The 57671-nt window shown below is 34.2% G+C and carries 56 protein-coding genes and 1 other RNA gene (1 of these 57 only partly in view); 42 read left to right on the forward strand and 15 right to left on the reverse strand.

The features are described from left to right. The 3 genes in view from G540_RS0104270 to G540_RS0104280 are tightly spaced (at most 24 nt apart) and all read left to right on the forward strand, a layout consistent with a single transcriptional unit that may run on beyond the window. On the forward strand, window positions 1–267 hold the end of the coding sequence (locus G540_RS0104270; RefSeq protein WP_027107049.1) for an exonuclease SbcC. Its footprint begins 603 nt before the window's first position; the window shows 267 of its 870 coding nt (coding positions 604–870); its start codon lies off the left edge, out of view; its stop codon occupies window positions 265–267. 9 nt (window positions 268–276) lie between these two features. Further along, complete coding sequence (locus G540_RS0104275; RefSeq protein WP_027107050.1) at window positions 277–1278, forward strand: hypothetical protein; 1002 nt, start codon at window positions 277–279, stop codon at window positions 1276–1278. Window positions 1279–1302: 24 nt separating this feature from the next. Further along, window positions 1303–1761, forward strand: a complete 459-nt coding sequence (locus G540_RS0104280; protein WP_027107051.1) for a hypothetical protein — start codon at window positions 1303–1305, stop codon at window positions 1759–1761. 45 nt (window positions 1762–1806) lie between these two features. On the opposite strand, the gene G540_RS0104285 is transcribed toward G540_RS0104280, so the two are convergent. Then, a complete protein-coding gene (locus tag G540_RS0104285) occupies window positions 1807–2652 on the reverse strand; it encodes an N-acetylmuramoyl-L-alanine amidase (protein WP_152973856.1) in 846 nt (281 codons plus the stop codon). Window positions 2653–3059: 407 nt separating this feature from the next. Between G540_RS0104285 and hisS the strand changes: the two genes are divergently transcribed. Then, window positions 3060–4346 carry a histidine--tRNA ligase gene (gene hisS / locus G540_RS0104290; RefSeq protein WP_027107053.1) on the forward strand — a complete coding sequence of 429 codons (1287 nt, stop codon included), beginning with the start codon at window positions 3060–3062 and terminating at the stop codon, window positions 4344–4346. A gap of 18 nt (window positions 4347–4364) precedes the next feature. Then, on the forward strand, window positions 4365–6140 hold the full coding sequence (gene aspS / locus G540_RS0104295) for an aspartate--tRNA ligase (protein ID WP_027107054.1): 1776 nt from the start codon (window positions 4365–4367) through the stop codon (window positions 6138–6140). 73 nt (window positions 6141–6213) lie between these two features. Here aspS and G540_RS0104300 read toward each other — a convergent pair whose 3' ends face one another. Beyond that, window positions 6214–7026, reverse strand: coding sequence for a Cof-type HAD-IIB family hydrolase (locus G540_RS0104300; protein WP_027107055.1), 813 nt, complete (start codon window positions 7024–7026; stop codon window positions 6214–6216). Between the two features lie 251 nt (window positions 7027–7277). Here G540_RS0104300 and G540_RS0104305 point away from each other — a divergent pair, with 251 nt between their 5' ends. From G540_RS0104305 to G540_RS0104320, 4 genes are read left to right on the forward strand one after another with little or no spacing between them, the layout of a single operon-like run. Further along, window positions 7278–8033, forward strand: a complete 756-nt coding sequence (locus G540_RS0104305) for an alpha/beta fold hydrolase (protein WP_027107056.1) — start codon at window positions 7278–7280, stop codon at window positions 8031–8033. An 11-nt stretch (window positions 8034–8044) separates the two neighbouring features. Next, a complete protein-coding gene (locus G540_RS0104310; RefSeq protein ID WP_035463604.1) occupies window positions 8045–8368 on the forward strand; it encodes a metal-sulfur cluster assembly factor in 324 nt (107 codons plus the stop codon). A gap of 21 nt (window positions 8369–8389) precedes the next feature. Continuing rightward, entirely contained in the window at window positions 8390–9367 is a 978-nt protein-coding gene (locus tag G540_RS0104315; protein WP_027107058.1) for an ABC transporter permease, read from the forward strand. Between the two features lie 17 nt (window positions 9368–9384). Then, window positions 9385–10782: an RsmB/NOP family class I SAM-dependent RNA methyltransferase gene (locus tag G540_RS0104320; protein WP_027107059.1), complete on the forward strand. Its 1398-nt coding sequence runs from the start codon at window positions 9385–9387 to the stop codon at window positions 10780–10782. A gap of 45 nt (window positions 10783–10827) precedes the next feature. Here the strand turns inward: G540_RS0104320 and fni are convergent, their stop codons facing one another. Genes fni through mvk form a run of 4 tightly spaced genes read right to left on the reverse strand, consistent with a single transcriptional unit; the run spans window position 10828 to window position 14904 of the window. Continuing rightward, the gene (fni, locus tag G540_RS0104325) at window positions 10828–11859 is read right to left on the reverse strand and encodes a type 2 isopentenyl-diphosphate Delta-isomerase (protein ID WP_027107060.1); all 1032 of its coding nucleotides are present in this window, start codon (window positions 11857–11859) and stop codon (window positions 10828–10830) included. 17 nt (window positions 11860–11876) lie between these two features. Then, on the reverse strand, window positions 11877–12950 hold the full coding sequence (locus G540_RS0104330; RefSeq protein WP_027107061.1) for a phosphomevalonate kinase: 1074 nt from the start codon (window positions 12948–12950) through the stop codon (window positions 11877–11879). Window positions 12951–12968: 18 nt separating this feature from the next. After that, window positions 12969–13952, reverse strand: a complete 984-nt coding sequence (mvaD, locus tag G540_RS0104335) for a diphosphomevalonate decarboxylase (protein WP_027107062.1) — start codon at window positions 13950–13952, stop codon at window positions 12969–12971. Window position 13953: 1 nt separating this feature from the next. Beyond that, the gene (gene mvk, locus G540_RS0104340) at window positions 13954–14904 is read right to left on the reverse strand and encodes a mevalonate kinase (RefSeq protein WP_027107063.1); all 951 of its coding nucleotides are present in this window, start codon (window positions 14902–14904) and stop codon (window positions 13954–13956) included. 333 nt (window positions 14905–15237) lie between these two features. On the opposite strand from mvk, the gene G540_RS0104345 reads away from it, so the two are divergent. From G540_RS0104345 to recN, 17 genes are all read left to right on the forward strand, one after another. Then, complete coding sequence (locus tag G540_RS0104345; protein ID WP_027107064.1) at window positions 15238–18066, forward strand: helicase C-terminal domain-containing protein; 2829 nt, start codon at window positions 15238–15240, stop codon at window positions 18064–18066. Between the two features lie 4 nt (window positions 18067–18070). After that, window positions 18071–18616 (forward strand): SLOG family protein, encoded by a 546-nt coding sequence (locus G540_RS0104350; RefSeq protein WP_027107065.1) that lies wholly within the window; start codon window positions 18071–18073, stop codon window positions 18614–18616. A gap of 98 nt (window positions 18617–18714) precedes the next feature. Further along, entirely contained in the window at window positions 18715–19050 is a 336-nt protein-coding gene (gene gpsB, locus G540_RS0104355; RefSeq protein WP_027107066.1) for a cell division regulator GpsB, read from the forward strand. A 16-nt stretch (window positions 19051–19066) separates the two neighbouring features. Then, window positions 19067–19453, forward strand: an RNA gene (rnpB, locus tag G540_RS07345) — RNase P RNA component class B. Window positions 19454–19543: 90 nt separating this feature from the next. Further along, a complete protein-coding gene (locus tag G540_RS0104360) occupies window positions 19544–20692 on the forward strand; it encodes a THUMP domain-containing class I SAM-dependent RNA methyltransferase (RefSeq protein WP_027107067.1) in 1149 nt (382 codons plus the stop codon). Between the two features lie 126 nt (window positions 20693–20818). Further along, window positions 20819–22417, forward strand: coding sequence for an MFS transporter (locus tag G540_RS0104365; protein WP_027107068.1), 1599 nt, complete (start codon window positions 20819–20821; stop codon window positions 22415–22417). A 90-nt stretch (window positions 22418–22507) separates the two neighbouring features. Beyond that, the gene (locus G540_RS0104370) at window positions 22508–23584 is read left to right on the forward strand and encodes a M24 family metallopeptidase (protein WP_027107069.1); all 1077 of its coding nucleotides are present in this window, start codon (window positions 22508–22510) and stop codon (window positions 23582–23584) included. A 155-nt stretch (window positions 23585–23739) separates the two neighbouring features. Next, window positions 23740–24297, forward strand: coding sequence for an elongation factor P (gene efp / locus G540_RS0104375; protein ID WP_027107070.1), 558 nt, complete (start codon window positions 23740–23742; stop codon window positions 24295–24297). An 18-nt stretch (window positions 24298–24315) separates the two neighbouring features. Next, entirely contained in the window at window positions 24316–24753 is a 438-nt protein-coding gene (locus tag G540_RS0104380) for an Asp23/Gls24 family envelope stress response protein (protein WP_027107071.1), read from the forward strand. Beyond that, window positions 24750–25199 (forward strand): transcription antitermination factor NusB, encoded by a 450-nt coding sequence (nusB, locus tag G540_RS0104385; RefSeq protein WP_027107072.1) that lies wholly within the window; start codon window positions 24750–24752, stop codon window positions 25197–25199. The genes G540_RS0104380 and nusB overlap by 4 nt, the downstream gene beginning before the upstream one ends. Window positions 25200–25295: 96 nt before the next feature. After that, a complete protein-coding gene (gene folD / locus G540_RS0104390) occupies window positions 25296–26144 on the forward strand; it encodes a bifunctional methylenetetrahydrofolate dehydrogenase/methenyltetrahydrofolate cyclohydrolase FolD (RefSeq protein WP_027107073.1) in 849 nt (282 codons plus the stop codon). 2 nt (window positions 26145–26146) lie between these two features. Further along, the gene (gene xseA, locus G540_RS0104395) at window positions 26147–27505 is read left to right on the forward strand and encodes an exodeoxyribonuclease VII large subunit (protein WP_027107074.1); all 1359 of its coding nucleotides are present in this window, start codon (window positions 26147–26149) and stop codon (window positions 27503–27505) included. Next, on the forward strand, window positions 27489–27725 hold the full coding sequence (locus G540_RS0104400; RefSeq protein ID WP_027107075.1) for an exodeoxyribonuclease VII small subunit: 237 nt from the start codon (window positions 27489–27491) through the stop codon (window positions 27723–27725). Before xseA ends, G540_RS0104400 begins: the two co-directional genes overlap by 17 nt. Next, complete coding sequence (locus tag G540_RS0104405; protein ID WP_027107076.1) at window positions 27718–28599, forward strand: polyprenyl synthetase family protein; 882 nt, start codon at window positions 27718–27720, stop codon at window positions 28597–28599. The genes G540_RS0104400 and G540_RS0104405 overlap by 8 nt, the downstream gene beginning before the upstream one ends. 142 nt (window positions 28600–28741) lie before the next feature. Further along, window positions 28742–29560: a TlyA family RNA methyltransferase gene (locus G540_RS0104410; protein WP_027107077.1), complete on the forward strand. Its 819-nt coding sequence runs from the start codon at window positions 28742–28744 to the stop codon at window positions 29558–29560. Window positions 29561–29584: 24 nt separating this feature from the next. After that, window positions 29585–30040: an arginine repressor gene (locus G540_RS0104415; protein ID WP_027107078.1), complete on the forward strand. Its 456-nt coding sequence runs from the start codon at window positions 29585–29587 to the stop codon at window positions 30038–30040. A gap of 33 nt (window positions 30041–30073) precedes the next feature. Continuing rightward, complete coding sequence (recN, locus tag G540_RS0104420) at window positions 30074–31744, forward strand: DNA repair protein RecN (protein WP_027107079.1); 1671 nt, start codon at window positions 30074–30076, stop codon at window positions 31742–31744. 33 nt (window positions 31745–31777) lie between these two features. Here recN and lexA read toward each other — a convergent pair whose 3' ends face one another. Further along, window positions 31778–32353 carry a transcriptional repressor LexA gene (gene lexA / locus G540_RS07050; protein WP_051188962.1) on the reverse strand — a complete coding sequence of 192 codons (576 nt, stop codon included), beginning with the start codon at window positions 32351–32353 and terminating at the stop codon, window positions 31778–31780. A 157-nt stretch (window positions 32354–32510) separates the two neighbouring features. On the opposite strand from lexA, the gene G540_RS0104430 reads away from it, so the two are divergent. From G540_RS0104430 to G540_RS0104445, 4 genes are all read left to right on the forward strand, one after another. Continuing rightward, complete coding sequence (locus G540_RS0104430; RefSeq protein WP_027107080.1) at window positions 32511–32768, forward strand: DUF896 domain-containing protein; 258 nt, start codon at window positions 32511–32513, stop codon at window positions 32766–32768. A gap of 132 nt (window positions 32769–32900) precedes the next feature. Then, complete coding sequence (locus G540_RS0104435) at window positions 32901–33122, forward strand: YneF family protein (protein WP_027107081.1); 222 nt, start codon at window positions 32901–32903, stop codon at window positions 33120–33122. Window positions 33123–33200: 78 nt separating this feature from the next. Beyond that, on the forward strand, window positions 33201–34967 hold the full coding sequence (locus tag G540_RS0104440) for an ABC transporter ATP-binding protein (RefSeq protein ID WP_244874303.1): 1767 nt from the start codon (window positions 33201–33203) through the stop codon (window positions 34965–34967). Then, window positions 34968–36755, forward strand: coding sequence for an ABC transporter ATP-binding protein (locus G540_RS0104445; protein ID WP_027107083.1), 1788 nt, complete (start codon window positions 34968–34970; stop codon window positions 36753–36755). It abuts the gene before it with no gap. A gap of 62 nt (window positions 36756–36817) precedes the next feature. On the opposite strand, the gene G540_RS0104450 is transcribed toward G540_RS0104445, so the two are convergent. Next, the gene (locus tag G540_RS0104450) at window positions 36818–37408 is read right to left on the reverse strand and encodes a lysophospholipid acyltransferase family protein (RefSeq protein WP_027107084.1); all 591 of its coding nucleotides are present in this window, start codon (window positions 37406–37408) and stop codon (window positions 36818–36820) included. A gap of 101 nt (window positions 37409–37509) precedes the next feature. Between G540_RS0104450 and G540_RS07055 the strand changes: the two genes are divergently transcribed. The 3 genes from G540_RS07055 (at window position 37510) to G540_RS07275 (ending at window position 40187) form a co-directional block, all read left to right on the forward strand. After that, on the forward strand, window positions 37510–37935 hold the full coding sequence (locus tag G540_RS07055) for a methyltransferase (RefSeq protein ID WP_051188963.1): 426 nt from the start codon (window positions 37510–37512) through the stop codon (window positions 37933–37935). A 214-nt stretch (window positions 37936–38149) separates the two neighbouring features. Then, entirely contained in the window at window positions 38150–38338 is a 189-nt protein-coding gene (locus G540_RS0104460; RefSeq protein ID WP_027107085.1) for an SHOCT domain-containing protein, read from the forward strand. After that, the gene (locus G540_RS07275) at window positions 38319–40187 is read left to right on the forward strand and encodes a recombinase family protein (RefSeq protein ID WP_051188964.1); all 1869 of its coding nucleotides are present in this window, start codon (window positions 38319–38321) and stop codon (window positions 40185–40187) included. Before G540_RS0104460 ends, G540_RS07275 begins: the two co-directional genes overlap by 20 nt. A gap of 37 nt (window positions 40188–40224) precedes the next feature. Here the strand turns inward: G540_RS07275 and G540_RS0104470 are convergent, their stop codons facing one another. The 7 genes from G540_RS0104470 to G540_RS0104500 are packed head-to-tail and all read right to left on the reverse strand — an operon-like array spanning window position 40225 to window position 49779. After that, window positions 40225–43215 carry a type I restriction endonuclease subunit R gene (locus tag G540_RS0104470; RefSeq protein ID WP_027107086.1) on the reverse strand — a complete coding sequence of 997 codons (2991 nt, stop codon included), beginning with the start codon at window positions 43213–43215 and terminating at the stop codon, window positions 40225–40227. Continuing rightward, window positions 43199–44497, reverse strand: a complete 1299-nt coding sequence (locus G540_RS07280; protein WP_051188965.1) for a restriction endonuclease subunit S — start codon at window positions 44495–44497, stop codon at window positions 43199–43201. Before G540_RS07280 ends, G540_RS0104470 begins: the two co-directional genes overlap by 17 nt. After that, complete coding sequence (locus G540_RS0104480; protein WP_027107087.1) at window positions 44494–46599, reverse strand: type I restriction-modification system subunit M; 2106 nt, start codon at window positions 46597–46599, stop codon at window positions 44494–44496. The genes G540_RS07280 and G540_RS0104480 overlap by 4 nt, the downstream gene beginning before the upstream one ends. A gap of 13 nt (window positions 46600–46612) precedes the next feature. Further along, window positions 46613–46816 (reverse strand): helix-turn-helix domain-containing protein, encoded by a 204-nt coding sequence (locus G540_RS0104485; RefSeq protein ID WP_027107088.1) that lies wholly within the window; start codon window positions 46814–46816, stop codon window positions 46613–46615. Continuing rightward, complete coding sequence (locus G540_RS0104490; protein WP_027107089.1) at window positions 46816–48462, reverse strand: DUF2326 domain-containing protein; 1647 nt, start codon at window positions 48460–48462, stop codon at window positions 46816–46818. The genes G540_RS0104485 and G540_RS0104490 overlap by 1 nt, the downstream gene beginning before the upstream one ends. Next, complete coding sequence (locus tag G540_RS0104495; RefSeq protein ID WP_027107090.1) at window positions 48453–48677, reverse strand: ABC-three component system middle component 7; 225 nt, start codon at window positions 48675–48677, stop codon at window positions 48453–48455. The genes G540_RS0104490 and G540_RS0104495 overlap by 10 nt, the downstream gene beginning before the upstream one ends. Beyond that, on the reverse strand, window positions 48661–49779 hold the full coding sequence (locus tag G540_RS0104500) for an ABC-three component system protein (RefSeq protein WP_027107091.1): 1119 nt from the start codon (window positions 49777–49779) through the stop codon (window positions 48661–48663). Before G540_RS0104500 ends, G540_RS0104495 begins: the two co-directional genes overlap by 17 nt. Before the next feature lie 213 nt (window positions 49780–49992). Here G540_RS0104500 and G540_RS07495 point away from each other — a divergent pair, with 213 nt between their 5' ends. The 9 genes from G540_RS07495 (at window position 49993) to G540_RS0104545 (ending at window position 57416) form a co-directional block, all read left to right on the forward strand. Beyond that, window positions 49993–50130: a hypothetical protein gene (locus G540_RS07495; RefSeq protein WP_169439101.1), complete on the forward strand. Its 138-nt coding sequence runs from the start codon at window positions 49993–49995 to the stop codon at window positions 50128–50130. A gap of 261 nt (window positions 50131–50391) precedes the next feature. Then, a complete protein-coding gene (locus G540_RS0104510) occupies window positions 50392–51045 on the forward strand; it encodes a hypothetical protein (protein ID WP_027107092.1) in 654 nt (217 codons plus the stop codon). Between the two features lie 5 nt (window positions 51046–51050). Then, the gene (locus tag G540_RS0104515; protein WP_027107093.1) at window positions 51051–51806 is read left to right on the forward strand and encodes a phage antirepressor; all 756 of its coding nucleotides are present in this window, start codon (window positions 51051–51053) and stop codon (window positions 51804–51806) included. Beyond that, window positions 51806–52162: a DUF7768 domain-containing protein gene (locus G540_RS0104520; protein WP_027107094.1), complete on the forward strand. Its 357-nt coding sequence runs from the start codon at window positions 51806–51808 to the stop codon at window positions 52160–52162. The genes G540_RS0104515 and G540_RS0104520 overlap by 1 nt, the downstream gene beginning before the upstream one ends. After that, window positions 52137–52697, forward strand: coding sequence for a PDDEXK family nuclease (locus G540_RS0104525; protein ID WP_027107095.1), 561 nt, complete (start codon window positions 52137–52139; stop codon window positions 52695–52697). The genes G540_RS0104520 and G540_RS0104525 overlap by 26 nt, the downstream gene beginning before the upstream one ends. Then, entirely contained in the window at window positions 52697–54949 is a 2253-nt protein-coding gene (locus tag G540_RS0104530; RefSeq protein ID WP_051188966.1) for a DUF3987 domain-containing protein, read from the forward strand. The genes G540_RS0104525 and G540_RS0104530 overlap by 1 nt, the downstream gene beginning before the upstream one ends. Then, entirely contained in the window at window positions 54942–55238 is a 297-nt protein-coding gene (locus tag G540_RS0104535; RefSeq protein WP_035463605.1) for a VRR-NUC domain-containing protein, read from the forward strand. The genes G540_RS0104530 and G540_RS0104535 overlap by 8 nt, the downstream gene beginning before the upstream one ends. 310 nt (window positions 55239–55548) lie before the next feature. Further along, a complete protein-coding gene (locus G540_RS0104540; RefSeq protein ID WP_027107098.1) occupies window positions 55549–56928 on the forward strand; it encodes a DEAD/DEAH box helicase in 1380 nt (459 codons plus the stop codon). 44 nt (window positions 56929–56972) lie between these two features. Then, window positions 56973–57416 (forward strand): hypothetical protein, encoded by a 444-nt coding sequence (locus tag G540_RS0104545; RefSeq protein WP_027107099.1) that lies wholly within the window; start codon window positions 56973–56975, stop codon window positions 57414–57416. The last annotated feature ends 255 nt before the right edge of the window (window positions 57417–57671 follow it).

Here is a 57671-nt window from a genome sequence, read left to right on the forward strand (position 1 = left end):
TGGGAAAGTAATAAACATAAAGAAGCGAAACAAAACTTAATCGATGAAATTGCTTATCTAGCAAGCATTGATGAAAGAACTAATTCTGCTTATCAACAAATTCGTCAAAATGAAAAACGTATTTTAGAATTATCTAAAGAAGATACTTTATTAGGCTATGAAAAACAAAGTATCGTCGCTAAATTTGGAGATTTTGCTAATTTCCAAGCAGCGAATGAACGTTTATATCGTGATTATATTGCAAATTTGATTGCTACTAAAGGATAGGTGAATTAGATGAGTAAAGAAGATTTAAACGCAACTGTTACTTTTTATCCCAAAGAAAACGAAGTCCAAGAGTCAGAATATATTGTTGAAGAAATCACACCAATTAGTACAACTGAACGTTTATTAGATTATAATGATCAATTAAAAATTAGTTTACAAAATGGGATTAATTTTACGGAATTATTAGATACTTTAATTAATACTAAAAATAGTAGTGAACTTTTAGATGCTACGATGAAATTAATTGATTATCAATTGGATTCTTCTTATTTAGTTTACCCACAACAATATAGCCGGGCTGATTATTACTTGATTTTTATTAATCGTATTTTAGAAATTCATCAGGCCGAAAGTGTTGTTTTACAATCAAATGAACATGAATTTGAACTTCATCATGAATATCCAGGTATTGATAGTTTGGGTTATTTTGTCTTTAAAGTTTTAGAAAATAATGAAAATGGAGCTTACTACGTTGAAAAGAATACCGGGTTAGAATTGTTCTATCTTGATTTTAAACAACGTGTTCTACGTTTTAACAGTCGAGCTTTAACTGAGTTATTAATTGTGAAATATCAAGATGAAATTACTTATGAAGTTTTAACTCAATTTACCGATTATTTATTAGCAATCGGCGATATTTTAAAAGCAGAATATAGTTTTGATGTTGATTTTAATATTTTGGATACATCAAATACAGCATATTATGCTATTTCTGATCCTGATATGCCACAACAAGCTTTAGATCGTTTATTTATTTTAGCTTCAGAAACAGGACATATGTTATTATCCGGTGCACAAAATGAAGCTATTTTAGAATTAGGACAAAATGTTAAGATGACTATTTTCCAACATAGTGGTTTTGGCGAAGAAGCTCGTTGGGTGATTGCGATTACTGATCCAGATAATGCAGTATCATTCTTTGATGTTTTGGGTCGTTATGCATTCTTAAGTGATTGGTATTTAGATAATTTAAATAGTTTAGAAATTAAATCTGATCCATTGTATTTTTAAAAGATAGTTAGTAGGGGGAGCATTTTGGATATTGTAGAAATGTTAAAAGCTGTACGTAAATACCCGTTAATGAGTATTTTACCAATGAAACAAGTTTCTGATGTGGAACGTTTAGCAAGTATTTACGTTGGTTTGAATGTTGAATTAGCAGCTTTAATGAAATTAGTTAAAGAAAATAATAAAGAAGAAATTTTAACGCAATATTGCCATGCCATGCGCTATTTCTTGGAAATTGGTAATGCGAAAAAATGGACATATCTTTTATTATTAGAAGACGAAGAATTAGAACAAATGCAAGCTAAATGGCAAAGTAGTTCATATAATAAAGTTTATTTGATTATGCAACAACAATTAAATAAATGTTATTTTGAAAATAAAAAAGAATACTTAGTTCATGCTTGGCATATTTTTGTGAAATTTGGAATTAATGAATTGAAATTAACTCCAGCTGAAATTGAAGAAAAATTCTTTGAAATTTATTAAATTAAAAAGCTTACTTAACAACTGTTTAGGTTGTTAGGTAAGCTTTTATTTTTTGAAATATTTTTCTAAACCTTTGACGATATCATTGGTTACTGTATTGCGATATTTACTAGAAGTAATAGCTTTAAAATCACGAGTAGAGTTGATATAACCCATTTCTAAAAGGACAGCTGGTTGTGTGTTTTCTCGAATAACTAAGAAATCACCAAAATCAATGCCGCGATTTTCTAATGGTAAAACACTAAATGTTTTATTGATACATTTAGCTAAGCGATATGATGTCTTTTTGTGATAGTAATATGTTGTAATTCCAGAAGCAGTATCTGCATCTGGAGCAGCGTCAAAGTGAATACTGATAAAGGCATCAGCATGATTTTTTTCCGCCACACGTGGAATCATACTTAATTTAACAAAAGTATCTGTGTCACGTGACATATAAACTTTAGCACCTTTTGCGCGTAATTTTTTGGCTAATTCAAGGCCATATTTTAAAGTGTAATGTTTCTCCATTTTATTTGTTTGTGAGAGGGCACCAGAATCGGAACCACCATGACCGGGATCGATTACAATTGTGGCATCTTTTAAACTAGTAATCTGGTTACGGTCTTTTTGGGCTAAAGTCCAATCAGGAACCCAACCATAATCCTCATTTTCAGTGCGGATTTTGACCCAATGATATTTACGATCTAAAACAGTCCCACGCGTATTTAAGGGTAATTCTTTAATTGTTTTATATTCCATCCCCGGTTTTTGATAAAGTTCAGTTTCGGGTTTAATGATTTGTACTTCTTGAAAATATAAAGAAGTTTTAAAAATTAAAATACCGATAAAACTAAAAATTAAAATGTATTTAATATAAACATTGAGGGGGATTTTTTTGAAGAAATTCAGCATAGTTTTAACTCCCCGTTGCTGTGAAAATTTATTAATCACTTCATTATATCAAAGAGCAAGCATAAGATGAAATTTTTCATGAATGAAAGGAGACAAAAGTTCGATAAAAAGTAGGCGTTGACTTGACTTTGCGGTCATTTATTAGTATTCTTTAAAGGAAATAAATAGGAAACCAATGATAAAAGATAAGTCGTTAGCACGCGAATTTTTTAGAGAGTGGAAGGTAGCTGGAAATTCCATAAAATTCGGTTAACGAAGACACTTTTTAGGTTGTATGAATCTCATACCGTTAGTTACGTTATCCAAAAGTTATAAAAAAGGTGGTACCGTGCTTTTGCGCCCTTGTTGAGGATTATTCAACGAGGCTTTTTTTATTTTAAAATGAAATTAGGAGGAAATTTAATATGAAATACCAACGTCCCAAAGGAACCCAAGATATTTTGCCTAATGAATCTGAAAAATGGCAATACGTTGAAACAGTAACACGTGAATTATTAACTAAATATCGTTATCAAGAAATTAGAACACCAATTTTTGAAAGTTTTGAAGTTTTCTCAAGAACATCAGGGGAAACATCAGATATCGTGACAAAAGAAATGTATGATTTCTATGATAAAGGTAAACGTCATATTACATTACGTCCAGAAGGTACAGCGGGTGTTGTACGTGCTTTTGTTGAAAACAAATTATTCGCACCAGAAGTACAAAAACCATTCAAAACATTTTACATGGGACCTATGTTCCGTTACGAACGTCCACAATCAGGTCGTTTACGTCAATTCCACCAAATTGGTGTTGAAGCATTCGGCTCAGAAGAACCAGCTTTAGACGTTGAAACAATCGCTATGGCTGTTTCCTTATTAAAAGAATTCGGTCTTAATAATTTAAAAGTGGCATTAAACACATTAGGTGATGCACAAACTCGCCAAGATTATCGCCAAGCGTTGGTGGATTATTTTACACCATTTGCGGCACAATTAAGTGATGATTCTAAAGTTCGTCTAGAAAAGAATCCTTTACGTATTTTAGATAGTAAAGATCCAGCTGATCAAGAAATCGTAGAAAATGCACCCGTAATTTTAGATTATTTAACACCTGAAGCGAAAGAACATTTTACAACTGTTCGTTCTTTATTAGATGCTTTAGGCATTGAATATGTTGTTGATACAGAAATGGTTCGTGGTTTAGATTATTATAATCATACAATTTTTGAAATTATGAGTGATTCTAAAGCTTTCGGCGGTAAGTGGACAACAGTGTGTGCTGGTGGCCGTTATAGTGGATTAGTTGAACAATTAGGTGGACCAGAAATGTCCGGTGTTGGCTTTGGTTTAGGTGTTGAACGTTTATTATTAATTTTAGATGCTGAAGAAATTCAACTTCCAATTGATAACCGTTTAGATGTTTATGTAGTCGGCATTGGTGAAGTAACTAATGAAGAAACATTGAAATTAGTGCAAGCATTACGTCAACAAGGTTTAATTGCAGATCGTGATTATTTAGGACGTAAACCAAAAGGCCAATTTAAATCTGCTGCGCGTTTAAATGCTAAATATACTTTAACAATCGGTGAAACAGAATTAGCTGAACAAAGAGCTAACTTGAAAAATATGGACGCTAAAGAAGAAATTAGTGTTTCATTAGCTGATTTATATACTGATTTTGCGGCTGTTGCTGAAAAATTAAATTAATTAAGGAGTTTATACAAAATGAAAAGAACAACTTATTGTGGTTTAGTTGATGAATCTTATATCGGAAAAGATGTTGTCTTAAAAGGTTGGGTTCAAAAATATCGTAACTTAGGTAACTTGATTTTTATTGATTTACGTGATCGTGAAGGTTTAGTGCAATTAGTTTTCAACCAAGAATCTGGTGAAGAAAACTTCCAATTAGCCAAAACATTAAGAAATGAATTTGTAATTGAAGTTCAAGGTAAAGTTGTTGCTCGTGATGAAGCAATGATTAACAAACGTATGAAAACAGGTAAAATTGAAGTTGAAGTTAATCAATTAACAATTTTAAACAAAGCTAAAACAACTCCATTTGAAATTAAAGATGATGTTGATGCAGCGGATGAATTACGTTTACAATATCGTTACATTGACTTACGTCGTCCTGAAATGCAAAAAGGTTTGTTAATTCGTAACAAAATTACTCAAGCGGTGCATAGCTATTTAGCAGAAAATGATTTTATTGATATTGAAACACCATATTTAACAAAATCAACTCCAGAAGGTGCGCGTGATTACTTAGTACCTTCACGTGTCTACCCAGGACATTTTTATGCTTTACCACAATCACCACAATTATTTAAACAATTATTAATGGGTGCTGGTTATGATCGTTATTACCAAATTGCCCGTTGCTTCCGTGATGAAGATTTACGTGGTGATCGTCAACCAGAATTTACACAAATTGACTTAGAAACATCATTTATGGACCAAGAAGAAATTATTGAAATGACTGAAGGTTTATTGAAACGTGTTATGAAAGTGGCGGTGAACTATGATTTAACAACACCAATTCCACGTATGACATGGGATGAAGCAATGTCACGTTATGGTTCTGATAAACCAGATGTTCGTTTTGGTATGGAATTAAAAGATATGGCAGATGCTGTGAAAGGTATTGGTTTTAAAGTCTTTGATATGGCTTTAGAAAATGGTGGTCAAGTTAAAGCGATTGCCGTTCCAGGTGGAGCTGATAAATATTCACGTAAACAAATCGATGCTAAACAAGAATACATCAAACGTTTTGGTGCTAAAGGTTTAGCATGGGTGAAAGTAACTGAAGAAGGCTTTGCTGGTCCAATTGCTAAATTCTTAACAAATGATGTTGAAGCTATTAAAGCAGCTGCTGAAGCTAATGTTGGCGATTTAATTTTATTTGTTGCTGATAAAGATAGTGTTGTAGCTGATTCATTAGGTTATTTACGTTGTGAATTTGCTAAAGAATTAGATATGATTGATAAAAGTCAATTTGCCTTTGTTTGGGTTGTTGATTGGCCAATGTTTGAATATAGCGAAGATTTTGGTCGTTATATTGCAGCACACCATCCATTCACAATGCCAAATGAAGAAGACGTAGAATTATTAGCGACAGATCCACATGCATGTCATGCACAAAGTTATGATATCGTCTTAAATGGTTATGAATTAGGTGGCGGTTCTATCCGGATTCATGAAAGTGAAGTTCAAGAAGCAATGTTCAAAGCATTAGGCTTTACTGAAGAAAGTGCGAAAGCACAATTTGGTTGGTTTATTGAAGCTTTAGACTATGGTTTCCCTCCACATGGTGGTTTAGCACTTGGTTTGGATCGTTTCGCGATGTTATTAGCTGGTAAAGAAAATATCCGCGAAGTTATTGCCTTTCCAAAGAACTCTAAAGCAACAGAACCATTAACAAAAGCACCTAGTGAAGTTGCACCTGCTCAATTAGCAGAACTTCATATTGATTTAGCTGAAACAGAAGAAAAAGCAGATTAATTAAATTACAACTAAAAAAGCTAGTTAAGTTCACTCCGTTTCAGGAGTACTTAACTAGCTTTTTAATTTATAATTATTTCGCCAGATTCAAATAGTTGCTGAGGTAATCAGCTAAACCATCTTGATCATTGGTAAGTGGGGTAATATCATTAGCGAGATTTTTTAATTCAGTTGTTCCGTTTTGCATCGAAACGCCCCAACCAACATAATCTAACATTTCTGTATCATTATGTTCATCACCAAAAGCAATAATATCTTCACGGGCAATATTGTAGTTATCGGCTAAGAATTTCACACCACGGGCTTTATTGATCCCTTTAGGTGAAAGTTCCAAAATAGAATAAGGTCCACCCCAGATACCAACATTAATGTAATCACCAAATTCTTTTTGTAATTTTTGGATGACATTTTGTTTGTTTTCCGGTTCAATCCACATTGTCATGGCGGATGGATCTTGGCGTAAGTTTTTCGCAGTTAAAAGTTGTTCTGGTTGAGTGATAACTGGGAAAAATTCATTCACGTTATTATTAACTGTGTCAGAAAGAACTAATGTTTTTCCTTCGGCAGCTGACATTTTGATACCTAATTCATTTCTTTTTTCGAGTAATTCGAAGACGATATCACGACTGAAAGTATCAGCATATTCTTTATTCCAATTTTCATGTGGGATATGTCCTAAGGCACCATTAAAGTTAATCATCGGTGTTTTAATACCTAAATCATCATAAAATTGTTGCGAAATACGGTAGGGACGGCCCGTAACGATCGAAACAATGTGGCCAGCTTGACTTGCGGCATGTAAGACTTCTTTTGTTCTGGGTGTAATTTCACTTTGACTATTTAAGGTTGTACCATCTAAGTCAATCGCAATAAGTTTTTGTTTCATAACAAATCCCTCCTTGTTTTAATTTCATTAGTTTAACATATTAACATAAAAAATAATCAATTACCAGTCTCTAAAAATGAAATTTGCTGAATTTTAAATGAAAGCTAAATTTTTAATTAAAACCAATTGAAAAAATCTGATAACTTTTAAACTCAGCAGGTAAGTGTTGTATAATAAGACTGTTAAAGAAAAATAGTATTATGAGAAATATTTAAATGGAAACTCTTCAGAAACGAAGGAGGAAATCAGTTATGATTAATGTGATCGAAAAAAAGATTAACGAAATTCCCGTATTAGAAGTTGTTGATGCTAATTTAGCGGATCAAGCCTTACCTTTAGTTGTGTTTTATCATGGTTGGACAGGTTGTAAAGAAAAAGTGATTGGTCAAGGATATGAATTAGCTAAACAAGGTATTCGTGCTATTATTCCGGATGCTTTATATCATGGTGTGCGTCAAGCTGGTCCATTCAATGAACATTTAATGGAGTTTTGGGAAATTATTATTAATTCATTGAAAGAATATCCAGAAATTGTGACTTATTATAGTGATCAAGGACTGGTGTTGCCGCATCAATTAGGTGTTGCCGGTTTATCAATGGGTGGGATTACTACTACTGCTTTAATGGCAAGTTATCCAGAAATTAATGCCGCTTTTTGCCAAATGGGGACAGCTAGTCCAGTTGCTTTTGCCCAAGAATTATTAAAAAATCTACCAGAAGTAACTGCAATTGCACCAGCTGAAATTAAAGATCAGCTAGCAACATTAGCTGAAATCGATTTGAGTTTACAGCCTGAAAAAATCAATGGACGTCCTTTACATTTCTGGCATGGTAAAAAAGATAGTGTTGTACCATATCAAGTTACGCGTGATTTTTATGAAAAACATCAAGGTCAAGCTGGTATGGAACAAATGACATTTATGACAAGTGAAACAAGTGGGCACCAAGTACCATATCAAGTCACAGTTGAAACAGCCAAAAGGTTTGCCCAAGATTTTAAAAATTAAAGGTGGAAAAGATGGCCGAAAGACGTGAATTAGAATTAATTAAAAATGATATCCTTGATAACCTCGAACAAGTTGATGATCCAGAATTAGGTATTGATATTGTGAATTTAGGTTTGGTCTATCAAGTTGATTTAAAAGAAAGCGGCTATTGCTTAGTTCAAATGACGTTGACAACAATGGGGTGTCCATTAACACATGTGATTGCGAACTCAGTAGAAGAAGCTCTTTTGAAGATTCCAGAAATTGATGAAGTCAAAGTTGAATTTATTTGGGAACCAGCTTGGAGTATTGACCGTATGTCACGTTATGCTAAATTAGCGCTTGGTGTACATTAAGGAAGAGACAGGAGAAGAATCGTGTTAAGAAGGAAGTTTGTCGTTATTATATATATTGCACTTTTGGCTTTTATCAGTGTTTTTACATTTTATAAGATTCAAGAACGTGATTATATTAATAAATTGAATAATAGTAATTTGTCATTAGATGCTTATAAAGTAACTTTTAAAGATAATCCGACTTTTGAGGATGTATTTAATAAGATTCATAATGACAAAAAAATTAAAAATATCCAAATGCATTTAACAAATCCGCAGCAACCACAAATTACTTATTTTTATGGAAAAGGTGATTTTGCAACACCACCAATGGATTCGGGAGATTTTTTCTCAGATGCTGATTTTTCTACGAATGTGAGCGTGGCAGTTGTTGGGAAAAATATTGTTAAACAATTATATACACCTAAAGATCAATCATATTTAAAAATGGGGAATAAATATATTCCAGTGATTGGTGTTATGGGTGATAAATATACATCAAAATTAGATAATAAAATCTTTTTAACATGTCCAATTAAAAAATCACAAGAGCTTCATTTAAAAGGATATCAAGTGAAGCTTGATGGTAAAGCGAAATTGGATCCAGATACTTTGAAAAAAGAGTTATCATTGACTACGGTTCAACTTGTAACACCGAAAAACATTTTAGTACCAAAACAATCATGGATTGGTAAACATAAATGGGAAGTTGTAGCCTTGGTGGCAGTAGTAATTGGTGTGATTTTTGAAATGGTAATTTGGATTACATTATCACGTAAACAATATTTAGAAGCGATATTTATGAATAAAACACCAGAAAGATTTGTTTTTGAACAATGGGAGTATTATGCATTATTTACAGGATTAGGTTCGATTTTAGGAACGCTAATTGGATTATTTAGTGTGAATTTAGAAACATATCGTTGGGTGTTAACGTATTTAGGTATCATATATATTTTGGCGAATATTTTATTCTATTTATTAATGCAAGCTAAAGTTAAAACGTTTAAAAAGAATTAGAGAGTTGGAGCGAAAAGGTGAAATTACCGAACGAATTTATTGAAAAATATACAAATTTATTCGGCGACGAAGCAGCAGCTTTTTTTGCTAGCTTGCAAGAAGATGTCGTTGAAAAAGGATTCCGATTAAATCCTTTAAAAAATCAATTTGAAAATGTCAGCTATTCTTTAGCAGAACCTGTACCATATGTTCCAACTGGTTATTATGGTAATGTTTCTGGTAAAAGTTTAGAACACCAAACGGGCTATGTTTATAGTCAAGATTTGAGCGCTATGTATGTGGCGGAAGTTTTAGATATTGAACCGGGTGATCGCGTACTTGATCTATGTGCAGCACCTGGTGGGAAATCAACACAATTAGCAGGGAAATTAAATGATACAGGTTTGCTTGTTAGTAATGAAATTAATTTAAAACGGGCTAAAATTTTGGCGGAAAACATGGAACGAACAGGGGCTAAAAATGTCGTTGTTTTAAATGAAAATCCAGCTAATTTAGCCAAGCATTTACCGGGCTATTTTGACAAAATTATTGTGGATGCTCCTTGTTCTGGTGAAGGGATGTTCCGTAAAGATCATAATGCGATTGATTATTGGCATCAAGATTATCCAGCGGAATGTGCTTTGAGACAACGAGATATTTTACAAGATGCGGTGAAATTATTAGCGCCGGGGGGACAATTAGTTTATTCGACTTGTACTTTTGCACCAGAAGAAGATGAACAAATCATTGACTGGTTAGTCACAAGTTATCCTGATTTTGAAATTTTACCGATTGAAAAATATCCAGGAATGGATCAGGGGATTCCGGCCGTTACACAGGATCAGAATCTGGAATTAGAAAAGACAGTCCGTTTAATGCCGCATCATTTCAAAGGTGAGGGACATTATATTGCTAAATTACAAGATACACGTACTAAAACAAGCGATGTCGTAAAATCACCTAAAGTGAAAAAGAAGAAAAATAAAAAGCAACAAGATAAGACTGTTCTTAGTAAAGAAGAATATCAATTATGGCAAGCTTTTCAAAGTGAGGTTGTACCAGCCTTAGCGTATGCACAACAAGATTTAAAAGTTTATGGTTCATACCTTTATTATTATTCTAAAAATTGGTTCTCATTAGATCAATTAAAATTTGTCCGTCCGGGTTTATTGTTAGGGACTTTTAAGAAGAATCGTTTTGAACCAAGTTATAGTTTAGCGGTGGCATTGAATCCAACTACTGAATGTGCTAAAACTATTACAATTACACGTGAAGAATGGGCAACTTATGTTTCCGGGAATGTTATTAATGTTTCACGTGATTTGCCAAATGGATGGTATTTATTGGAATGTGAAGGCAAAGCGGTTAGCTTTACGAAAGTTGTTCAAGGTGTTGCCAAGAACTTCTTCCCGAAAGGGTTACGCTTTAATGTTTAAATAAAAAAAGACTTGATAAAGTTAATTTAACTTTATCAAGTCTTTTTATTTTTGGATTTGTTTTTGAAAATTTAATAGTTCTGGCGATAAAATGTAGGGGACTTCGCGTAATTCGGCAATTGATTTACAACCAAGCAATAACATAATTTGTTTGATTTGCATGGTTAAATCAGCGATTAATTGATTTAATCCAGCTTCATCACTTTCTAAGAGGGTGTGTAAAAATAAACCAGAAATCCCCACATTATCTGCACCAAGAACGAGACATTTGACAATATCTAAAGCAGAACGAATCCCCCCGGAAGCTGTTAAGGAAAAATCAGCTTGGTATGGTTGCGCAGCAATTAAAGATTCTGCGGTTGAGAGTTGTAATTCATTCAAGAAAGCCAATTCTTTACGTTCCCGGCGTTCATTTTCAATAGATACAAAACTAGTTCCACCAGCACCGGCGAGATCAACATATTTTACGTTAGCCGCTTTGAGAACATCTAATCCGCGCGGAGTCATTCCAAAACCGACTTCTTTGACCAAAATGGGAACAGGGCTATTTTCGACAATGTTTTGAAGATTAGCTAACCAATGGAATTCCCGATCTCCTTCTGGCATAACGAGTTCTTGGCTCGCATTGAGATGGATTTCTAAAGCGTCAGCTTGAATTAGGTTAATGGCTTTAATTGCATTATGCAAATCATGTCCAGCACCTAAATTGCCTAATACAAATCCTGTTGGATTAACCTTTCTTAGTGTATCAAAACCGACGGGAGAATTTTCTTTTAAGGCGACGCTTAATGAACCAGTAGCCATTGGAATATCATTTTGTAATGCACAAAGAGCTAATTTTTCGTTAATTACAGTTGTATGTTGACTCCCACCTGTCATAGCGTTAATAAAAAAAGGAACAGGGATAGTGGTGTTTAAGAACTTGGTTTCTAAATTGATTTCATTTAATGAAAGTTCTGGTAAGTTCTGACTAATTAAACGAATTTGATCCAGTCCATTTTGACTCTTAGCTTGATACTGTTTTTCAGCGATAAAAACATGTTCATTTTTACGTTGGGCATGTAGACTTTTTTCCATAAAAAGCTCCTTTCGATTTAATTTAAATTCCAGACTTTAAAAGGTAAGACTTGAATTTGATTGGCTTCCCAAGTTTTTAATAAAGTATTTATTTTGGGATGTGATTTTTGAGTGAGGGCGATTCCACAGTCTCCGCCGCCAGCCCCCGATGATTTAGCGCTAATTTGATAATTAAGTGCCGTGCTGACTAATTTATTTAATAACGGTGTTTCGATTTCAACACCACTTAAGCGACTTAAAGTTAGTAAGGCTTGACGATTGTTTTGTAAGGCAGTAAAAATTATTTCATAATTACCATTTTGTAAACCAGTGATTAATTCCAAAACACTATTTTTACTAGCAGTTAAAAATTTTTGGTAAGCTGCAGGCTGAGCTAGTTGACTTTTTTTAATAGCTGCTACCAGTTTTTTGGAACTAGCAGGTGACCCCGTCCAACCAATTAATAAACTTAAATCAGCTGGAGGTGTTAGGGGGGTGATTTTTAAAGCTGGCCAATCGCTAGCTAATAAAGATGTGATAGTAGCTGATGTTTGTTGTCGTAACCAAGTACGATCAAATGAAGTATAAGCAATCCATCCGCCGTAGACACTAGCGGCGACATCACCTAAGGAACCATTACCTTGGACTTGATAGTGAGTCAGTGCAGCGATTTTAAAGATTTCTAATAAAGATAATTTGCAATTGTAAAATTTTAAAATTGCTTTAATAGTGGCAACTGTGACAGCTGCTGAGGAACCAAGTCCATATTTTTTACCAGCTTGCACTAATTGACTATCTAATGTTAAGCGATAATTTTGTAGTGGAATTTGTTGTTCTAAACAATATTGTTCGGTATTAATTATGGCTTGTTTGACGAAATTTAAATTCGAATCATCCGTGCTAAAGTGAATTGTTTCGATTTCCCAAAACCAAGTTAATTTGCTGGTAGGGAATTGTTCGGAAGTTACTTGACTGGCTGTTGCTGAGGGTGAAGCTGTTAAATTTGCAGTCACAAATTGATCAACAGCGACAATGACAGCTGGATAACCAGGTTCAACAACCGCATATTCACCAGCTAAATAGAGTTTACCTGGGGCTTTAACTTCAATCACAAAGCCACCACCTTTCTTTTATGCTTCGCAGCGAGCGATGATTTTGGCACCGGGACCGGCTGCAGAAACTAGTACTTTTTCTGGTGCAAATAAATTAGTAAGATAGTCACTAATTTTTTGCGTGTCTTGTTTTTGACAGATGATTTTCACATTAGGGCCGGCATCCATTGTGTAGTAACAAGGAATACCTTGGGCACGTAATTCAGCTACTGCATCCATTACTTTAATGCTATCAGGTTCGATATAACTAAAGTGTGGGGTTGCTGACATATTTAAAGCATGCATTTTCATTGCGTTACTTTCAGCAATTTCACCAACTGTTGTAAAGTCTCGAGCTTGAATAGCTGTTTTTATTTTTGTTAAATCAGCAGTCGTAGATTCGACCCAAGCAGGATAATAAGGTGAAGTCGCGACAACTGTTTGCATACCAGCACGAGAAGAGATTTTCTTTTCATTAGGATCTAAAACAATCGCAATCATTTGTAAATCCCAATCTACATCTTCTTCAAACGGTACGGCATAAGAATCTAAATCATTTGTTCCAGCTTGCCATTCGACGAAGCCACCATAAATAGAACGACTAGCTGAACCTGAACCACGGCGAGCTAAACGTGATAGATCTTTGCGGTCTAAATTCAGACCAGCAGCTTGGCTAGCAGCTAAAGCTAGAGCAGCATAGGCACTTGCTGAAGAAGCTAAGCCTGCCATAGTAGGGACATGGTTTGTGGAATCGATTTTTGCAAAAGTTGAAATATTAGCTAAATCACGGACAATATCCATAAAGTGACTAACTTTTTCATCATGATATGTTTTTCCATCTAAAGTGAAAATATCTTCAGTTAACGTAGAATCAAATTGAACAGTTGTATCAGTATAAAAATGATCTAAAGTTAATGAAAGTGAATTGTTCATAGGGATAATTAATTCTTGATTTTTTTTACCCCAATATTTAATTAAGGCAATATTTGTATGGGCACGCGCGGTAATTTTGGGTGATTTCATATTAATCTAAGCTCCTCTGTAAATTTTGAATCCAAGTTTGTTGCACACCAGCTTGTTTCATTTGGGTGGCGAGTTTTTCGGCAGTGGGCAGATCAGCAGTTAAACAAATCAAGCAACCACCACGACCGCCGCCGGTAATTTTACTTCCCAATGAACCATAAGTAAGGCTTTGGGCAATTAAATTATCGATTTCTGGTAAACTCACACCTAAAGCTGCTAAAGAGGCTTGCGCTTGCGTAAAAGTTTGTCCTAAAGCGTGGACTTGATTCGTTGCAAGTTGTTCTTTGGCTTGATAAGTTAATTTTTCTAAATTATCTAAATGAGCTTGTGCTGTTTGAGGATTATTAGTTAAATTATTTTTGACAATTTGGATTGCTTCTTTAGTTTGACCTAAAATACCAGTATCACAAATGACTAAATAACCATCTAAATTTAATTCTAACGGTTTAATTTCAGTGTTTTTAATCATCCAAATTGGCTGATCACTGGCACAAGTTGTTGCATCTAAACCACTAGGAGATTTATGCATGTAAGTTTCGGAAATATTTGCTAAACGAAGTAATTCATTGTTTGTTAAATCCCAATTAAAATAGTTATATAAGGCCCGAATGATAGCAATCCCAACTGCTGCAGATGATCCCATACCGCGTTCGTGTGGGATTTTACTAATGATTTTTAAATTAAGATCAGGCGTAGCAACTTGATGTTCAGCTAAAATTGTTTGAATTAAAAGTTTAATTCCGGTTAGTTTTTCTGGGATTTGTGTCAAAGGACCAGTGTAGTAGTCGCTAAGTAAAGCGAGTCCTTGACCAGGTTGATTTGGTGTTATTTGAACGGTAATTGTTAAAGTGTTCAAAGGCAAAGCAATGGCTGGTTTATTATAAACAACTGCATGTTCACCTATTAAAATCGTTTTGGCATGACTTGTACCCAGGATATTTTTATTTTTCAAATGTAAAAAATTCTCCTTTATCAATAACTAATTTAGCTATTAAGCAAGTTAAATTATACACAGAAAACGAAATCCACTCAAACTTATTAAAGAAAAGGATCTTGAATTTAGTGATTTTTTATAAAAATATAACTAATTGATGAAAAATAGCATAAAGTAATAGTAACTAGTTACTATTACTTTAGGAGGAACGTTTATTAATTAACGGTAACTTACATAATTTCAGAGTTAAACAAGTGATAACAAGAAGCTAATTTAATTTAAAGCGGAGTATATAAAAATAAAGTGAGGTATGCTAAAATTTAAGAGACTTAGGGGGCGAAATTTAAGTATATGAAAGTAAATGAAACATATGCGGTTGTTGATTTAGAGACAACCGGAACAGCACTTAATGGTAAAGAACGAATTATTCAATTTAGTTGTGTTTTTATTAAAAACAACAAAATTAGTAAAACTTTCAATACCTATGTGAATCCACAAATGAAAATCCCGACAGAAGTTCAAAAATTAACCGGGATTACTGATAAAGATGTTAGAAAAGCGCCTCTATTTGAAGATGTAGCCGGAACGATTTATGCTTTATTACAAGATACAATTTTTGTGGCGCATAATATTGAATTTGATTATCGCTTTTTAAATTTGGCGTTAGAACAAGCTGGTTATCCTGAATTAGATTTAGTTGGAATTGATACTGTACAATTAGCCAAAATTGTTTTACCAACCTTACCAACTTATCGTTTAACTAACTTGGGTGAATATTTAAATATAAAAAATGAAAATCCACATCGAGCTGATAGTGATGCTAAAGTTACTGCGGAAATATTTTTGCTTTTATTAGAAAAAATCAAAGAATTTCCCTTACCTTTGTTACAAATGTTGAGCCAGATGGGGAATAATTTGCTTTATGATACCGGACGTTGTTTTCGCAAAGCGTTTCATAAGAAAGAAAAGCAAAGCGCGACATTGCCAGCTGATTTAGTTGTAGTGGACGATTTAGTCTTACAACGTTTATCCAACCAAGAACCAGCACCAAGTAAACAACCGCAACCTTATTTGTACGATTTAGCAGCTAAAGCAGAATTGTTCCAATCTGAATTAGAGATTCGAAAAAATCAAGTGATGTTAATGGATGATATCGCTGAATTTTTTGAACAAGAAATTACTGAAAAAATTATTTTAGAAGCACCAACTGGAATCGGAAAGACTTTGGGATATTTATTGCCACTTGCGTATTTAACAACGAAAGGCAAAAAATTCGTAATTAGTACAGCTACGACAGCTTTGCAGCAACAGCTCTTAGAAAAAGATTTCGTGCAATTACAAAAATTATTACCATTCTCAGTGCAAGCTGTTTCTGCTCAAGGAAGTCAAAATTATCTTGATTTAGCGAAGTTTCGAGCTTCATTACGTTTGCCACATAATAAAAATACTCGTTTATTACAGATGCGTATTTTAGTGTGGTTAACGCAAACTACAACGGGGCTGTTTTCTGAATTGAATTTAACTACATTGCAAGAACCATTGTTTAAAGAAGTCGCACATAAAGGTCCACAAAGCATTCAAAAAGGTGATGTCTTTTATGAATATGATTTTGTTCGGCGTCAAGAACAACAAATTAAACAAGCTGATTTAATTGTGACGAATCATGCTTATCTATTAAGACATGCTGATCAGTTAAGTTTAGAAGCAAGTGAATTAGTTGTTGATGAAGCACATAATTTAGCTCAAGTCGCGAATTTGCATAATCGTCAAGTTTTAGATTTTGATCAAATTAAGATTATTAGTGATACGATTTTAGTGAAAATGGAATCACAAATTAATTATTCCTTTGCGCAATTAGTTGACTTAGGCTTTTTAACTGAGGCTCAATTACAACAATTATTAAAGAATTTACGTGTGATTAATCGGTTAGTCCCTGATTTACGTTTGAAATTTCAAGAACGTTTTATGCAAAAACAAATGAAATTCCAAGGTGATGAATATTTAGAAGTTATTTTGGATAAGAATAAATATTATGGTTTCTTGAAAAATAATTGGATGACTATTAGTAAAGTCCAAAAAGCTTTAGCGAAAACAAAAGCTTTAAAACATGAAATGGAATTAAAATATATTCAAGTTCGGGGTCAAGGTTTCTTTGATCATCAAGCGGTCTTATTATTGGCTGATTATTTTAAATTGATTGAACGTTTAAATCGCGCTTTAAAAGGATGGCAACAATTTGATTTAGAGAATTTAGAAGAACAAGAACAAGTGATGTTATGGTTGAGTTTATCTGCCCAAAGAGAAAATGCTCATTTAAAATTACAGTCTGCTGTGTTAGAGGGACAAGATTATTTAGCACCTGAATTATATAATTATTTCAATCATACATTATTGATAGGGGCGTCTTTGTTTTTACCACAAACAAAAGAGTATCTCTTGAAGCAACTTGATTTGCCGTTGAATACTAAAATAAAAAAATATCCTAGTTCATTTAATTATCAAAAACAAGCACTTGGTTTGGTAGTGACAGATGCACCGAATATTGGTGAAATGAATGAAGAGGATTATTATCAAGAAATGGCTGAAATTTTAAGTGATATTGTGAAACATAATCCTGTACAAACTTTGATTTTGTTTAATTCATTAGATGCAATTCGGAAAGTTTATAGTTATATGATGCAAACAAATGATTTTAGTCGGCAAGAGATTTTAGCGCAAGGTGTGACCGGCAGTGTTGAAAAATTAAAGAAACGTTTCTTATTAGGTACGAATAAACATAAAGTTTTATTAGGAACCGGAAGTTTTTGGGAAGGTGTCGACCTACCAGGTGATGCATTAGAGTTATTAATTGTTGTGAAATTACCATTTCAAGCGCCAAATACAAGCTATAATCGAGTTCGTTATCAAAAAGTTACTAACCAAGGTGAAAGTGCTTTTTATAAGATTGCATTACCAGAAGCTATTATCCGTTTGAAACAAGGTTGGGGACGTTTATTGCGGAATAATCAGGATTCAGGAGCGTTTATTTTATTAGACCCACGTTACTGTGCGAAAAATTACGGTAAGTATTTCAAAGCTGCTTTTCCTAATGAATTTAAACTCCAAAAAGTTCAAAAAGAGCAAGTGAATCGTAAATTAAAAGCTTTTCAAAAGAAATTAGCAGCTACAAAGGAAGCATGATGAAATGAATTTATGGATTACCGGTTATCGCAGTTATGAATTAGGTGTATTTCAAAATAATGACCCAAAAGTTGCCATTATTAAAAGTGCTTTGAAAAAAGCTATTATTAATCAAATTGAACAAGGTTTTCAATGGGTCTTAACGGGAGCGCAATTAGGGATTGAGCAATGGACGATTGAAGCTGTTTTAGAATTGAAACCAGAATATCCGGAAATTAAAATTGGTGTCTTGACACCATATCAAGCATTTGGGAGTAATTGGCAACCAGAAAAACAAGCTCATTTAGCACAATTGTGTAGTCAGGTAGATTTTTATGAAGCGATTAGTCAACAACCGTATACGTCACCGCAACAATTTAAAAATTATCAACGTTTTATGCTTGAACATACAAGTAGTGCGTTATTAGTCTATGATCCTGAGTATCCAGGGAAAAGTGAGTATGATTATCGAGATTTACAAGAGTTTAGTCAAGAAAATGACTATCAATTGTTGTTGATTGATATGTATGATTTGCAAGAAGCGGCTCAAAATTTTCAAGAAACAGATTAAGAATTATTAAAATGATTTGCAAACTAGTTATTGTTTGCTATAATTAGATATGTTATGGACAATTTGATCCATTTTAGATAAAATGAGGTGCAATTTCTATGGAAAAAGTAAATCTTACGCCTAAAGATATTGTCAAAAAAAGTTTTAGCACTAAAATGAGAGGTTATGACCAAGACGAAGTGGACGCATATTTGGATTTAATCATTCAAGATTATGAAAAATATATTAAAGAAACACAACGTCTTCAAATGGAAAATGACCGCTTGTTAAGCAAAGTCGATGAATTAACGAAGCAACTTGCTGTCAGCAAAACGGGTAATACAACACGTCCTGCTGCTAGCACAACTAACATGGACATTTTAAAACGTTTATCGAATTTAGAACGACATGTATTTGGTGCTCAAGTTAATAACGACGAAGGCAATCGTTTTTAAAAACCAATAATATATAAGTCTCAGGTAATCGCGGTTTATATTTTTTCGAAAATATAGGCTGAGGAAAGTCCAAGCTTGCACAGGCTGAGATGCTTGTAGTGATCGTACTTGCTGAAAAAATAAGGCAAGATACCTTTGTACAAAGGTAATGGCAGATAAAAGAGCTAAGGCTAAAAGCTATGCTCGAGTAGTCTTGAAAAGTGCCACAGTGACGAAGCAATTTAGGAAACTGAATTGGTGGAACGCGGTAAACCCTGCGAGCAGGTAACCCAAACTTTGGTAGGGGCGCTTCATGACGGAAATGAACTAATCATGGGGGCGAATATTTATATTCGGAGATAGATGATTACCACGTAATTAAACGAACCTGGGTTTAGTTACGGACAGAACGTGGCTTATCGAGGCTTATATACAGGCAAGCTAGGATATTAGTTTACTCTAATTATCCTAGTTTTTTATTATATAAATTAAATAATCTTAAGGAGATTAATGAATGAAACAATATAACTTAATTGCAACGGCAGCTGCCGGAATCGAAGCAATTGTCGGCAATGAATTACGCCATATGGGCTATGAAACACAAGTTGAAAATAGTCGAGTGCGTTTTAAAGGTGATATTAGTGATATCATCAAAACCAACTTATGGTTAAGAACAGCCGATCGTATTAAAATCGTGATTGCTGAATTTGAAGCCAAGACTTTTGATGAATTATTTGAAAGAACAAAAGCTTTAAACTGGAGTGATTATTTACCATTAGATGCGGAATTTCCAGTATCTGGTAAATCACAAAAATCAATCTTACACCACGTGCCAAGTGCGCAAGCGATTGTGAAAAAAGCAATTGTAGCTAAGATGAGTCAAGTGTATCATCGTAGAACACGTTTACCAGAAACGGGTGCAAAATTCCCAATCGAAGTGGCAATTAACAAAAATAAAGTTATTTTAACACTTGATACGACTGGAAGTAGTTTGTTTAAACGAGGTTACCGGGTAGATAAAGGTGGCGCTCCATTGAAAGAAAATATGGGGGCTGCATTAGTTTTATTAGCACGTTGGTATCCAGATAAACCATTTGTTGATCCAGTGTGTGGTTCTGGTACATTACCGATTGAAGCAGCCATGATTGGTTATAATATGGCACCGGGCTTAAATCGTAAATTTGTGTGTGAAGGATGGAATTGGATTCCTAATGAATTAATTGCACAATTACGTCAAGATGCGCGCGATCAAGCGAACTTTGATATTGATTTAGATATTAGTGGTTATGATATTGATGGTCGCATGATTGAAATTGCAAAACAAAATGCTAAAAACGCCGGCTTAGAAGGTAAAATCTTCTTCAAACAAATGGCTGTGAAAGATTTTAAAACAGATAAAGAATATGGTGTTATTTTAGCTAACCCACCTTATGGGGAACGTTTAAGTGATCAAGAAAGTGTTCATGTTTTATATAAAGAAATGGGTGATGTTTATCGTCCAATGAAAACATGGAGTAAATATATTTTGACAAGTGATTTACAATTCGAACAATATTATGGTGAAAAAGCGACAAAACGTCGTAAATTATACAATGGTTCTTTAAGAACAGATTTATTCCAATATTGGGGTTTACGTAAACCACGTCCGAAAAAAGAAGATTAATTAAAGTTGATAAACAACTGTGAAACCAAAAGGTGGAGCAGTTGTTTTTTTATTTAAGGGGTAATTGCTAGCGGAAAGAAAAGAATAGTAATACAATAAAGTGTATTTTAAAAGGAGGTCGGTTTTATGGACGAAAAAACAGTGCAAGTCCGTAATAAATGGATGATTTTAGCGATTTTAGCTTTAGCTGTATCCATTATTGTAATTGATGGAACGATCATCAATGTTGCTTTACCGGTGATTATTAAAGATTTACATTTGAATTTTACTAATGCAGAATGGATTATTACTTTGTATTCGTTGATATTTTCTTCGTTATTAATTACAACTGGTCGGATTAATGATGTCTTAGGTCGTAAGAAACTGTTGATTATCGGTGTTGTCTTTTTTATTATCGGTTCTATTTTAGCGAGTTTATCACATGGAATTGAAATGATGTTAGTCGCTCGTTCAGTGCAAGGGGTTGGTGGTGCGATTGTTTTACCAACTACATTATCAACCGTGAATACTTTCTTTAAAGGTCATGAAAGAATTATCGCTTTTGCTGTTTGGGGATCGGTTATTTCCGGTATGGCTGCCGTTGGACCACTATTAGGTGGGATTTTTACAACGTATTTAAATTGGCGTTGGGTCTTTTGGATTAATTTACCAATTGGTTTATTAATTATTATCGGGGCATTAATTTATATTCCTGAAAATTATGGGGAAAAATGGGAAGGTAAATTTGATATTTTAGGCTTTTTACTTTCTGTTATTTCGTTTGGTTCATTAGTTTATGCTTTGATTGAAGGTCGTAATTATGGTTGGATCTATGCTAAAGAAGCTAGTCAAGCCATCGATGGACTCTCCAGAATTCCTTATTTATTATTGCTGGGAATTATTATTTTGATTTGTTTAGTTTTCTGGGAAAAACATTTAATCAAACAAGGAAAATCACATTTGATTTCTTTGAATTTGTTTAAAGTTAAAAGTTTTTCAATCGGAAATTTAATTGCTTGTATTGTGGCAATTGGTGAATTTGGTTTGTTATTTGTTTTACCATTATTTTTACAAAATGTACTCTTCTTATCAGCGATGCAAGCAGGGTTATTATTATGTTTATTAGGTGTCGGGGCCTTTTTTGCAGGAGGTTTTGCAACACCATTTGTTAAAAAAACTTCACCAGCGATTGTAGTTTCGACTGGTTTATTATTAGAAGCTTTAGCCTTATTAGGATTCTTCTTAACGATTAAAGTTAATACAAGTACTGTTTGGATTGCTGCTTGGTTAATTGTCTATGGGATTGGTTTAGGCTTTGCTTCTGCGCAATTAACTTCGATTGTGATGCGTGATGTTCCGGATGAAAAAGCCGGGCAAGGCTCTTCCATTCAATCGACTGTTCGACAATTAGGTTCTGCTTTAGGTGTCGCAATTATTGGGACGATTTTTGTCAGTTTCTTATGGCAAGACGTTCCCGGTTCTTTACGCGATATTCCGAATTTACCGCCTAAAGTTGCAGTTCAAGTAGAAAATTCAGTTATTAATTCAGCTGGATCTTCGATTGTGGCTTTGAAAAATGATCCGCAATATACTGCTATGTTACCCGAACCAGTGCGAAATCATTTAGTGAAAGATTTAAGCCAAACATTTACTAAAAGTGTTGTAAAAGCGATTGGTGTTAGTTCGATTATTTTATTTATGAGCTTCTTATTTACATTTTGGTTACCTAAGAAAAAAACAGAATAAATTAATTAAGAGTCACGTTTTTACGTGGCTCTTTTTCGTCTGACGTTTTGAAAGAGATTTTGCTATAATAATAAAAAAGGGGGCTTTTGAATGGAAAGTGTATATAACAAACGAAGCAATCAATTACGCCAACAAATGGCTGCAATGCGCATTGATTGTTTTTTAGTGACAGATTTACGTAATGTTTATTATTTAAGTGGATTTACTGGCGATGCAGGTGTTTTATTAATTACTGAAAATAATTTGTATTTAATTACTGATGGTCGTTTTACAAAACAAGTTCAAATTGAAGCTCCAGATTATCAAGCTTTAATTACACGTGATTATTTAGGTGTGGCTTTAGACCTTGTTGAAAAAGAAAACTTGGTAGCTTTAGGATTTGAAAATACAATTAGTTACTTACAATATGACTTTTTAGATGAATATGCAGTAAGTGATATTGTGCCGATGGATCAAGTTATTGAGAAAATTCGTTCCGTTAAAGATCAAGCTGAAATTGATACGATTAAAGAAGCTTGTCGTTTAGCTAAATTAGGTTATGAATTTGTTTTAGATCATATTAAACCTGGGCAAACAGAACGTTATGTTGCTAATGAATTAGATTATTTTATGAAAAGTATTGGTGCTAGTGAAGCTTCTTTTGAAACAATCGTGGCTAGTGGGGAACGATCCGCTTTACCGCATGGAGTTGCGAGTGATAAAGTGATTGCGGCTGGCGATTTTGTGACATTAGACTTTGGTTATTATTTTAATCGTTATACATCAGATGTGACACGGACTTTTAGCGTTGGTGAAGGTGAACATACAGCACGGTTGAAAGAAATTCATGAGATAGTTTTAAAAGCACAACAAGCCACAATTGCGGCTGTTAAACCAGGCGTGACGGGTGCGCAATTAGATCAAATTGGTCGGCAAGTAATTGTTGATGCTGGCTATGGTGAATATTTCAGTCATGGAATGGGACACGGGATTGGATTAGATATTCATGAATTACCAAATGTCACTCGCGGCGTGGAAGAACCATTACAAGCTGGGCAAGTGATTACTGTCGAACCGGGTATTTATCTACCTAATATTGGTGGTGTACGGATTGAAGATGATATTTTAGTGACAGAAAATGGTTATGAAATTTTAAGTGATTTCCCACGTGATTTTGTGCAATTATAAAGGGATTAAATTTTTCCCATAAAAATAACCAATAACTTTAATTGCATTGAAATGCGATAAATAATATAATATGCTTAATAGTGATAAAATTCAGGGAATAGTAGCAAATTGCTTAAAAATTTGCGCAAAATTGTTCCTGAGGAGGAAAAGTAGATATGATTTCAGTAAATGAATTTAAAACTGGTTTAACAATTGAAGTAGATGGAGGAATTTGGCGCGTTGTTGATTTCCAACACGTAAAACCAGGTAAAGGATCAGCTTTCGTTCGTTCAAAATTAAAGAACTTACGTACAGGTGCTGTTCAAGAAAAAACATTCCGTGCCGGTGAAAAAGTAGCCTTAGCACAAATCGATCGTAAGAAAATGCAATATTTATATGCAGACGGTACAAACCACGTCTTCATGGATATGGCAACATATGAACAATTAGAATTACCAGGTGATCAAATCGAATCCGAATTGAATTACTTAAAAGAAAACATGGAAGTAAGTATCATTATGTATGGTACAGAAACAATCGGTGTTGAATTACCAAACACAGTTGATTTAGCTGTTCGTGAAACAGAACCAGGTATCAAAGGGGATACAGCTTCTGGTGGTTCAAAACCAGCTGTTATGGAAACTGGCTTAGTTGTGCAAGTTCCATTCTTCATCAATGATGGTGATGTTTTAACAGTTAACACAACAGATGGAACATACATTTCCCGTGCTTAATTAAAAGGAGGGTTTCAAATGGCTGAAGATAACAATATTGTCTTAACAAGTCAAGAACCAAGTTTAGGAGAAGTTAGAATTGCTCCTGAAGTAATTGAAATTATTATTGGGATTGCTGCCAGCAAAGTTGATGGCGTATATTCCATGCGTGGCTCTTTAGCAAATAGCTTATCCGAATTATTCGGACGTCACAGTCGTGGTAAAGGTGTTAAATTAGAAAAAGATGATTCTCAATTATCTGTTGATGTTTATGCCTTCTTAGACTACGGTGTAGCTGTTCCTAAAGTAGCAGTATCTATTCAAGAGAAAGTTCGTCAACAAGTATTATTTATGACAGGTTTAGAACTTGCTGAAGTTAACGTTCATGTTGAAGGCGTTGTACCTGAACAAGAAAAAGAAGAACAAGTTGTAGATCCAGATAACTTATTTGATGAAAACAATGGTGATGAAGCGTGATTTTAAATAGACATGATACTCGCGAATTAGCTTTTCAAGCATTATTTATGCTTAATAGTAATATTGAAGCTGAAAGAAGCGAAATTTATCTTCAATTAGTCGATGAATGGAAAAACAATCTTGACGAAGCAGTAATTGAAGAAATGGAAACAACGGAAGCAGAAATTGCAATTCCGGAATATTTAGACCAATTAGTTTCAGGTGTTTTAGTTAACCAAGCTGATATTGATGCTGAAATTATCCAACACCTTAAAAAAGGCTGGTCATTAGGTCGCTTAACAAAAACTGATTTAATCATTTTACGTTTAGCGATTTACGAAATGAAATACGAAGAAGACGTACCTAATAACGTCGCAATTAATGAAGCACTACAACTATCTAAAAAATTCAGTGACGATAAGACACGCGGTTTTATTAACGCTGTTTTAGATAAAGTAGCTCAATAAAAACTTAGAGTCAGACTACATTTAGTTTGGCTCTATTTTTAGTGTATGGTAACAAATTATAAAAAAATAAAAATTCGCTAGCGAGGTAATTATACAATGACAGTAATTATGAATGGGAATGAACTTTCTAAGAAGATTAAAGAGAATTTACGTTTGCGCGCTACCAAATTAAAAGAACAAAACATCGAGCCTAGTTTGGTCGTTGTTTTAGTAGGTGAAGATCCAGCCAGTCAAGTTTATGTTCGCAATAAAACAAGAGCAGCTGAACAAATTGGAATTAATGCAATTGATATTCGCTTACCAGAAACAACAACAGAGGCTGAAATTTTAGATTTAATTGCTAAATATAATGCTGATGAAACAGTCCACGGTATTTTAGTTCAGTTACCATTACCTAAACATATTAATGAAGATCGCATTACGCAAGCAATCAGTCCGTTAAAAGACGTTGATGGTTTCCATCCTGTTAATATGGGACATTTATTTATGAATGAACCATTAGCTTTACCATGTACACCACATGGAATTATGGAATTTTTCAAAGAATATAACATTGATGTGACTGGTAAAAACGCGGTCGTAATTGGCCGTAGTAATATTGTTGGCCGTCCGATGGCTGCTTTGTTATTAAATGCGAATGCCACAGTAACTGTGACTCATAGTCGGACACAAAATTTAAAAGAAATTGCTCGAGAAGCAGATATTTTAGTCGTCGCAATTGGGCGTGGTGAATTTGTGGATGCTGATTATGTTAAAGAAGGAGCAGTTGTAATTGATGTTGGTATGAACCGGAATGCGGCTGGTAAATTAGTTGGTGATGTTGATTTTGCTAGTGTAAATGGCAAAGCAGGTTACTTAACACCAGTCCCACGAGGAGTCGGTCCGATGACAATTGCGATGTTAATGCAACAAACGATCGAATTTGCAGAAAGAAGTTTGAATTAAGGATGTCTACGAAACAAAATTATTTAACAGTATCGGCTTTGACGCAATATGTTAAACGAAAATTCACGGCTGATCCGTATTTAAAACGGGTTTATGTGACCGGAGAAATCTCTAATTTTCGTATGCGTCCTAAGCATCAATATTTCAGTTTGAAAGATGATAAAGCTGTGATTGATGCTGTTATGTATAAATGGAATTTTTCTAAATTGAAATTTAATTTAGAAGAAGGAATGAACGTTTTAGCGATAGGATATATAGATGTTTATCCCCAAAATGGTAATTATCAATTTTATATTGAAGATATCCAACCAGATGGAGTGGGTGCTTTATATCAAGCTTATAACCAATTAAAAGCTAAGTTAGCTCAAGACGGTTTATTTGCTTTACCGAAAAAACCATTACCTAAATTCCCGAAAAAAATTGCGGTTATCACTAGTCCATCCGGGGCCGTTATTCGCGATATTATTAATACTGTTCGGCGGCGTTACCCAATTGCGCAAATTGTCCTTTTTCCAGCTGTTGTGCAAGGGAACAATGCAGCACCGAGTTTGGTTAAACAAATCCAACAAGTTAATGAAATTGGTGGTTTTGATACCATTATTATTGGTCGTGGTGGTGGTTCGATTGAAGATTTGTGGGCTTTTAACGAAGAACCAGTTGCACGCGCGATTGTAGCGAGTCAGATTCCGGTTATTTCTTCTGTTGGACATGAAACGGATACAACGATTGCTGATCTTGTAGCTGATCAACGAGCTGCCACACCAACCGCGGCTGCTGAATTAGCTGTTCCAGTTCTAACGGAAGAAGTTTGGAAATTAGAACAACAAAGGAATCGTTTAATTCAAGCTTTAAAACGCAAAATTGATTTGTTAAATGCTCGTTTAAATCAAAGTTTACAGTCATATTTATTTATGCAACCAACACGTTTGTATGAAGCTTATTTACAAAGAATTGATAATTTAACAATTCGGAATCAACAAGCTGTCGCTGCGCTTTTACGCAATAAACAACAAGCTTATTTCCAACAACAAGCCCAATTGCAGACTGTTGATCAACGACAAAAAATTCAACAATTGCATGATAAAATAGCTTATCAAGAAGAGTTCTTAATGCGTAATGTAGAACGCTTATTGCATGATAAAAAACAAGCTTTTGCGAATCAATGTCAAGCCTTAGATATGTTAAGTCCGTTAAAAATCATGGGTAAAGGTTATTTATATGCTACTTATGATCATCAAGTAGTGACCAGTGTAGCTGATTTAACGTTAGAACAAGATTTGGATTTGTATTTGCAAGATGGACAAGCAACAGCCACAATTAAAGAAATAAAAAAGGGTGATAATTTTGACAGAACAAAATAAACTTAGTTTTGAAGAAGAACTTGGGCAATTAGAACAAATTGTGCAACAATTAGAACAAGGTGACGTTCCTTTAAAAGAAGCACTAGATAAATTTCAAAAAGGTGTAATTTTAAGTAAGAAATTACAAAATGAACTCACTCAAGCTGAAAAAACGTTAGCCAAAATCATTAATGAAGATCAAGTTGAAGAACCATTTGAAAAAGGCGCGGCAGATGAATAATTTAAGTCAATTTATGCAAGAATATCAACCATTAATTGAAAAAGAAATGGTGCAATATTTAGAAGCTTTAGATTGTCGACCTGAAATTAAAGACGCTATGCTTTATTCGATTACAGCTGGTGGTAAAAGATTACGACCATTATTAACTTTAGCTGTAGTTCAAAGTTTTCAAGGTGAAATTCAAGCAAATGAACTCAAAGCAGCGTGTGCGTTAGAATTTATTCATACGTATTCGTTGATTCATGATGATTTACCCGAGATGGATAATGATGATTTACGTCGTGGTAAACCAACGAATCATAAAGTTTTTGGACAAGCAATGGCAGTTTTAGCAGGAGATGGTCTTTTAACGACAGCTTTTGAATGGTTAGCACAAATTAAACTCCCAGCTGAAATTAAACTGCAATTAATTGCTAATTTAGCGCAAGCTGCAGGGCCAGCCGGTATGATTAATGGACAAGTTGGCGATATTTTAGGCGAACAATTGAAATTAACTTTGACCGAACTAGCCGCCGTCCATCATGATAAAACAGGTGCTTTGTTAGTATATGCTTGTGAAGCTGGTGGGATTTTAAGTCAAGCGACAGCTCAACAAAACCAAGCTTTACGTGCTTTTGGACAAGCCTTTGGTTTAGCTTTTCAAATTTATGATGATATTTTAGATGTTGTGGGGACACAAGCAGAACTAGGGAAAGCGGTCCAAAAAGACGCTGACCACGCTAAAAATACTTATCCCGGCATTCTAGGGCTCAAAGGTGCTTATCAAGCTTTAGAAGAGACGCTACAAGCTGCTCAGCAAGCTTTAAACCAATTAGCACAAACAGGATTAGACATTCAGTTAATTAGTGAGTTTTTAAAATATTTTAAAATGTAAATAAAAAGTATCCCTATCAAAATATTGGTAGTGGATGCTTTTTTTGTTTGATTTTGTAAAAAAGATTTATGTTATAATTAAATGATAAGAATTGCCTAGTTTAAAGAGGCAAGATAACGATTAAATTGAGGTATAAAAATACATGAAGAAAAAAGAACGTATTGATGTTTTATTAGTTGAACAAGGTTTATTTGAAACACGAGAACAAGCTAAACGTGCTGTTATGGCGGGAGAAATTCTCGGTGAAAATGAAGAACGACTTGATAAACCAGGAATGAAAATCTCACCGGAAACTAAATTGCATTTTAAAGGAACTAAAATGCCATATGTTAGTCGTGGTGGTTTAAAATTAGAGAAAGCGTTGAAAGTTTTCAAACTTAATATTAAAGACAAGACTGTCTTGGATATCGGCTCTTCAACAGGGGGCTTTACTGACGTTGCCTTACAAAAAGGGGCTAAATTAAGCTATGCTTTAGATGTTGGAACCAATCAATTAGCTTGGAAACTTCGCCAAGATCCACGGGTTGTTGTGATGGAAAATACTAATTTCCGTTATAGTGAATTAGCTGATTTTACGCAAGGACAACCAGATTTTGTAACGATCGATGTGTCTTTTATTTCTTTACAATTAATTTTACCGAACTTACATACCATTATTAAACCTGGTGGGACTGTAGTAGCTTTAATTAAGCCACAGTTTGAAGCTGGACGTGAAAAAGTTGGTAAAAAAGGGATTGTGAAAGATGAAAAAGTTCATTTAGAAGTTTTAGAAAAAATCTTAGGTTTTGCGGCTCAAAGTGGTTATCTGGTAAAATCATTAGACTTTTCACCAATTACTGGTGGATCTGGTAACGTTGAGTTTTTAGCTGAATTAGAAGCTTGTGAACTCGATCAAGGTGCGATTTCTGCTGACATTGATCCGCAAGCTGTGATTAAACAAGCACAAGCAACTTTAAAATAAACATATGAGGAATGGTGATCGTCCATGAAAAAGAATGATCGACACAAACTTATAAAGAAATTAATTGCCGAAAAAGAAATTTGTCGCCAAGAAGATTTTGTTGTTTATTTAGAACAACAAGGTGTGATTGTGACCCAAGCCACAATTTCCCGGGATGTGAAAGATTTACAATTAATTAAAGTCCCAATGGAAAATGGTCAATATCGTTATAGTTTACCAATTGAACATAAATTAGACACAGAATATAAATTAAAGAAAGTCTTACATGATGTTTATGTGATGTCTGATTATAATCAATCATTTTGTGTTTTAAAAGTACTACCCGGAAATGGTCCTTTAGTAGCTAATTTAATTGAACAAATGAATTATGAAGAAGTTTTTGCGGTCATGGATAATGATGAAAAAGTCATGATTTTTGCGCGGTCTGAAAATGATGCTCAAAAAATGCAAAAAATTATCTTTGCCTTATTAGATAAGTAATTTAGCTTACAGTTAGAGAAGAGAGGTTGTTAGATGTTACAAGAATTAACTATTCGTGATTTTGCGATTATCGAAAAAATGAATATTGATTTTGAAAGTCAAATGACGGTCTTAACTGGTGAAACTGGTGCCGGTAAGTCAATTATTATCGATGCTTTAGGCTTGTTAGCTGGTGGGCGTGGTTCGAGTGAATATATTCGCAAAGGCGCTAAGAAAGCTATTATTCAAGGCTTTTTTGTAATTAACGATAAAGCTAAGACGCAAGCTTTGTTAGCTGAATTAGGTATTGATAATGAAGCTGATGGTTTAATTTTAGAACGTGATTTATATCAAAGTGGCCGTAATATTTGTCGAATTAATGGTGTTATGGTCAATTTATCGACTTTACGCCGCGTAGGTGAATCATTAATTGATATTCATGGACAAAATGAACACCAAGAATTAATGAATGCTGATAAACATTTACAGTTACTTGATGATTATAGTTTGGAAATCATGCCGGTCAAAGCTGCTTACCTGGAGGCTTTTGCTAAATATCAAAAAGCCCAAAAAGCATTAGCGGAACGTGAAAAGAATGAAAAAGCTTGGGCGCAACGATTAGATATGTTGCAATTTCAAGTTGAAGAAATTGAAGCTGCTATGTTAAATGAGGATGAAGAAGCCGAGTTACAAGCAGAAAAGAAAAAATTAGATAATTATCAAGTTATTAGTGCAGGGTTAAATGAAAGTCATCAAATTTTAGCGGGAGAAACGCAAGATGTGGTCGGTCAGTTAGGCTATGCGATGTCATCGTTAGAAGCATTAAGTGATTTATCTGATGAATTCAAACAAATTTATGAAAAAGTTTCGGAATCTTTTTATAATTTACAAGATGTTACTTATGAAATTTCTAATGAATTAAGCTCTCTAGAATGGGATGAAGAACGACTCGATGAAGTGGAACAACGATTAGAGTTAATCCATCAATTAAAACGTAAATACGGTAATTCGATCCCACAAATTTTGCAGTATTTAACTGATATTAAACAAGAACTCGATGATATGCAGGCGACAGAAACTAACGCTAAAGAACAAGCAGATTTTGTGGCAAAAACATATCAAGAAGCAGCAGAACTAGCGCGCGAATTAACGCAATTACGGCAGAAGACAGCGCAATCCTTAGTCCAAGCGGTGCATCAACAATTAAGTTCACTTTATATGGAAAAAGCAATCTTTGAAGTGCGTTTCCAAGAACAAACAGAATTAACTAAAAATGGATTTGATCAAGTTGAATTTTATATTCAAACGAATCCGGGTGAGTTGATGGGGCCATTAGTTAAAATTGCTTCCGGTGGGGAACTATCACGGATTATGTTAGCTTTGAAAACAATTTTTGCCCAACAACAAGGCATTACAAGTATTATTTTTGATGAAGTTGATACGGGTGTGAGTGGTCGAGTAGCTCAGTCTATGGCAGAAAAAATTAGTCAAATTGCACAACATTCACAAGTTTTATGTATTACGCACTTGCCGCAAGTAGCTGCGATTGCGAACCATCATATTTATATTGTGAAAGAAGTTATCAATGGTCGCACAGAAACAAAAATGCAAGATTTAAATCAGGAAGAGCGTATTTTAGAATTGGCGCGTCTTTTATCTGGATCGAAAGTAACTGAATTAACGATTAGTCACGCTAAAGAAATGTTAAAAATGGCACAAAACTAAAAAAGACTCCGTTCAATTGAACGGAGTTTTTTATTATGTTAAATCACGTAAGAAGCCTACGATTTTACCTAAGATAATTAAATCACGTGAAAAATCTTCTTTGGTATAAGCTTGATATGTAATTTGTTGGTTTTCATCAACGGCAATAATTAAGTCATTTTCAGCTGCAATATTTTGTTTTTGAATAATTAAAGAATCGCCTTTTAAGATACCGAATTCTTTTAAGTTGTTATGAGGTATTTGAAACATAAATAGATCAGCATAAGCATGATATTGATTCGGGATGGGACAATAATTTAACACTTCTTCTTGGGATAAATCGGCATGGTCGCTAGTGATTTGTGCGATAATTGGCATTTTTGTTAATAAAGGTGCCAGACCTAAAGTGCTAATACCTTTGGCAGTGATCCCCATAGCACGTGGTTTAGTCTTATCTTTTTCTAAAAAACCTTTTTCATTTAAGCGTTTTAAGTGACCATGAACTGTCGATGATGAAGAAAGATTAACGCCCAGACCGATTTCGCGGACGGTTGGAGGATAACCTTGATCGGAAATATAGTCATAAATATAACGTAAAACGGCTTTTTGGCGTTCGGTAGGTTGCGACATTTTTAGACCTCCTCAGATGATTTTAAGTAAGTATAACATAGAATTAAATCTTTACAAACAAACGTTCGTTTAGCTTGTATTTTAGCTGAAATTTCGCTATTATAAGTATATAAAAAAATAGTACTTTTAAAGTATTTCAAGAAGAGAGGTTTTTGAAATGGAAGCAAACAATGGTGCAATTCCACAAGAATTAATCGATCGTATTAATGAATTATCTAAAAAGAAAAAAGAATCTGGCTTAACTGCTGAAGAAACAAAAGAACAAGAAAAATTAAGAAAGAAATATCTTAAAATGTTCCGCGAAAACTTCCGGAGTCAAGTTGAAATGTTACAAGTTTACGATAAAGACGGCAACGAAGTAACACCAGATAAAGTTAAAGATATTCAAAGAGAACGCGGATTGCGTGACGATTAATGAAATGTTTGAGAGCATAGTGGCTTAGAAAGTAGTTGCTATGCTTTTTTAGACTTTTGAATAAAATGCTTTATTTTTAAGCTTTTTTTGTGTAAACTTATTTTTGAGTGATTAGAAAGGGGTTTTATATACATGTCAACAGGAGTATGGATCGTATTGATCGTTGTTGCTTTAGTAGCAGGATTGGTTATCGGCTTTTTCGCATCCCGTAAATATATGGAAAGTTACTTGCAAAAGAATCCACCTATCAATGAACAAATGCTAAAAAGTTTAATGATTCAAATGGGTCAAAAACCATCCCAAAAGAAATTGCGTCAAATGATGAACGCAATGAAAACAACTTACGACAAATAATCGTAACCAAACTTACCATAATGAAAGTTATGGTAAGTTTTTTTATTTTTGATATGATAGATTATAAACAGAAATTTTATGAGGAAAGCAGGTGATTGGGTGAGCATTTTTAAGAAATTAAGTTGGTTTTTCAAAAAAGAAAAAGGTCTGTATATACGAGGCGTTATTGCGCTGATTTTAGTCGCGGCTTTAAATGTTATTCCACCGCATGTGATTGGTTTAATCGTTAATAAATTAAATCAACATCAGATTAGTCTAACTTATTTATTTTTTGCAGTGAGTTCTTTAATTGTGATTGGCTTTTTGCAATATTTATTACGTTATTTATGGCGGAGGTATATTTTTGGTGGTTCGTTGATTTTGGAACGGAATTTACGTTCGCGTATTTTCAAACATTATATGAAAATGGATCGAACTTTTTATCAAAAACATCGGATTGGTGATTTAATGGCGCATGCGACTAATGATATTGATGCTGTGCGTGACGTTTCAGGGATGGGGATTTTGACTTTAGCTGATTCGATTATTACTGGTGTCGCAACCTTATTAGCTATGTGTATTTTTGTTGATTTTCGTTTAACTTTATTAGCAATTATTCCTTTACCATTTTTAGCTTTAATGGCTAGTTTGTTAGGGAAGAAGATTCATAGTTCTTTTATGCAATCACAAGCCGCTTTTTCTGAGCTAAATAATAAAACCCAAGAGAGTGTTTTAGGGGTAAAAGTAATTAAAGCTTTAGGTCAAGAAAAAGAAGATACACAAGATTTCAAAAAATATATCCAACGAGCAATTCATGCCAATAAAAAAGCTTATTTATTAGATGCTTTATTCGATCCGTTTACAACCATTATTATTGGTTTATCATATGTGGCAATTATTTATTTTGGTGGAAAATATGTCATTCAACAAACAATCACCATTGGACAATTAGTGAGTTTTATTGCATATATGGGGACTTTAGTGTGGCCGATGTTTGCGATTGGTTATTTGTTCAATATTTTAGAACGTGGGAATGCTAGTTATGATCGTATTATGAAAATGTTAGCGGAACAACCAGAAGAAAATCCGGTTACAGCAACACAACCATTAACTCATATTTCTGAAATTAAATTTCAGATTGCTGATTTTAAATATCCAAATAGTACAAGAGAAGTCTTGAAAAATATTAATTTTGAAGTCCGCAATGGAGAAACTTTAGGGATCGTCGGACCAACTGGAGCTGGTAAATCAACTATTTTGAACTTGTTAATGCGTGATTTCAAAACATATCAAGGTGAAATTACAATTAATCAACATAATATTTTCACGTATGAAATTAATTCATATTTAAAACAAATTGGTTATGTCCCACAAGAAAGCTTTTTATTTTCAACGACCATTCAAGAAAATATTGCTTTTGCGCAACCCGAGGCAACTTTGGCTGAAATTCAAGCGGTAGCTCAGATGGTCGGCTTAGATGAAGCGATTAAGGCGATGCCGCAGCAATATGCGCAACCTGTTAAGGAAATGGGGAACTCATTATCTGGGGGACAACGGCAACGGATGGCAATGGCGCGGGCCTTATTATTGAATCCAGAGTTATTAATTTTAGATGATTCTTTATCGGCTGTCGATGCTAAAACAGAACATCATATTTTGGCGGAATTACAAAAAGTTCGTCAAAATAAAACCACCTTAATTGCAGCGAGTCGCTTAAGTTCTGTCATTAATGCTGACTGGATTATAGTTGTGCAAGATGGTCAAATTATTGAACAAGGTACGCATCAACAACTCTTAGCGCAACAAGGTTGGTATTATCAAACATATACTATGCAAAAATTAGTGACAGAAATGGAGGCTGAATAGATGGAAAAAACAAACCAAGTTAAAACGCAACCAACTTTAACGCGGCGCGAACAATTAAATGTGTTAAAGCGTTTATTGCCATATTCACGTCGTTTCAGTCTGCAATTTATAGTTGCGATTATTTTTGCGGTGGCAGTGAGTGCCTTAAATATTTATTTACCAGCTGTTTTGGGTAAATTTATGGAAGATGATTTACGCCCTAATGATTTGAATTTACATGTTTTAATGATGATGGCGGGTTTTTATTTTACATTAGTCTTAGTTAAAGCTTTTTCTCAATTTTTACAACAGTTTCTATTTTCTATGGGGGCTGAACGTACACTAGAAGCTATTCGGTTTGATTTATTTAAAAAATTACAAACATTAGGTTTAAAATATTTTGACTTAACACCAACTGGGGCAATTATTTCGCATGTGACCAATGATACGAAAGTCTTATACGATTTTTGGACTTTGTTTTTAAATATGATTGTGGCTAGTTTAGCGATTATTACGGCCTTTATTGGGATGGCAAGAGTGAATTTAACGGTAGCCTTCTATGTAGCGCTGTTTTTACCGATTTTAGGGCTTGTAATGGCTTTATATCGTTCTTATAGTACGAAAATTTTTCAAAAAGATCGGACCTATTTAAGTGCGATTAATACGCAATTGAATGAAAGTTTAATGGGAATGAGTTTGATTCAACAATTCCAACAACAAGCCAAGTCTTTAAAACAGTTTGAAATCAATAATCAAGCTTATGCTAAAAATCAAATGCGGATGATTAAAATTAATTCGTTATTTTTATATCCGATTGTTTCGTTAGGTTTTATTTTAGCTGAAGTTATTGTTTTGACTTATTTTGGTATAACACCTCATTATGGAGCTGCTTATATTAGTGCGGGGACTTTATATTATTTTTTAGCGACGTTACAAATCTTTTTTAACCCTTTAGCGAATGTTTTGAAATATTTAGCTGTTTTTCAAAAAGGGATTGTAGCTGGTAAACGTATTTTAGATTTATTAGATAACGAAGAAACGATTCCTCAACAAGCTCAAGTGAGTGATTTAAGTATTGAAGAAGGTGCGATTGAATTTAAAGATGTCTCTTTTTCTTATGAAGATGAGTTAATTTTGGATCGGATTAATTTAAAAATTGCCCCAGGAGAAACGGTGGCGATTGTCGGAACTACAGGTAGCGGTAAGAGTTCATTGATCAATGTTTTATTACGTTTTTATGAAATTCAAAGTGGTCAAATTTTAATCGATGGTGCTGATGTTCGTGACTATACACAAGCTGAATTACGGAAAAAAACGGGTCTCGTTTTACAAGAACCATTTTTATTTCATGGTGATGTGAATTTTAATATTCGTATGTATAATCAAAATATTAGTGATCAAGCTGTACAAGCGGCGGCTGAATTTGTAAAGGCAGATACTTTTATTGAAAAGTTACCCCAAAAATATCAAACACCAGTGACGGAACGGGGCCAAGAATTTTCAGTTGGTGAGCGGCAATTAATCGCTTTTGCGCGAACTATTGTGCAAGCTCCGAAAATTTTAATTTTAGATGAAGCTACATCGAATATTGATACGCAAACGGAAAATCATATTCAAGAAAGTTTAGAAAAAATGCGTCAAAATCGGACGACAATTATGATTGCACACCGTTTATCAACGATTAAAGATGCCGATAAGATTGTTGTTTTAGATCAAGGTCGGATTGTAGAAATGGGTAATCACCAAAGTTTAATGCAAGCGGATTGTCGCTATGCAACACTATATAAATTACAAAGTTTAGAAAATTAAAAAAGAAGATTAGCTTGCAACCAAGATACTAGGTTCCAAGTTAATCTTCTTTTTCGTTATAATTATTTTAATTCAGCTTCAATAGCTTTGAAACTATCTTCCATTTCTTTAATCACGGCTGCTTGGTTTTCGTCAGTTAATTTCATTTTACGATCAACATGAATAGGATCACCAAAAGCAACAACGACTTTTTTACGTGTACATAACTTTTTAAAAGATAATGGACCTTGATAAACAGCTGGTACAATAGGTACGCCAGCTAATTTTGCGATTAAGACAACGCCACCTTTTAAGTTTTCGGAATGACGTGTGCCGGAAGGGAACATAATAAGTGATAGATCACTTTTCTTTAATGTTTTAACCGGTGTTTTAATAACAGAAGGACCAGGATCTTCACGATCAACAGGAAAAGCGTTCGCGTGAGTTAAAATAAAACGCATCAGCGGATTTTTAAATAATTCTTTTTTTGCCATGAAGGAGAATTTCTTCGGTGCGGCTGCTAAAGCAAAATAAATTGGGTCAAACCATGTACGGTGAGGACCAACTAAGATATAATTTCCTTCAGGGAGTTTTTCTTTATTAAGATAGTGAGCATTACCATTAAAGATAAAAACGATAAAACGTGCAATTGCTCGTACGAATGAATAGAACATTATCGTAACATTCCTTTCTAACAACTTATAAATGATTCAAATCTTTACTAAGTATGCACAATTTTAAAGGAAGTTGCAAGTTGCAGACTAAAGGAGGTCTTATGGAAGAGATAACTTTACATGAAAATGAACGCATTGATCAACTTTTTACAAATGAAGTTCAAGTTATTCAAAGTTCTGAAGTGTTTTCGTTTTCACTAGATGCGGTTTTATTAGCGCATTTTGCCGAACCAAAAAGAGGCTATAAGACTAAGCTGATTGATTTTTGTGCTGGAAATGGCGCGGTTGGTTTGTTTTTAAGTTCTAAAACCAATGGCCAAATAACTAGTGTGGAAATTCAACCTAAATTAGCCGAAATGGCGCAAAGAAGTGTCCGTTTGAATAATTTAACTGAACGGATGGAAGTTTTGAATATTGATTTAAATGATAGTTTGAAATATTTACGCAAAGATAATTTTGATACAATTGTTTGTAAAATAACAATACCACATATTATACAAAGTATTCCTTTTTTGACACTCACCTAAAATCACTGATAATAAGCTAGTTGCGTAAATTAAACTAAAAATCAGCATAATAAAAAATATGAATATGGGCTTTAACGGATGTCGTTAAGGGCTTTTTTTATTTGTAGGGTGTGTGGGAATTTTTTAGGGGATCAAAAACTCCTGAAAGCCTTGATATATAAAGGCTTGACTTATTTTTCTCTTTGAGTGATGTATGTTAGCAAGGAGGAAGATGATGAAAAATGTCAAGGAATGCATAGATGCAGAGATGAATTATAGGCTTGCATCAATTTTTATCGATTATCTATATCACAAGGAAGCTATCGATAAAAAGGAGTTAAATAGAGTAAGAAAGAAGTTAAAGAAAAAATATAATCCTCCTACAAAGAGGCTGGAGGGTTTAAGTGGAAAAAGAAATAATTAAGATAAAAACGCCTACCTATAAGAAAAAGCATAAAAAACTAAAGGTGGCAGCGTATGCTAGAGTTTCAACGGATAAAGAAGAGCAGCACACAAGTCTTGTAGCACAAAAGGAATATTATAAAAGCTATATTAGATTAAATCCTCAGTGGGAATATGTAGGCTTATTTGTAGATGATGGTATAAGTGGGACTTCATATAAAAATCGTGATGGTTTTAATCAGATGATAGATAAGGCTATACGGGGAGAAATCGATCATATTGTTACGAAATCTATAAGTAGGTTCGCAAGAAATACAGTAGATACCATCAACATAATAAGGTTATTAAAAAGTAAGAATATATCGGTGTTTTTTGAAAAAGAAAACATCAATACCCTAGATAGTAAGGGCGAGTTTTTACTGACGATTATGTCTAGCTTTGCACAAGAAGAATCAAGGAGTATATCTGAAAACTGCACCTGGGGTCAGCGTAAAAGATTTAGAGACGGAAAAGCTAGCGTAGCCTTTACTAATTTTCTTGGATATGACAAAGGAGAAAATGGCGAGTTTGTTATAAATAAAGAAGAAGCAGAGGTTGTAGAAGCAATTTATGCCATGAAGATAATAGGATATAGTCTTTCTAAAATAAAAGAAACACTAGAGAAAAATAATATCTTATCTGCTGGTAAAAAAGAATCCTGGTATCTTCAGCCTCTTATAAATATATTAATGAATGAGAAGTATATAGGCGATGCCTTACTTCAAAAATATTACACGGTAGATTTTTTAACTAAAAAGCAAAAGAGAAATGAAGGCGAGCTTCCTAAATATTATGTTGAAAATAATCATAAAGGCATTATTCCAAGAGAGGTGCAAGAGTATGTAATCTCCTGTATGGAAGAGAATAAAGAAAAATACCCTACAAAACTTGCTTGCAAGGAATGCGGAGCTTATCTTGGAAGATTTAGGATTCATGCTGAGTTTAAGGGTGGAAGTTGGGGTTGGCGGTGTAGGAATAGATATAGCAAGATTAAAAAGTGCCATTTACGTCATATCTATGATAGAGAATATGTAAAAAGCCTTCAGAAGGCGACTATGCTTTTATTAGAAGAGAAATTTGGCTTAGTGAATGAAGTGCTAGATTTATTTGATTTTGATGAGAAAAGGTATAAGGAGCTAGTAGGGCTTATTAGGTTTAGTGATTATGGTGATTTTGTAGCTGATAGAGAAGACCTAGAGACCATACTTAAAGTTTGCAGGGTTGATAGCGAGCATATGGCTGAATTTGAATTTATTGATGCTAGCAAGATAGAAAATATAAAAATAGAAGGTACAGGCAAAAGAGCTGGAGATAAGGTTAGAGAAGAACTTAGATATGAGGCTGAATATCTAAAGTGGCTAGAACTAAGGCATACAGAAAGAACAGCTAAAAATATAAAAAACAGGGTCAAATGCCTAAATGATATTATAAAGATAGAATATCTAGATACTTATACCCAAGAGCTAAACGAGAATGCTTGGTTTAATGAGCACACAGATGAATATAAAAAAGCACTAGTAAGAGCGGTGAAGAGCTATTTTGAGTTTTTAGAATATGGAACTAAAACAGAAGTACCAAAGCATTATGAAGAATTTAAAAGCTGGCTAAAAAATGATAACTACTATGCAGCGGAGACTAAGAAGGGCTTTAGAAAGAATGTAAGAAAAGCTCATAAGATATTATCGTTAGATGATTTTAGCTATGAAGAGTATATAGACCTACTTGTAGAGGATAAAGCCTATAAGCGTTTATATAAAACTAGGCAAAGTGCTGTCAAGGTGGGAGTAAAAGTTTATTTTAAGTTTTTGGACGAGAAAAGCAAAAGACCATAGGGAGTAATCCTTATGGTCTTTATTTTGATTGCACTTTTTATTTTTCTCGTAGTTTTTTATAGATTGAGCTTGAGAAGACTCCTAGTAGTTCTTTTTTGCTTTCTTTATCTTCTAAGAGTTTTGAGCAAAAATCTCTGTTTTGTTCGATGCCATCAAGCAGGGCATCATCTATTTTGTCGTAGTATGCAAAGTTGAAATCTTGCTCGGTGTTGTTTTTTGCACTGAGTTTCAAATCTTCTGATTTTAATAGTATATCTTGTATTTGTAGTAAGAATTTAACTACTACATCTTTGTCAAAGTCTACTCCGTGTCTTGCATTAAATTCTTCTAAAAGCACTGATATATGTTCGATCTTATCTTCTCCGATACTTGAAAGAGCCTCAGCTATAGGAAGTTTTACAACAGGTTTTGCGATGATTTTTGGTTTTTCATAGCTTTCGTTTTTCTTTTGAATAAAGTTTTTAGCTTTTATCATGCTGGTAATATCAAAACCACCACCGCTATGTTTTACGCTAATATAACGAAGTAGGTAAGTAATAAGTAGATATTTTTTGTGAAGCTCGTTATCTAAAAACTGGGTAACCTGAATCAAAAATTCATAAAAGCGTATAAACTTGCGAAGAAGTTTTACAAACTCATCTCTTTGTTCTTCATCTAGCTCGTCTAGTTTCTTTTGAGTCCTTCTTAGGATATAGTTAAGTTTCTTTTTATCTTTCGGATCTATTCGTTCTTTACATAAGATTTCACTTGCTCTATCTATATAATCTGGATCAAACATAAGATAGGCATCAATTTTTGCTTCTAGCTCATAGATTCCAGATGGGGTTATGGTGTTTGATAAAAGCGTGGTTGAATAATACTTTGAAAAAGCATCTTCTATATCTTTATAATCATTTACAAAATCAAGTATAAAAGTAGTTTTATTAAATGGTGGACAGATACGGTTTAGCCTTGATAGGGTTTGCACGGCTGCTACACCTTTTAGGGTTTTTAGCACATACATGGCACATAGTTTAGGCTGGTCAAAACCTGTCTGATATTTATTTGCAACAAGTAAGACTCTGTTTTCATCTTTATCAAACTCTTTAGCAGTTTTCTTTTCTGAAAAGCCATTGATACCAGCTTCTGTATATTCTATATCTTCATCATCTAATGTTACCTTGCCAGAAAAAGCAACCAGAGCTTTGATGTCTTTATAGCCTTTTTTATCGATATACTCATTAAACGCCTTATGGTATTTTACAGCTTCCTCACGAGATGCCGTTACTACCATAGCTTTTGCTTTGCCACCAAGTTCATCCATAATAGAGGTCTTAAAATGCTCTACAATGATTTCTATTCTTTGAGCGATATTTGTTTCATGCAGGCGTATAAAACGAGCTATTTGAGCTTTAGCCTGTCTTGTATTCACCCTTGGATCGTCTTCTACTTTTTTATTTAGCTCATAAAAAGTCTTATAAGTTGTGTAATTTTGAAGCACATCAAGAATAAAGCCCTCTTCAATAGCTTGTTTCATTGAATAAAGATCAAAGGCTTCACGCAGCCCTTTTTGGTTTTCCTGTGCAAATAGCTGCAAGGTGGTTGGCTTTGGTGTCGCAGTAAAAGCAAAAATTGAAACATTATCCTGCTTACCATTTCTTAATATTTCATCAGCGATTAAATCCTCAACATCACTGCTTTTTGCCTCAGTAGAAGAAAGAGTCCTACTTACTGCTGCCATATTTTTGCCAGCGGTAGATGAGTGTGCCTCATCGATAATAACAGCAAATCTTTTATCCTTTAGCCCCTTTACGCTGTGAATAATATGAGGGAACTTTTGAATAGTAGTAGCTATTATTTTAGTTTTACCAGCTAGGGCATCTGCTAGGTCGTGAGATGTTGATTTATCATCCATTACTCTGATAAAGCCTGATTTATGTTCTAAGCCCATAACCGCTTTTTGCAGCTGACGATCCACCACAACTCTATCAGTTACAACGATGACATTATCAAAAATATTCTGATTATCTTTATCATGAAGTGTTGCAAGCCTATGAGATAGCCAAGCGATAGAGTTTGTTTTACCACTACCTGCAGAATGCTGAATCAGATAGTTTCTACTGCTTTTATGCTCATAAACATCATCAAGAAGTTTTTTTACGCATCTTCTTTGATGAAAACGAGGAAAAATTATCGTCTCCTTTGTTTTCTTCGTATCTCTTACAGGATCGATTTCTTCCTTTTTCTCTAAAAAGATAAATTTTGAGATAAGCTCCAAAAGGCTATCTTTACTTAGTACATCTTCCCACATATAAGAAGTAGAGTATTTATCAGGCAAAATAGGGTTACCCTTACCAGTATTTACACCCTCACCACAGCCCTTATTAAAAGGTAAAAAATAGGTGCTTTTACCATCTAATTTTGTGCTCATATGAACTTCATTAAAATCAAGTGCAAAATAAACAAGAGCTCCTACCTTAAACATAAAAAGCCTAGTTTTAGGATTGCGATCTTCACGGTATTGCAAAATAGCATCCTCATAAGACTGCCCAGAAGCATTAGACTTAATCTCAATACAAATAATAGCTAAACCATTAAGAAAAATAACAAGGTCCACACGCTCCTTAGGCTTGCCATGCTGATCATTTGATGCAATTACTTCTTCCATAACAGAAAAAATATTCTGCTCATACTTTTTATATAGTTCTTTATTTAGAGTGCTTGCAGGCTTTGGATACATAAGACGCAAAGTAGTATTCGATATTTCAATACCATTTTTAAGCACATCAATAAGAGAACTACCCTTACTGGTAATCTTAGTGTTAATCGTATTTATAATCGTATCTTCGGTCTTTTCCTTAAAGATTTTAGAAAGTTTCTCCATCTCTTTGCTTTGCGTAGCATAAAGAAACTTAAGCAAAAGCTCTCTATCTAAAGCAAAGTGCATATCATAATCTTTATTTGTTCTTCTAATATAGCCCTGATTATCTTCTAAATAATCTAAAATCTCTTGCTGAAAATCATAGCGTTCACTAATAAGCGTTCTCATGATTAACCTCCTTTTTACCTGTTACATACTCAAATATCACAGACTTCTTATAACTATCAAGTGTGCCAAGTTGGTTTTGCTTATCCTCTATAATCTTGTCAATCTCTAAGCATTTACTATCGAGATAGTTTGTAATTGCCTCTTGCTCAGCTAGGGGTGGGAGTATGATTGAGAGGTTTGATAGGTCTGTTGTGGATAGTTCAATAAATGTTGTGCCTCTTCCTAGCAAAGTTAGTTCTTCTACAGCAATCAACATAAAGTAGTAATAGTATTTGTTGAATTGATCTTGCACTAATGCTTTACATCCTTGATTTATGCATAACTCGGCTGTTGTATAGTTGATTTTTCCTATAGGTGCTCTGTTGGATACGATTATGCTGTTTGCTGGTATTTTTTGTGTTCCGCAAGATAATAATCCTTGTTGTGTGATTGTTCTACTACCTCCGTTTATATAACCGAATGTTTGCATATCTGCGGGTGTTATCCATTTAATATCGCCGTTCCAATAGTTGGGATTATCAGATTTAGGAGTAGAACCATTAACAACATTAAAACGGTATTTTACCTTAACAACCTCCCAGTGTTCTGGTATTTCGCCTATCCAGGGGATAGTGCTGTTTTTCATAGGGGTGTTTTTTTGTAAGCCTTTGGTTACTGTTTCTGTGATGAGGGACTTTTTATAGTTTTTAAGCACCTCAATTTGTTTTGCTATGGCATCTTTTATGCTATCAATCTCAGAGCATTTACTATCGAGATAGTTTGCTATTAGCTCTTGCTCAGCTAGGGGTGGGAGAGGGAGTTGTAATTCGTTAATATCTTTCATAGATATGTTTTTTTGAGTATTGCTAGTACAACGCAAATCAATTTCAATTTGACCGCACTCGGATAGCAAAGTATAAAAGATAAATTTATTATGGTTCTTATTATTTATTCTTATCAAGGCTAGTGGAGACCATATTTGTATCCTTGTATCTTTTTTTATGATTGCAATTTTGCCTGTGGATGCTGCTTTTCCTAATAAAATATCTCCCTTTTGAGGTTTACTTTTTTTGTCATATCTATTTGCATCTTCAAATGAAATATATCTACAAGGCTCATAAATGAGTTCATTATTAGATATGCTATCAACGGAATAAAATGGTATACCTTCATCTAAAAATACTGGTGTTTCGTGTGGACCATCTGATATAGGAGTTTCAACTAGATGTTTTAATCTTACAACCTCCCAATGCTCAGGTATTTCACCTATCCAGGGGATAGTGCTGTTTTTCATTTTTATCATATTTCACCTCTTTTAAATAAGTTAGTAAGGTGAGTTTTGATTTGTTCTTCTAGATCTTTAAATTCTTTGGCGTAGGTTTCTGATTTTTCTAGTGTTTCGTATTTGTAGAAGTATCTTGTGAATGGTATTTCTGCTCCTGTTTTGATAATTGGTTTTTTGGCTCCTAGTTTTTCTTCAAAGAATGCTTTGGCATCTGGGATATGTGGTAGTACTTCTTTTTCCATATAAGTTTCGATGCTTATTTTGATAGGTACGATTTCTGTGTCTTTATATTCTTTGCTTGTATCGTAAATAATATTTCCTTTTTTATCTTTTTGGATATCTGCGTTTTTATCCATTATTGATAGAGCGTTTATGATTTTTTCTTCTAGTTTTTTATCAATTTCTATATGTTCTACTGTTTGTCTAAAGACTGGGGTAAACGCCTCTTTATTCATATAGATTTTTTCATCTATATTTTCTTTAAGGGCGTCTATAATGGCGTCGTATTTTTCTTTATTCTCTCTAAATGCTTCTAGCTGTTTCTTTTCTTTGGTGCTTAGTTTTTCTTTTTCAGTAAGCTCTGCTGCTTTTACTTCATTATATAAAGTATTTAGTGCATCAGATGCTATTAGGTTTTCTATTCTTTGCTTAGTTATAGCGTATGAGCGTTGAAGAGGTTGTAAAATAGTGTATTCACGGTACATAAAGTCTTCGTTATCATAAATTTTTGAGTATTCGTTTTCGCTAAATTCTGCATAGAGTTTGGTTATTTTTTCGCGATCTATAGCATCTAATTCGTTTCTTTTGTTTCCTAGAGCTTTACGAAGTTTATTAAAAAATGAGCTTGCATCTATTAGTTGTACTTTGCCTTTTCGCTCGTTACGTTTACATTTTGATAGTATCCAGATGTATGTGGCGATTCCTGTGTTATAGAATAAGTCAGTTGGAAGAGCGATGATTGCTTCTATAAGGTCGTTTTCTAGGAGGTAGCGTCTTATTTGGCTTTCGCCTGATGAGGTTCCTCCAGAAAATAGGGGGCTTCCGTTTTGGATAATGGCAGCTCGCCCGTGTTTATCGTCCATTTTTTCTATGGCTGCTTGTAAGAAGAGCATTTGCATGTCATTTGTTTTGGGAAGCCCTGCAGGGAAGCGTCCTGTTTTTCCTTTTAGGTATTCTTCTTTGACGGCTTTTTCTGTGCCACTTGCTGCATCTTTTCCGCCCCATGATGTGCCAAATGGTGGATTTTCTATTACAAAACGCATTTTTGTATTCTCAAAAGAATCTTTTTTCATAGAGTCTTGGTATTTAATAGCTTCTGCATTTTGGTCTTTTATGAGCATCTCTGCAAGGCAGATAGCGTAAGATTCTGGATTGATTTCTTGACCAAATAGGCGAATGTCGGCGGTTGGGTTATATCTTTTTATATAGTTATATGAGGTTGAGAGCATGCCTCCTGTTCCGCAGGCGTAGTCTGCGATGGTGATGACTTTGTGGTCGTCAAAAATATCATCACAGCCTTCAGCTAAGAGAATGCTTACCATAAGTTTTATGATGTCACGCCCTGTGTAGTGGTCACCAGCTTCGGCATTTTCTGAAAAGCGTCTTATGAGGTCTTCAAAGATATAGCCCATTTTCATGTTGTCGATGGTTTTTGGGTCAAGGTCTAGCTCTGAGAAGGCTTTAACCACATTATATAGGCGGTCATTTTTATCCATTTTGTCGATTTGTTTTTCAAAATCAAGACCTTTTTCCACGGAGAAAAGAATGTCTTTTACATTGCTAGAAAAGGCATTGATATAGGATTTTAGATTATCAGCTATTCCTTCTGGATCGTTACATAGTTTTTCTAGGTCAAAAGGGCTTGTGTTATAAAAAGGAAAGCCAGATATTTTACAAAGTTCCCTATAGGTTCTGTTAGGGTTTTTGCTCATAGCTTCTAGGACTTTTTCTTTTGTGTCTGCTAGAGCACATTCAAAACGGCGGATTATAGTCATAGGTATTATGACATCTTTATATTTTTCTTCTGTATAGGTAGGGCGTAGTTTGTTTGCTATGGACCAAATAAAATTAACTTCGGTTGTTACATTGATAGCAGAATCATCCCACATTACTTCGTTCATTCATTTACCTCCTTTACTCATCTACAGTCTCTAAGATGTCTTCAATACCGCAGTTTAGTGTTTTACATATTTTAAGTAAGACATCAGTTGTTACATTTTCGCATTTTCCTAGTTTTGCCATTGAGGAAGAGCTGATGCCTGCTTTTAGTCTTAGGTCTGTTTTGGTCATGTTTTTATCGATGAGTAGTTTCCATAGTTTGTTGTAGCTTAATTTCATTATTCCACCTCTTTATTCCATGCTACGCCGTATAGTTCATTGCCGTTTTCTGATAGGCGTAGGACTTCGTTTTGTTTTATGATTTTCTTTGTATCTTCTAGGTATGCACCATCTTTATCAAAAGCGATAAAGATTTGTTTGGTTTGCATTTCTTTTTGTGCGTAGATTTGCATGATGCCATTTATTGTTTCATCATCTATGTTTTTAAATAATAGTGAGTCGTGGATGATAGCAGGCAATTCTGTACTTGATAGTACGGAAAGGTCAAAAAGAATCATGCCTTTATAGTTTGTTCCTGTTCCATCATCTTTGGGAGTATAGAACTCATAGCTATTATAGCTTGCTAGATTTAGATGTGGGGCGTGCCTATTTTTGCCATGAATGAGGCTATTAAATTCTTTTAGCTTATTATTTATTGTTAGCTCTATTTCATCTAGGACTTCTTTGATGCTTCGTTCTAGATTTTCCTTAGCTTGCTTTTTAGCGTTTCTTATTCGTTCTTCTTCGATGTAGGCGTTGTTTTGTTCTTCTTTTTCGCGGATTTCTTGTTTTAGTTCATCGTGTTTTTCTAAAAATTCTTTAGGTAATGCCTGAATGATACCTAAATCTTTTATTTCAAGCTGAACCTTATTCATTTTAGTTTTTATATCCTTTATTTGATGTTCTAAAACCTCGCTTTCGCTTTTAAATTCTTCATCTAAGATGCGTGCAAGTTTCTTATGGTATTTTTCTATTTCATAAATCTTTTTGATATTTACATTAGGGAAGAACTTAGTTAGCTCTTCAAGGTCAGCTTCGCTAGGGTATAGTCCATATTCAAGACTGATATTTACAAGGGTTTGTCTTCTTTTCAGATCGCTTAAAATTTCTTCTAATTGAAGCAGGTGAGAAGATAGCTCGTATTTTTTATGTGTCTTTTCGATTGTATCTTCTGCAAACCAAGAGTTTTGCCTTATAGGAAGATTCTCTAGCTCATATTTTAAGGCTTCAATTCTAGCTTCATTATCCTCAAACTCTGTTTTACTTTTTATTTTATTAGGGCTATATCCATAGCTTCTAGAGTTTTTGAAAGTCGTTAGTCTTTTTTCTTCTGATTCTAGCTTTTCACTAAAGGCTTTAATCTCTTTATAGAAATTAAATAAAGAGACTAGATTGCGAACAGAATCTCTTGTGCTTTGCTCTGGGTAGGCTTTTAGTAGTTTCTTTTCGTTGTAGTTATATTTTCCATATATTCTAAAATAAGTACCTACTAGCTCTCTAAAAGAGCGTGGGGTATCAAGTGTGAAGTATTTTTCTTTTAGCCATCCTATGAATTCTTGCTTTGAGATAGACTCACCGATAACTTCATATTTATTATTGCAAGGATAGATTTCATTTTCAGTATCTGTTTTTCTTACAAAGTAATATTTTTTATCAAATTCAAAGCAAAAATATATGCTGTGATGACCTAGGTATTTTACGCCTTCACTGTTTAGATAGGTATTTCCACCAAAGACAAAGTCAATTGCTAAAAGAGCAGAGGATTTACCGATAGAGTTAGCTGCATTCTTATCGCCACTAATAACATTTAAGCCTTTATGAAATACTATCTTTTCACGAGTTTTGCCGTGAGTTTTAAAGACCTCAGAAAACATTTCTATAAGCATATTTTCACCTCACCTTCGTCATTTATGTCTACTGCATTTAGAGCATATAAAGTATCCATTACTGATAGAAAATCAGTAGGAACATCTAAATGCTTTTTTACTGCAAAAAATAGTTCTTTTACATTACTGTTTCCATTTTTAATTTCTTTTAGCACTATTGGTATCAACGCCAAGGTGCTTTTGTTATATGAATAAAGTTTATTTGGTAACTGCATTAAACACCTCGCAACTTTGAATAAAATAAGAGACTACTATGTCGCAATATAGTTTATTTGCAAGAGTAGTTTTATGTATTTTGTTAGAGATTTCATAGAATATCTCTTGTTCACTTCGTTTTGTTTTAGCCATTTTCAGATAAAGGGTACGCATCTGATTTTGAAGTATCTCATATTCGATTACGCCTTGTTTATCAAGATTTATCATTATCTTTTTAATAGATAGAAAATAGGTTGTTACATTGTTTTTAACTAGAAGATATAAGTTAGGGTCTGTAACTTTTTGAGATATCTCTTTTGGATCTAGTGAAACTGATATCGTCATTGGATTTAGTTTAGAAAGATTAGACAAAACATCAGTTAGTCCTTTTTCTAAATGTATGGGGTCTAATAGCTCTTCAGAAACAAAATGCTTGGATAACATCTTTTTAGATAGCTTTAGCTCTTTTATGCGGGTTTTATCATCATCTAGTTGAAATATAGAAAAACACTGAGGACAAAGGGCTATTAGATTATTAAGACCATCTTTTTTATCTTTTTCAATAAGGCTTATTTCATAGACATAATCTAATTTTCCATTTATCTCTTTAGCTAAAGATTTACCGCACTTCATTGGGCAATTCCCGCGGCATTCTTTTAAAAGGTAATTTCCGTATTTAGTTTTATAGTCTTGAGAGCTTTGTTTGATTTTTTTAGTAGTAAGTGCGTCTTTATCTATATATCCAGCAGTTTCTTTTATGTAATTATAAAGCCAATTGGCAATTTTTTTTGCAACATTATTTTTAGTTACAGACGGATCATAGGATTTGAATTCATCAGCTAAAGCCTTTTTTACATCATCTGGCCTCGAGTTTATATTTTCTATTAAGTTTTCAAGAGTAAGTCTATAAGCGATTTTCTTACATAGGTTTTTTGAAAATCCCCTATCTGCAAAATTTCTTAAAGTTCTATCTGAAACACTCTGAGAGGGATCACTTCCGTTTGTCCAATCTGACTCATCTAAATCTGTAATCATCTCTATTACCGAGCGACAAAATATAGGCGTATCGCTACCATCACTTATATATTTTTTCATTATTCTAAAAAGCGTTCTGAAATCCACTATTAACACCCCCTTTCTATTTTTGAGGAATCTTGAGGAACTTTGAGGAAAACAAGGGTTAAATCAAAATTCCGATTTTATAGAATTATATTGAGCAGGGAAAACGAGTCTTCCTAGCAAATAAATTATATCACAAAATTTATTTTTGATAAATAAAAAGTTTGCAATAAGGATATTTTGTTTGAACTGTACCTAAAGAAAGGAGGTAAACAAATGGCTAAAAATTCTAAACAAACATCAAAGAATGTAGCTTCTAAAGCCAGCAAAATTTTAAGAGACGGTAGATACAGTCAAACTAGTAAATCTGTAGCTGCTAGTTGTTTGGCTCAGACTAAGACTAAAAAGAAATAGTCTATTTAAGTTATAACCGCTAGGTATCAAAAGTAAATAAATCCTAGCAGAAATCAAAAATCTCAATACTAGTCTAATAGACGCGCGTATTTAGACGGCGAGATGCATAAGAGAATTAAAAACTTACCTAAGGGAAGTTAGAAGTTCGATGCACTTACCGTGTTTTTGACGTGCCTTATTTTTAGGACTTTTAGAAACTGCAGTGCTTCGGCTCTGCAGTTTTTCTTATGCATCTCGCCTTTGAGAAGAAAGGCGATAAATATGCAAAGAAAAAAAGAAAACAAAATCATTATTGATTGGAGACATGAATATAACATAGAGTCTATCGAACTTGATATGGAGTCTGCAAAAAAGTGGACAAATATCGATATTGAAGATTCTGACACGCTAGAAGATTACCAAAAAAGGGTTCAAGAGTTTATAGACGCTGAATATAACCGTCCTGAATATAACACCATCAGAAAATTTGATAGGCATAGAGGCTATTCGCTGGCTTTGCCAGATGAAGATGGGTTTTGTGATGATGAACCTTTGATGTGCGAGGTTAGGGATAAAAGTATCTTTTATAAAGACAAGCTAAAAATAGAAGAAAAAGAAAGCCGTGAAGATATAGAAATGCTAATCCAAACGGCACTAAAAAAGGATGTAGCTGATTTAGTTATCGCTCACATCCTAGATAGCGTCCCTATAAGAGAGTTTGCCATGATGCGTAATCCTAGAGAAAAAGGCATGACTGATGTTGATTATAGGGAGCTTATAAATAGAAAAGCAAATAATCTCGGTCACCAATTAGCAAGGGCTAAAAAGATTCTGAAAAATATTTTTGAAAAAACATCCGATTTAGCTATCTCCCAAGGCTACTTATTAGAGGGACAAGAGATTCCTTCTAAGAAAAAGTCAAGTCATAGGAGGTAAAAGAAATGACAAAATTACAAGTATTTCAAAATGCAGAGTTTGGAACACTGCGTGCTATCGAAAAAGATGGCAAGGTATGGTTTATCGGTAAAGAGGTAGCAGATGCCCTAGGTTATACCAATACGCAAAAGGCGATAAGGGATCATGTGGATATTGAAGATAGGCTGGGTGAACGAATCGTTCTGTCAGGTCAAAATCGACAAGTTATTTTGATTAACGAATCTGGTATTTATTCACTTATCTTTTCAAGCAAGCTAGAAAAAGCAAAAGAATTTAAACACTGGGTAACAAGTGAAGTCTTACCATCTATTAGAAAAAACGGTGGATATATCAAGGGTCAAGAGCGTTTATCCAACGAGGAATTATTATCTAAAGCACTGCTTGTAGCTAACAATGTGATTGAAGCTAAAAATAAGCAGATTGCTTACCTTGAGCCTAAAGCTTTATTTGCAGATAGCGTTACGGCTTCTAATACTACGATTCTTATTGGAGAACTTGCCAAAATCCTAAAAGGCAACGGTATCGAGATAGGTCAAAACAGGCTTTTTGATTGGCTACGTTCTAATGGTTATCTAATTAAGCGTAAAGGCACAGATTACAACATGCCAACGCAAAAAAGTATGGAACTTGGTCTTTTTAAGATTAAAGAGACAACAATTACGCATTCTGATGGTCATACCACAATTAGTAAAACCACAAAAGTAACAGGTTATGGTCAGCAGTATTTTATAAATCTATTTTTGAAAGGAGGAGAAAAGTAATGAAAAAAGAATTTAGACCACTTGTATATATTTGTGCTCCATATAAAGGAGATATCAAAAGCAATATCAAAAAAGCGAGAGCCTTTGCAGCGTTTGCCTATAAAAAAGGAGCGATTCCCGTTACGACTCATCTGATGTTTCCTTTTCTTGATGATGAAAAAGATAGAAGCACGATTCTTTTTATGGATATTATCCTGCTTGGTAAATGTGATGAAGTGTGGGTGCTTGGAAAAACTATCAGTGAAGGTATGAAAAGAGAGCTTGAAGTATCTAAAAGAAGAAGACAAAAAATCAGATACTTTAGTGATGATTTTAAGGAGGTGAGCGGTTTTGAAAGTAATTCAAACAGAGTATAAAGGCTATCTTTTCCGCTCACGCCTTGAAGCTAGATGGGCAGTATTCTTTGATTCTGTAGGTGTTGATTGGGAGTATGAGGTAGAAGGTTTTGAGTTAGAAGATGGAAGTAAGTATCTGCCCGATTTTCTAATTCATGGAGTAAAAGGGTGTTATGAGGGAGATTTGTATGTTGAGGTAAAAGGGTATCTGTCAAAGTCTGATGCAAATAAGATAAGGCTTTTTGCTAAAGAACATCCAATCTTAATAGTTTCCCGTATCCCTTATGGAAGCGACATCTCATATATCACTGAAAACACTTCTAACATGTCTAGAAAAAGTGTCCATGGGATAGTTCCATTTAATTTTAAGTTTATTGATGGAAGAAATGCACCAGCACACATGGGTCTTAATAAAAAGGGAGGCTTTGAGCTTTTTCAAAACGGCTCATTCTTTTTAGAAGAGCGTAATGATGAAAGCACGGAAAAAGCCTATCGAAATGCCCGTCAAGCTAGGTTTGAGTTTGGAGAAAGTCCGAAATTAGTGGGGGTGAGATAATGAAGTTTAATCTTTATGTATCAGATAAGGTTCAAAGAAAAGATAACTGCTACTACAAAGCAAATCACCTAATCAAGAACGCTAGCGATATGCTATCAGCCGTGAGTTTTGATCATACTTGCGGTGAGTTTAAGGGAAGCTACCGCTCTAAAGCAAACTTTATATCTTCTAATGTAGATGTCTTTGATCTTGATAATGACCATAGTGAAAATCCCGATGATTGGATTTATCCAGAAGACTATGAGTTTATTTTAGGAGATGTATCCTACGTTATTGTTCCAAGTAGGAACAACCTAAAATCAAAAAACGGCAAAGCTCCTAGACCAAGGCATCATGTGTATCTAGCTCATAAGCCTTTTAATAGTGCAAGTGAATGTGAAGAGTTTAAAAAGAAGGTTTTTGAAAAGTTTAGCTTTTTTGATTCTAACGCACTTGATGCTTCAAGGTTTGTTTATGGTCATAGCGTAAAAGCTGATGAGATTATTTGGAATGAAGGCTCTTATACTTTTGATGAAGTCTTATCTCAAGAAATTGATGCTTTTGAGGTTTTTGATAAGGAAAGTGAAAATATCAAAGAGGGTCAAAGAAACTCTAACATGAGTAGAATGGCAGCTAGACTTATAAAAAGGTATGGGAACTCTGATGAGGCAAAAAGAATCTATCTTGAAAAATCAAGGCTATGTGATCCTCCTTTATCAAAAGAAGAGTTATCTAGCATTTGGTATAGTGCGGTTAAATTTGGAAAACGCATAAGTAAAAGTGAAGGCTATATTCCGCCAGAAGAATATAATAAGCCCATCGAGTGGGAAGAGCCGATTGCTTTTAATGATTATGAACTTCCCCCATTTCCTACCCACGCATTGCCTAGCGTTATCTCTGATTATGTGATGGAGTTATCTGAAAGCACGCAAACACCTATTGATATGGCAGCGACTTCATCTCTTGCAGTCCTTTCTGTTGCCATGCAAGGCAAATTTAAGATTAAAGCAAAAGATGACTGGATAGAGCCTGTTAATACTTTTGTGCTTGATGTAATGGAGCCATCAGAACGAAAGTCTGCCGTGCAAAGTGCAATGATAAAACCTCTTAATATGTATGAGACAGAGCAAAATAGAATCAATCAAGGCATTATCGAATCAAGCAAAATGCGAAAGCGAATCCTTGAAAAAAAGCAAAAAGCGATCGAAGACCAAGTCGCCAAAGGAAAAGCTGGAAAAGAAGAAATAACTAAAATTGCTGATGAGATTGCTAGCTTTGAGGAAACAAAGCCACTAAAACTTTATGTTGATGATATTACAACAGAAAAGCTAATCTCTGTCATTGCACAAAACGATGGAAGAGCTGCGATTCTTTCAACAGAAGGCGGTATTTTTGATACGCTATCTGGTGCTTATTCTAAGACAGTAAATATTGATGTCATGCTTAAAGGCTATTCTGGAGATAGCATAAGGGTTGATAGGATTGGAAGAGATAGCGAGAGCATTTTAAGTCCTACCTTAACCATTCTTTTAATGGTGCAACCAAGCGTTCTATCTGGACTTATGCAAAACGGAGTGTTCAGAGGCAGGGGGCTTACTGCAAGGTTTTTATACTGCATACCAAGGTCTCTTGTTGGAAAAAGAAAGTATTACTCAAAGCCAGTAAATAAAGATACCTATAAGGCGTATGAAGCTAGAATCGTAAACATCTTAGAAGATTCAGAAGAAGAACTAATAACCTTATCTAGTGAAGCTGATAGGCTTATTGCTACTTTTGCCCAAGACCTTGAAGGAAAGCTAAAGACTCAATATGAAGACATTATCGAGTGGGCAGGAAAGCTAGTAGGTAACATTTTAAGAATCTCAGCCCTTTTAACAAGAGCACAGATAGAAAGAAAGCACGACTTTTTAGATGTGAATGAGCCTCTTATCGTAGATGAAAAGACAATGGAAAACGCCATCAGCATTGGCAGGTATTTTATAAGCCATGCAAAAGCAGCTTTTATTCTTATGGGAATTGAAGATAGTGAAAAAGAAGTGCGTAAAGTCCTAGAACAAATCAAGGAAAAAGGCATAACCGAATTTAGCGTCAGAGATTTAATGAGAACTTGTAGAAACCTTAAAAATAGAACGGTAGCCCTTAGCGTCATTGAAAAACTCATAGATTATGGCTATGTGAACGAAAAAGATGATCCAAATTATGCAGGCGTTGGTAGACCAAAAGGAAGAAAGTATTTAGTAAATCCTATGATTTATGGAGGTAAAAATGATTGAAAAACAAATAGAAAATTACCTAGTAAAGAAAGTTAGAAACGCAGGCGGGGTGGCTTTTAAGTTTGTGAGTCCAGGAAATGCTGGCGTTCCAGATAGGTTAGTTCTACTTCCAAAAGGGATAGTAGCTTTTGTAGAAGTAAAAAGTAAAGGTAAAAAGCTAAGAGGTATTCAAGAGGCGAAGAAAAGGCAGATAGAAAAATTAGGTTTTAAGGTTTATGTGGTTGATGAAAAAGAGAAAGTTGATGAGTTAATGAATAGTTTTGTCCTTTTGTCCGAATTAAATTCTTAATTATGTCCCACGCCAAAAGCCTTATTTTATGCGGTTTAGAGGAGATTTTTAATTTTGTCCTTTTGTCCCAGCTTATGTGTGCGTATAAATGCTTTTATGTCCTTTATAAAAGTTTTGTCGTATATAATACTTATTTTTTATATATTATATTATATTTTAAATTCTTATATACACTTTCACACACAAGCCTAGGGACAAAAGGACAAAAAGGACAAAAGCACTGAAGCCCTTATAAATCAAGGTTTACAGGCGTTGGAGTTTTTGAAAATAAATGTGGACACCTCGGACAAAAGTGTGAAAGGAGGAATATATGGAATACATTGCACATAACTATCAAAAAGTAGCAACTAACTTTATTTTAGATAGAAAAATATCAGCCCTATTTCTAAACTGCGGACTTGGAAAAACAAGTATAACCTTATCAGCCATTGATGAACTGATGCTAGATAGATTTGATGTAGCAAAAGTACTCGTTATTGCACCACTTAGAGTTTGTAATGTTTGGAAAGATGAAATCAAAAAATGGAATCATCTAAAAGACCTAAGCTACTTACTTATCGTTGGAAGTAAAAAGGATAGAGAAAAAGCACTCAGCCAAAAAGCACATATCTATGTAATCAATCGTGAAAATGTAGACTGGTTAATAACAAAAAGTGGATACCATTTTGATTTTGATATGCTCGTCATTGATGAATTATCGAGTTTCAAAAATGGACAATCAAAAAGGTTCAAAAGCCTTATAAAAGTTAGACCTTTTATAAAAAGAGTAGTAGGACTTACTGCAACACCTGCATCAAATGGACTGATGGACTTATGGGCAGAGTTTAAGCTAATAGATGGTGGAAGAAGATTAGAAAAATATATCACACATTACAGAAAAAAATACTTTGAACCAGATCTAAGAAACGGAATGCAGATATACTCATACCTTCCAAAGCCAAATGCAGAAAAAGCAATCTATAAACAAATATCAGACATAACCATCTCAATGGAATCAAGTGATTATCTAGATATGCCAGATTTAGTTTTTAACAAGGTAAAAGTATATATGGATGATGGCGAGAAGGAAATCTATGATGAGATGAAGAAAAAATTTGTAGTAGAGGTGCTTCGTAGAAAAAGAGAGGAGGATATACAAAATAACTGGGCAAGCGTAGAAATTGATGCAGTAAATGCTGGCGTGCTATCTGGAAAACTACTGCAACTAGCAAGTGGTGGAATTTATGATGAAGACTCAACTGCTCACTTTATCCACGATAAAAAGCTATATGCACTAGAAGACTTGATAGAAGCAGCAAATGGAAATCCTGTGCTTGTCGCATACTGGTTTGGCTTTGATAGAGAAAGGATAAAGGAGCGATTCAATGTAAGAGAAATAAAAACAGAAAAAGACATCTCCGATTGGAACGAAGGTAAAATTCCTGTTGCGATTATGCATCCAGCAAGTGCAGGACACGGACTTAACCTTCAAAAAGGCGGATCAACTCTTATCTGGTATTCACTCACATGGAGTCTAGAACTGTACCAGCAGACCAACGCTAGACTTTATAGGCAAGGACAAGACCAAACAGTTATCATTCATCATATTGTTTGCAGTGGAACGATTGATGAACAGGTAATGAAAGCACTGAAAAATAAGAAGAAAAATCAAGACAGTCTTATAGAAGCTGTGAAAGTACACATTGAGTAGAGGTTCTATAAGAGAACTTACCTCAAAGAGAAAAGAGGTAAGAAATGAAAGCAAAAGACTATTTTAAGAAAATAGAAAAACTAGAAAAAGGCATCGACCTTAAAAAACAAAGAGTAGAAATCTTTAGGCAAATAGCAGGAAGTCCCGCGTCTCCTAGATATTCACACATGCCAAAGCCACCACAACGAAGAAGCATGTCGCCTATGGCTGATGCTCTTGATAAAGCCCTAGACCTAGAAGAAGAAATCAAAACAGATGAAATAAAACTAAATGCAATGAAGGTGGAAGCGTTAGATATTATTGGTGAAATGCCTAGTACTGTGCATCAGCAGATTTTGATTGGTAGATACTTTGAGCATTTAAGCTGGGATAAGCTGATAGCAAAAGTCTTATATGAAAGACGCTATGTTTATAAAATGCACGGCAGAGCTTTGTGTTCTTTTGAAAAAATAGTACATGATAGAAAAAAGACACTAAAAGACACCTAAAGACACTATAAAACACAAGTTCACCTGTGTTATTATATAATCAGCAAAAAGTATAAGAGCCCTTGCAGGACAAACCTGTGAGGGTTTTTCTTATGCCCAATAAAGAGGAGGTCTTATGCCAAGGAAACCGAAAAGACCATGCTCTTTTCCAAACTGTCCAAAACTTACTGATGGTAGGTTTTGTGAGAGGCATGAAAAAGAAGATAACAAGAGGTATGAAAAGTATGGTCGTAAGTATAAGAGTTCTCAAAGGTA

The sequence above is a fragment of the Ligilactobacillus ceti DSM 22408 genome (genome assembly GCF_000423245.1).
Taxonomy (GTDB): domain Bacteria; phylum Bacillota; class Bacilli; order Lactobacillales; family Lactobacillaceae; genus Ligilactobacillus; species Ligilactobacillus ceti.

Excerpts from the sequence above, each read along its gene's own strand:
- G540_RS0104490 (WP_027107089.1), bottom strand. The coding sequence starts at position 48,462 with ATGCTTATAGAAATGTTTTCTGAGGTCTTTAAAACTCACGGCAAAACT.
- G540_RS0104535 (WP_035463605.1), top strand. The coding sequence starts at position 54,942 with ATGATTGAAAAACAAATAGAAAATTACCTAGTAAAGAAAGTTAGAAAC.
- fni (WP_027107060.1), bottom strand. The coding sequence starts at position 11,859 with ATGGAAAAAAGTCTACATGCCCAACGTAAAAATGAACATGTTTTTATC.
- G540_RS0104435 (WP_027107081.1), top strand. The coding sequence starts at position 32,901 with ATGTCAACAGGAGTATGGATCGTATTGATCGTTGTTGCTTTAGTAGCA.
- lexA (WP_051188962.1), bottom strand. The coding sequence starts at position 32,353 with ATGTCGCAACCTACCGAACGCCAAAAAGCCGTTTTACGTTATATTTAT.
- G540_RS0104480 (WP_027107087.1), bottom strand. The coding sequence starts at position 46,599 with ATGAACGAAGTAATGTGGGATGATTCTGCTATCAATGTAACAACCGAA.
- xseA (WP_027107074.1), top strand. The coding sequence starts at position 26,147 with ATGTCTACGAAACAAAATTATTTAACAGTATCGGCTTTGACGCAATAT.
- G540_RS0104310 (WP_035463604.1), top strand. The coding sequence starts at position 8,045 with ATGGCCGAAAGACGTGAATTAGAATTAATTAAAAATGATATCCTTGAT.
- gpsB (WP_027107066.1), top strand. The coding sequence starts at position 18,715 with ATGGAAAAAGTAAATCTTACGCCTAAAGATATTGTCAAAAAAAGTTTT.
- G540_RS07280 (WP_051188965.1), bottom strand. The coding sequence starts at position 44,497 with ATGATAAAAATGAAAAACAGCACTATCCCCTGGATAGGTGAAATACCT.
- G540_RS0104545 (WP_027107099.1), top strand. The coding sequence starts at position 56,973 with ATGAAAGCAAAAGACTATTTTAAGAAAATAGAAAAACTAGAAAAAGGC.
- G540_RS0104300 (WP_027107055.1), bottom strand. The coding sequence starts at position 7,026 with ATGAAACAAAAACTTATTGCGATTGACTTAGATGGTACAACCTTAAAT.
- aspS (WP_027107054.1), top strand. The coding sequence starts at position 4,365 with ATGAAAAGAACAACTTATTGTGGTTTAGTTGATGAATCTTATATCGGA.
- G540_RS0104495 (WP_027107090.1), bottom strand. The coding sequence starts at position 48,677 with ATGCAGTTACCAAATAAACTTTATTCATATAACAAAAGCACCTTGGCG.
- G540_RS0104345 (WP_027107064.1), top strand. The coding sequence starts at position 15,238 with ATGAAAGTAAATGAAACATATGCGGTTGTTGATTTAGAGACAACCGGA.
- G540_RS0104305 (WP_027107056.1), top strand. The coding sequence starts at position 7,278 with ATGATTAATGTGATCGAAAAAAAGATTAACGAAATTCCCGTATTAGAA.
- G540_RS0104415 (WP_027107078.1), top strand. The coding sequence starts at position 29,585 with ATGAAAAAGAATGATCGACACAAACTTATAAAGAAATTAATTGCCGAA.
- G540_RS0104360 (WP_027107067.1), top strand. The coding sequence starts at position 19,544 with ATGAAACAATATAACTTAATTGCAACGGCAGCTGCCGGAATCGAAGCA.
- G540_RS0104275 (WP_027107050.1), top strand. The coding sequence starts at position 277 with ATGAGTAAAGAAGATTTAAACGCAACTGTTACTTTTTATCCCAAAGAA.
- recN (WP_027107079.1), top strand. The coding sequence starts at position 30,074 with ATGTTACAAGAATTAACTATTCGTGATTTTGCGATTATCGAAAAAATG.
- hisS (WP_027107053.1), top strand. The coding sequence starts at position 3,060 with ATGAAATACCAACGTCCCAAAGGAACCCAAGATATTTTGCCTAATGAA.
- G540_RS0104460 (WP_027107085.1), top strand. The coding sequence starts at position 38,150 with ATGAAAAATGTCAAGGAATGCATAGATGCAGAGATGAATTATAGGCTT.
- G540_RS0104445 (WP_027107083.1), top strand. The coding sequence starts at position 34,968 with ATGGAAAAAACAAACCAAGTTAAAACGCAACCAACTTTAACGCGGCGC.
- G540_RS0104470 (WP_027107086.1), bottom strand. The coding sequence starts at position 43,215 with ATGAGAACGCTTATTAGTGAACGCTATGATTTTCAGCAAGAGATTTTA.
- G540_RS0104370 (WP_027107069.1), top strand. The coding sequence starts at position 22,508 with ATGGAAAGTGTATATAACAAACGAAGCAATCAATTACGCCAACAAATG.
- G540_RS0104365 (WP_027107068.1), top strand. The coding sequence starts at position 20,819 with ATGGACGAAAAAACAGTGCAAGTCCGTAATAAATGGATGATTTTAGCG.
- G540_RS0104520 (WP_027107094.1), top strand. The coding sequence starts at position 51,806 with ATGAAAAAAGAATTTAGACCACTTGTATATATTTGTGCTCCATATAAA.
- G540_RS0104380 (WP_027107071.1), top strand. The coding sequence starts at position 24,316 with ATGGCTGAAGATAACAATATTGTCTTAACAAGTCAAGAACCAAGTTTA.
- G540_RS0104350 (WP_027107065.1), top strand. The coding sequence starts at position 18,071 with ATGAATTTATGGATTACCGGTTATCGCAGTTATGAATTAGGTGTATTT.
- G540_RS0104405 (WP_027107076.1), top strand. The coding sequence starts at position 27,718 with ATGAATAATTTAAGTCAATTTATGCAAGAATATCAACCATTAATTGAA.
- G540_RS0104430 (WP_027107080.1), top strand. The coding sequence starts at position 32,511 with ATGGAAGCAAACAATGGTGCAATTCCACAAGAATTAATCGATCGTATT.
- G540_RS0104410 (WP_027107077.1), top strand. The coding sequence starts at position 28,742 with ATGAAGAAAAAAGAACGTATTGATGTTTTATTAGTTGAACAAGGTTTA.
- G540_RS0104530 (WP_051188966.1), top strand. The coding sequence starts at position 52,697 with ATGAAGTTTAATCTTTATGTATCAGATAAGGTTCAAAGAAAAGATAAC.
- G540_RS07055 (WP_051188963.1), top strand. The coding sequence starts at position 37,510 with ATGGAAGAGATAACTTTACATGAAAATGAACGCATTGATCAACTTTTT.
- G540_RS0104510 (WP_027107092.1), top strand. The coding sequence starts at position 50,392 with ATGCAAAGAAAAAAAGAAAACAAAATCATTATTGATTGGAGACATGAA.
- G540_RS0104540 (WP_027107098.1), top strand. The coding sequence starts at position 55,549 with ATGGAATACATTGCACATAACTATCAAAAAGTAGCAACTAACTTTATT.
- mvaD (WP_027107062.1), bottom strand. The coding sequence starts at position 13,952 with ATGAAATCACCCAAAATTACCGCGCGTGCCCATACAAATATTGCCTTA.
- G540_RS0104440 (WP_244874303.1), top strand. The coding sequence starts at position 33,201 with ATGAGGAAAGCAGGTGATTGGGTGAGCATTTTTAAGAAATTAAGTTGG.
- folD (WP_027107073.1), top strand. The coding sequence starts at position 25,296 with ATGACAGTAATTATGAATGGGAATGAACTTTCTAAGAAGATTAAAGAG.
- G540_RS0104485 (WP_027107088.1), bottom strand. The coding sequence starts at position 46,816 with ATGAAATTAAGCTACAACAAACTATGGAAACTACTCATCGATAAAAAC.
- efp (WP_027107070.1), top strand. The coding sequence starts at position 23,740 with ATGATTTCAGTAAATGAATTTAAAACTGGTTTAACAATTGAAGTAGAT.
- G540_RS0104515 (WP_027107093.1), top strand. The coding sequence starts at position 51,051 with ATGACAAAATTACAAGTATTTCAAAATGCAGAGTTTGGAACACTGCGT.
- G540_RS07495 (WP_169439101.1), top strand. The coding sequence starts at position 49,993 with ATGGCTAAAAATTCTAAACAAACATCAAAGAATGTAGCTTCTAAAGCC.
- G540_RS0104450 (WP_027107084.1), bottom strand. The coding sequence starts at position 37,408 with ATGTTCTATTCATTCGTACGAGCAATTGCACGTTTTATCGTTTTTATC.